This is a genomic window from Pseudonocardia ammonioxydans (assembly GCF_900115005.1).
Taxonomy (GTDB): domain Bacteria; phylum Actinomycetota; class Actinomycetes; order Mycobacteriales; family Pseudonocardiaceae; genus Pseudonocardia; species Pseudonocardia ammonioxydans.
This window is the reverse complement of sequence record NZ_FOUY01000041.1, coordinates 1-51,155: the sequence shown is the minus strand read 5'-3', so window position 1 is coordinate 51,155 and position 51,155 is coordinate 1. Positions and strand designations below refer to the sequence as shown.

The 51,155-nt window shown below is 71.5% G+C and carries 44 protein-coding genes and 8 pseudogenes; 27 read left to right on the top strand and 25 right to left on the bottom strand.

All coding sequences use genetic code 11. From position 1 onward, the window contains the following. The coding region (locus BM093_RS37595) for a transposase family protein (RefSeq protein WP_342743045.1) at positions 1-315 on the top strand (315 nt) is incomplete at its 5' end. Positions 316-468: 153 nt separating this feature from the next. Here the strand turns inward: BM093_RS37595 and BM093_RS27750 are convergent. From BM093_RS27750 to BM093_RS27725, 7 genes and pseudogenes are all read right to left on the bottom strand, one after another. After that, the gene (locus tag BM093_RS27750) at positions 469-1,740 is read right to left on the bottom strand and encodes an MFS transporter (protein ID WP_177238743.1); all 1,272 of its coding nucleotides are present in this window, start codon (positions 1,738-1,740) and stop codon (positions 469-471) included. A 210-nt stretch (positions 1,741-1,950) separates the two neighbouring features. Then, positions 1,951-2,310, bottom strand: coding sequence for an oxidoreductase C-terminal domain-containing protein (locus BM093_RS38430; protein WP_425439205.1), 360 nt, complete (start codon positions 2,308-2,310; stop codon positions 1,951-1,953). An 18-nt stretch (positions 2,311-2,328) separates the two neighbouring features. Beyond that, positions 2,329-3,192 (bottom strand): annotated as a pseudogene (locus tag BM093_RS38425) (NAD(P)/FAD-dependent oxidoreductase); the annotation flags it as partial. Between the two features lie 96 nt (positions 3,193-3,288). Next, positions 3,289-4,056: pseudogene (locus BM093_RS38420) on the bottom strand (2,3-bisphosphoglycerate-dependent phosphoglycerate mutase); the annotation flags it as partial. Between the two features lie 94 nt (positions 4,057-4,150). Next, positions 4,151-5,148: pseudogene (locus tag BM093_RS27740) on the bottom strand (IS481 family transposase). A 115-nt stretch (positions 5,149-5,263) separates the two neighbouring features. Beyond that, a pseudogene (locus BM093_RS27735) lies at positions 5,264-6,255 on the bottom strand (IS481 family transposase). 1,312 nt (positions 6,256-7,567) lie between these two features. Next, the gene (locus BM093_RS27725; RefSeq protein ID WP_093352601.1) at positions 7,568-8,452 is read right to left on the bottom strand and encodes a LysR family transcriptional regulator; all 885 of its coding nucleotides are present in this window, start codon (positions 8,450-8,452) and stop codon (positions 7,568-7,570) included. Positions 8,453-8,613: 161 nt separating this feature from the next. Here BM093_RS27725 and BM093_RS27720 point away from each other — a divergent pair, with 161 nt between their 5' ends. From BM093_RS27720 to BM093_RS27635, 18 genes are all read left to right on the top strand, one after another. Then, positions 8,614-9,672 carry an SDR family NAD(P)-dependent oxidoreductase gene (locus BM093_RS27720; RefSeq protein WP_218162955.1) on the top strand — a complete coding sequence of 353 codons (1,059 nt, stop codon included), beginning with the start codon at positions 8,614-8,616 and terminating at the stop codon, positions 9,670-9,672. Beyond that, the gene (locus BM093_RS27715) at positions 9,669-11,174 is read left to right on the top strand and encodes an aldehyde dehydrogenase family protein (RefSeq protein WP_093352593.1); all 1,506 of its coding nucleotides are present in this window, start codon (positions 9,669-9,671) and stop codon (positions 11,172-11,174) included. The genes BM093_RS27720 and BM093_RS27715 overlap by 4 nt, the downstream gene beginning before the upstream one ends. Before the next feature lie 30 nt (positions 11,175-11,204). Then, positions 11,205-12,962: a thiamine pyrophosphate-binding protein gene (locus tag BM093_RS27710; RefSeq protein ID WP_093352588.1), complete on the top strand. Its 1,758-nt coding sequence runs from the start codon at positions 11,205-11,207 to the stop codon at positions 12,960-12,962. 82 nt (positions 12,963-13,044) lie between these two features. After that, positions 13,045-14,397: an aromatic ring-hydroxylating oxygenase subunit alpha gene (locus tag BM093_RS27705; protein ID WP_177238741.1), complete on the top strand. Its 1,353-nt coding sequence runs from the start codon at positions 13,045-13,047 to the stop codon at positions 14,395-14,397. Beyond that, on the top strand, positions 14,394-14,891 hold the full coding sequence (locus tag BM093_RS27700) for an aromatic-ring-hydroxylating dioxygenase subunit beta (RefSeq protein ID WP_177238740.1): 498 nt from the start codon (positions 14,394-14,396) through the stop codon (positions 14,889-14,891). The genes BM093_RS27705 and BM093_RS27700 overlap by 4 nt, the downstream gene beginning before the upstream one ends. Positions 14,892-14,925: 34 nt before the next feature. Continuing rightward, complete coding sequence (locus tag BM093_RS27695) at positions 14,926-15,747, top strand: alpha/beta fold hydrolase (protein WP_093352574.1); 822 nt, start codon at positions 14,926-14,928, stop codon at positions 15,745-15,747. Positions 15,748-15,821: 74 nt separating this feature from the next. Further along, positions 15,822-16,166 carry a non-heme iron oxygenase ferredoxin subunit gene (locus BM093_RS27690; RefSeq protein WP_245773843.1) on the top strand — a complete coding sequence of 115 codons (345 nt, stop codon included), beginning with the start codon at positions 15,822-15,824 and terminating at the stop codon, positions 16,164-16,166. A gap of 7 nt (positions 16,167-16,173) precedes the next feature. Then, entirely contained in the window at positions 16,174-17,103 is a 930-nt protein-coding gene (locus tag BM093_RS27685) for a DODA-type extradiol aromatic ring-opening family dioxygenase (RefSeq protein ID WP_093352569.1), read from the top strand. Positions 17,104-17,126: 23 nt separating this feature from the next. Then, a complete protein-coding gene (locus BM093_RS27680) occupies positions 17,127-17,330 on the top strand; it encodes a ferredoxin (RefSeq protein WP_093352563.1) in 204 nt (67 codons plus the stop codon). A gap of 25 nt (positions 17,331-17,355) precedes the next feature. Beyond that, positions 17,356-18,384 carry an aromatic ring-hydroxylating oxygenase subunit alpha gene (locus BM093_RS27675; protein WP_093352558.1) on the top strand — a complete coding sequence of 343 codons (1,029 nt, stop codon included), beginning with the start codon at positions 17,356-17,358 and terminating at the stop codon, positions 18,382-18,384. 2 nt (positions 18,385-18,386) lie between these two features. Continuing rightward, entirely contained in the window at positions 18,387-18,920 is a 534-nt protein-coding gene (locus BM093_RS27670) for a hypothetical protein (protein ID WP_093352552.1), read from the top strand. After that, positions 18,917-19,660: an SDR family NAD(P)-dependent oxidoreductase gene (locus BM093_RS27665; RefSeq protein ID WP_093352547.1), complete on the top strand. Its 744-nt coding sequence runs from the start codon at positions 18,917-18,919 to the stop codon at positions 19,658-19,660. The genes BM093_RS27670 and BM093_RS27665 overlap by 4 nt, the downstream gene beginning before the upstream one ends. Beyond that, positions 19,657-21,039, top strand: a complete 1,383-nt coding sequence (locus tag BM093_RS27660) for an aldehyde dehydrogenase family protein (RefSeq protein WP_093352543.1) — start codon at positions 19,657-19,659, stop codon at positions 21,037-21,039. The genes BM093_RS27665 and BM093_RS27660 overlap by 4 nt, the downstream gene beginning before the upstream one ends. Positions 21,040-21,191: 152 nt before the next feature. Continuing rightward, positions 21,192-22,046: a 2-keto-4-pentenoate hydratase gene (locus BM093_RS27655; protein ID WP_093352539.1), complete on the top strand. Its 855-nt coding sequence runs from the start codon at positions 21,192-21,194 to the stop codon at positions 22,044-22,046. Positions 22,047-22,057: 11 nt separating this feature from the next. Then, positions 22,058-22,993, top strand: coding sequence for an acetaldehyde dehydrogenase (acetylating) (locus BM093_RS27650; protein WP_281248741.1), 936 nt, complete (start codon positions 22,058-22,060; stop codon positions 22,991-22,993). Continuing rightward, positions 22,993-24,039 (top strand): 4-hydroxy-2-oxovalerate aldolase, encoded by a 1,047-nt coding sequence (gene dmpG / locus BM093_RS27645; protein ID WP_093352529.1) that lies wholly within the window; start codon positions 22,993-22,995, stop codon positions 24,037-24,039. Before BM093_RS27650 ends, dmpG begins: the two co-directional genes overlap by 1 nt. Positions 24,040-24,152: 113 nt before the next feature. Then, positions 24,153-24,947: an IclR family transcriptional regulator gene (locus BM093_RS27640; protein ID WP_245773842.1), complete on the top strand. Its 795-nt coding sequence runs from the start codon at positions 24,153-24,155 to the stop codon at positions 24,945-24,947. Positions 24,948-25,596: 649 nt separating this feature from the next. After that, entirely contained in the window at positions 25,597-26,349 is a 753-nt protein-coding gene (locus tag BM093_RS27635) for a FadR/GntR family transcriptional regulator (RefSeq protein WP_218162954.1), read from the top strand. Between the two features lie 16 nt (positions 26,350-26,365). Here BM093_RS27635 and BM093_RS27630 read toward each other — a convergent pair whose 3' ends face one another. Genes BM093_RS27630 through BM093_RS37590 form a run of 3 tightly spaced genes read right to left on the bottom strand, consistent with a single transcriptional unit; the run spans position 26,366 to position 29,192 of the window. Continuing rightward, positions 26,366-27,376 carry an amidohydrolase family protein gene (locus BM093_RS27630; protein ID WP_093352525.1) on the bottom strand — a complete coding sequence of 337 codons (1,011 nt, stop codon included), beginning with the start codon at positions 27,374-27,376 and terminating at the stop codon, positions 26,366-26,368. After that, entirely contained in the window at positions 27,373-28,077 is a 705-nt protein-coding gene (locus BM093_RS27625; protein WP_245773841.1) for a 4-carboxy-4-hydroxy-2-oxoadipate aldolase/oxaloacetate decarboxylase, read from the bottom strand. The genes BM093_RS27630 and BM093_RS27625 overlap by 4 nt, the downstream gene beginning before the upstream one ends. Beyond that, the gene (locus BM093_RS37590; protein ID WP_093352520.1) at positions 28,074-29,192 is read right to left on the bottom strand and encodes a zinc-dependent alcohol dehydrogenase; all 1,119 of its coding nucleotides are present in this window, start codon (positions 29,190-29,192) and stop codon (positions 28,074-28,076) included. Before BM093_RS37590 ends, BM093_RS27625 begins: the two co-directional genes overlap by 4 nt. A 33-nt stretch (positions 29,193-29,225) precedes the next feature. On the opposite strand from BM093_RS37590, the gene BM093_RS27615 reads away from it, so the two are divergent. Both BM093_RS27615 and BM093_RS27610 read left to right on the top strand, forming a co-directional pair. After that, positions 29,226-30,230 carry a substrate-binding domain-containing protein gene (locus BM093_RS27615; protein ID WP_218162960.1) on the top strand — a complete coding sequence of 335 codons (1,005 nt, stop codon included), beginning with the start codon at positions 29,226-29,228 and terminating at the stop codon, positions 30,228-30,230. Positions 30,231-30,233: 3 nt separating this feature from the next. After that, positions 30,234-30,725, top strand: a complete 492-nt coding sequence (locus BM093_RS27610) for an RpiB/LacA/LacB family sugar-phosphate isomerase (protein WP_093352511.1) — start codon at positions 30,234-30,236, stop codon at positions 30,723-30,725. 179 nt (positions 30,726-30,904) lie between these two features. On the opposite strand, the pseudogene BM093_RS27605 reads toward BM093_RS27610, so the two are convergent. The 7 genes and pseudogenes from BM093_RS27605 to BM093_RS27575 form a co-directional block, all read right to left on the bottom strand. Then, positions 30,905-31,596 (bottom strand): annotated as a pseudogene (locus BM093_RS27605) (LLM class flavin-dependent oxidoreductase). Between the two features lie 36 nt (positions 31,597-31,632). Next, positions 31,633-32,487, bottom strand: coding sequence for an alpha/beta fold hydrolase (locus BM093_RS27600; RefSeq protein WP_093352507.1), 855 nt, complete (start codon positions 32,485-32,487; stop codon positions 31,633-31,635). 1 nt (position 32,488) lies between these two features. Then, entirely contained in the window at positions 32,489-33,295 is an 807-nt protein-coding gene (locus BM093_RS27595; RefSeq protein WP_093352502.1) for a 3-methyl-2-oxobutanoate hydroxymethyltransferase, read from the bottom strand. Positions 33,296-33,315: 20 nt separating this feature from the next. After that, the gene (locus BM093_RS27590) at positions 33,316-33,810 is read right to left on the bottom strand and encodes a type 1 periplasmic-binding domain-containing protein (RefSeq protein ID WP_218162953.1); all 495 of its coding nucleotides are present in this window, start codon (positions 33,808-33,810) and stop codon (positions 33,316-33,318) included. A gap of 23 nt (positions 33,811-33,833) precedes the next feature. Continuing rightward, complete coding sequence (locus BM093_RS27585) at positions 33,834-35,120, bottom strand: aromatic ring-hydroxylating dioxygenase subunit alpha (protein WP_093352493.1); 1,287 nt, start codon at positions 35,118-35,120, stop codon at positions 33,834-33,836. Between the two features lie 73 nt (positions 35,121-35,193). Next, a complete protein-coding gene (locus tag BM093_RS27580; RefSeq protein ID WP_093352488.1) occupies positions 35,194-36,411 on the bottom strand; it encodes an NAD(P)/FAD-dependent oxidoreductase in 1,218 nt (405 codons plus the stop codon). After that, positions 36,408-36,740, bottom strand: a complete 333-nt coding sequence (locus BM093_RS27575) for a 2Fe-2S iron-sulfur cluster-binding protein (RefSeq protein WP_245773840.1) — start codon at positions 36,738-36,740, stop codon at positions 36,408-36,410. The genes BM093_RS27580 and BM093_RS27575 overlap by 4 nt, the downstream gene beginning before the upstream one ends. A 564-nt stretch (positions 36,741-37,304) precedes the next feature. On the opposite strand from BM093_RS27575, the pseudogene BM093_RS27570 reads away from it, so the two are divergent. Then, positions 37,305-38,188: pseudogene (locus tag BM093_RS27570) on the top strand (IS256 family transposase); the annotation flags it as partial. Positions 38,189-38,367: 179 nt separating this feature from the next. Here BM093_RS27570 and BM093_RS27565 read toward each other — a convergent pair. The 7 genes and pseudogenes from BM093_RS27565 to BM093_RS27535 form a co-directional block, all read right to left on the bottom strand. Continuing rightward, on the bottom strand, positions 38,368-39,138 hold the full coding sequence (locus tag BM093_RS27565; protein ID WP_218162952.1) for an SDR family oxidoreductase: 771 nt from the start codon (positions 39,136-39,138) through the stop codon (positions 38,368-38,370). A gap of 34 nt (positions 39,139-39,172) precedes the next feature. Next, positions 39,173-40,023, bottom strand: a pseudogene (locus tag BM093_RS27560) (thiolase family protein). 33 nt (positions 40,024-40,056) lie between these two features. Next, the gene (locus BM093_RS27555; RefSeq protein ID WP_093352483.1) at positions 40,057-40,836 is read right to left on the bottom strand and encodes an SDR family NAD(P)-dependent oxidoreductase; all 780 of its coding nucleotides are present in this window, start codon (positions 40,834-40,836) and stop codon (positions 40,057-40,059) included. Positions 40,837-40,841: 5 nt separating this feature from the next. Continuing rightward, positions 40,842-41,864, bottom strand: a complete 1,023-nt coding sequence (locus BM093_RS27550; RefSeq protein WP_093352477.1) for a phosphotransferase family protein — start codon at positions 41,862-41,864, stop codon at positions 40,842-40,844. Positions 41,865-41,932: 68 nt separating this feature from the next. Beyond that, positions 41,933-43,552 carry an AMP-binding protein gene (locus tag BM093_RS27545; protein WP_093352471.1) on the bottom strand — a complete coding sequence of 540 codons (1,620 nt, stop codon included), beginning with the start codon at positions 43,550-43,552 and terminating at the stop codon, positions 41,933-41,935. 32 nt (positions 43,553-43,584) lie between these two features. Next, a complete protein-coding gene (locus BM093_RS27540; protein ID WP_093352467.1) occupies positions 43,585-44,535 on the bottom strand; it encodes a crotonase/enoyl-CoA hydratase family protein in 951 nt (316 codons plus the stop codon). Positions 44,536-44,662: 127 nt separating this feature from the next. Continuing rightward, positions 44,663-46,210, bottom strand: a complete 1,548-nt coding sequence (locus BM093_RS27535; RefSeq protein ID WP_093352461.1) for an alpha/beta hydrolase — start codon at positions 46,208-46,210, stop codon at positions 44,663-44,665. 242 nt (positions 46,211-46,452) lie between these two features. On the opposite strand from BM093_RS27535, the gene BM093_RS27530 reads away from it, so the two are divergent. The 5 genes and pseudogenes from BM093_RS27530 to istB all read left to right on the top strand — a co-directional run bounded on the left by BM093_RS27530 (position 46,453) and on the right by istB (position 50,667). Further along, the gene (locus BM093_RS27530) at positions 46,453-47,076 is read left to right on the top strand and encodes a TetR/AcrR family transcriptional regulator (RefSeq protein WP_093352456.1); all 624 of its coding nucleotides are present in this window, start codon (positions 46,453-46,455) and stop codon (positions 47,074-47,076) included. 686 nt (positions 47,077-47,762) lie between these two features. Then, positions 47,763-47,998: pseudogene (locus BM093_RS27525) on the top strand (transposase); the annotation flags it as partial. A 43-nt stretch (positions 47,999-48,041) separates the two neighbouring features. After that, on the top strand, positions 48,042-48,191 hold the full coding sequence (locus BM093_RS27520; protein ID WP_143105547.1) for an iron-sulfur cluster assembly protein: 150 nt from the start codon (positions 48,042-48,044) through the stop codon (positions 48,189-48,191). Between the two features lie 101 nt (positions 48,192-48,292). After that, positions 48,293-49,858, top strand: a complete 1,566-nt coding sequence (istA, locus tag BM093_RS27515) for an IS21 family transposase (RefSeq protein WP_093352451.1) — start codon at positions 48,293-48,295, stop codon at positions 49,856-49,858. Next, entirely contained in the window at positions 49,855-50,667 is an 813-nt protein-coding gene (istB, locus tag BM093_RS27510; protein ID WP_093352447.1) for an IS21-like element helper ATPase IstB, read from the top strand. The genes istA and istB overlap by 4 nt, the downstream gene beginning before the upstream one ends. Before the next feature lie 187 nt (positions 50,668-50,854). Here istB and BM093_RS27505 read toward each other — a convergent pair. Next, positions 50,855-51,155, bottom strand: a 301-nt coding sequence (locus BM093_RS27505) for a transposase (RefSeq protein ID WP_143105546.1), incomplete at its 5' end; no start/stop codon positions are given.

Genomic DNA, 51,155 nt, shown 5'->3' with positions numbered 1-51,155 from the left:
CGCGAGCACGGGATCATCGACGCCCTGGCCGAGCATGAGATCCCCGCCGCGGCCGACACCGCCTACCAAGGCGCCGGTCCTACAGTCGCCGTGCCGCAGCGGCGTCGACGCAAGGACCCCGACACCGGCCGATTCCGGAAGCTGTCGCGACACCAGAAGGACGTGAACACCGCCCACGCCCACCGTCGCGGACCGGGTGAGCGGGCCAACGCCGAGCTGAAGAACTGGCGAGTCCTGCGCAAGATCCGGTCCAGCCCGAACACCGCCGACAGGCTCATCGCCGCAGTTCAGACCCTCATGATCGCCAGCGCGTGATCAGGTTGGCAAAGGCTCAATGCCCTGGTTGTCGGCTCATCCTCGGTGACTCGCCCCGTCGGTTCGTCCACCCATCTGCGCCGGTAGCCTGAGTGGGCCCGCCGACCCGGGCTCATATCAAAGCCTCCACGAGGCCAGGGACGGTCCACATCGTCACCTCGTGCGCTGGCCCTGCTCGGCCGCCGGCGTACCGTTCGGCCTTGGTGGAGCCGACTCCACCACCCTCCGACGCGGGAGCAGGATGATGGCGAGGCCTCCCAGGAGGGCAATCAACGCGAAGGCGAAGAAGCCCGCGTACGGCGTTGCGAACACCGTCGTCATCACCGCGAGGTACACCGGTCCGACGATCGCGCCGAACCTGCCGAAGCCCTGCCCGAAGCCCAGGGCCGTGCCTCGCAGTCGGGCCGGGTAGACGTCCACGACGCAGGCCACCACCAGTGCCTGGCCCGCGAGGGAGCCGACGCCGGCGAGCCCGCACAGCACGTAGATGACGGCGGGGGACTGCTCGCGGGCGAACGGGAGGAGGATGAGGACCGCGGCCGCCACTGCGAACCCGCCGACGGTGGCCACTCGCAGGTGTCCTCGGTCGGCCAGCCAGCCCAACCCGACGACGCCGAGCGATGCCCCGATGGTGAAGGCCACCGTGAACTGCAGCGCAGAGGTCATCGCATATCCGTTGCGCAGCAGGACGGTCGGCAACCAACTGCTGGTCGAGAAGACCAGCGCCAGGGACAGGAAGGTGGCCGCCCAGGTCAGCACCGTCGCCCGGAGCAGCGGTGCGGAGAAGAGCTCGCGCGGGTGCGGCGCGCGGCGCTCGTCGCCAGGCTCCGGCTGATCCTGCGGGACGCCGGCGGGCAAGAGCCGCCACAGCGGCCAGATCAGCAGCAACGGCAGAACGCCGGGGAGGAACAGCCACTGGAAATGGACCTCGGGCAGGAGGAGGGCCCCAAGGAAGGCGGAGACGGAACCACCGATCCCCAGCGCGGCGAAGGAGGTCCCGATGTGCAGCGTGCGTGAGGTCTTCGGTGCGTGGTCGGACACCAGCGCCCCGATGAGCGGGGTGAGGGCACCGATCGAGATGCCGGTGAGGAACCGGGCGGCGCTGAACAGCGCGAGCGTCGGGGCTATCGCGGCGACCAGCATCGAGAAGGAGATGAGCGCCATGGCGATGGTGACGGGCAGCCTGCGGCCCGTGCGGTCACTCAGCCAACCGGCCAGGACCGCGCCGATCGGCATGCCTGCACCGGTGATGGCAGCGACGGTGCCCAGCGTGGCCGCGGTCCCGCCCCACGGCTCGTAGGTCACCAGCGACGGGCCGACGGTGCCCAGCGCGAACAGGTCGTAGCCGTCGAAGAACAGCATCAGGAAGGCGAGCAGGAGGACCGTGCGGCCGGTGGACCTCGTGGCCGGATCGGGCAGCGTCATCGGACCTCTCCGATCGGTGGGCGCCCTGCGGCCGACGGCTCGGCGCGCTCGTCGCGTCGGGAGGGTCGTTCGGGTCGAGGGGCCGGGCCCCCGTAGAACCGTGCGGTGTTCATGGATGGTGTCCTCGCGATCGTCGGTGATCAGTGGCGGGATGGTGCACGGCGCCGGTGCACCGAGGTCCATCGGAGAAGGGGGCGGCGATCTGTGCGGCTACTGTCCGGCTGCGGGAAGGGACGGATGACGGCGGTCGCCCAGCGCCGAGCGCGACGTTCCCGACAGCAGGGCCTCGCGTGCCGCGGCGAGGGACGCGCCCCCCCGGCCGAGCGTGCGCCGGCACGCCACCAGCGCCCTCGGCCAGTTCACCGTCAGCGCCCCGACGAACGTGGCGTCGGCGTCGCTGTAGAGGACGGCGAACGAGCGTGTGGGGTCAGCTCCGTCGACACGCTCGAAGGCGAGGGCGCCACCGGTGCGCCCGACCAGCTGTAGCTTCCAGTCGTACTGGTCGCTCCAGACGTACTCGAGCGGGGCGTGGACGTGGAGGTCGTCCGGGTGAGCGATGTTGTGTGCCACGCACGTGGCCTGCTCGACCGCGTTGGTCCAATGCTCCACCCGGACCGGATGCGCACGGTCCGGATGGTGCCAGCGCGCCACGTCGCCGACGGCCCAGACGTGCGGGTCGTCGATCGAGCGGCTGTGGGCGTCACACAGCACGCCGTCGGCGCGGCTGATCCCCGATCCGGCGAGCCACTCGTCGTTGGGCACGGCGCCGATCCCGACGACGACGGTGTCCGCGGGGATGCGGGAGCCGTCAGAGAGCCGGACCGTCAGCCCGGCGCCCGACTCCTCGATCCCGTCGACCCCGACGCCGAACCGGGTCGCGACACCCCGATCACGATGCAGGGCTCCGACGATCTCGGCGATCTCCGGGTTCAGGACCCGGCTCAGCGGGACTGGGACGGGGTCAACCACGGTCACCTCGGCCACTCCGAGCGTCCGCGCGGACGCCGCCACCTCGGCGCCGACGAACCCGGCGCCGATCACCACGAGGTGCCCGCCGCGACGGAGGTCCTCGCCGAGGGCCATGGCGTCGTCGGCGCTGCGGAGCACGTGCACCCCGGCAGGGGTTCCCCACGGAGACGGCCGGGCCCGCGCACCGGTGGCCACAACAAGATCGGAGAAGGGCAAACGCGTCCCGTCGGAGAGCTCGACCTCGCGCTCGTCCCGGTCGACGCCGACGGCTGCTCGACCCAGCTCTAGGCGGATCCCGAGCGCCTCGGCCTCCTCCCGGGAGAGCAGGACGATGTCCTCCACCCCCCGGGTCCCCGCCAGCACGGCCTTCGACAACGGCGGCTTGTCGTAGGGGAGTGCGGCCTCCTCGCCGACAAGCACGATCTCGTGCTCGTAGCCGGTGGCCCGCAACGCCTGCGCTGTGCGGACCCCCCCGACCGACGCTCCCACGATGGCGGTTCCTGGTGTTCCCGCGTGTCGGTTCGCGGACTGCATAGATCGCTCTCCTCTCCGGTCGCCCGCGGCGACGTGGTTCTTGGTGCCCTGGGCGACGACCTCCGCGATGCCGGTCTTGGCCGCGTCGGGATCCAGGTATTCCCCACCCGGTCGGCGGGGACGCAGATCGGGGCCGAGCAGGTAGCGGAGCGGGACGCCCGTGGGGAGGTTCAGCCCCTCCACCTCGGCCTCGGCGAGACCGTCGAGCAGCAGGCACAGCGCCCGGAGGGAGTTGCTGTGCCCGACGACCAGGACGGTACGGCCCGCCCGGAGGTCGGCGGCGATGACGGGCCAGTACCCGTTCAGCCGCGCGCACACGTCGGCCAGCGACTCCGTGGCGGGCAACAGCTCGCGCGGGACCGCCGCGTAGCGCGGATCGGCGGTCGGGTGGGCCGGGTCGTCCGGATCCAGCGGAGGTGGGGCCTCCCGGTACGAGCGCCGCCACCGGTGGACCTGGTCCTCGCCGAACCGCTTGAGGATCTCGCGTCGGTCGCGCCCCTGGAGCGCGCCGTAATGGCGTTCGTTCAGCCGCCAGGTCCGCGCGATCGACGGGCGCGGGAGCCCGGCCTGGGCCAGGACGTCCACCACGAGCTTCGCCGTCCGCACCGAACGGTCCAGGACCGAGGTGTGCACGACGGCGGGCGCGCACCCGTGGTCGAGCAGCAACGACCCGGCCCGCGCGGCCTCGACGCGACCGCGCGGGCTGAGGGGGACGTCCAACCAGCCGCTGAAGGCACCCGTTCGGTTGCCCTCGCTGTGCCCGTGACGCAGGAGGATCAGGGTGCTCCCAGGCCGGGCGGCGCTCCGTGACATCGACGGCAGCCTCCTCGCCCGCGCCCGACACAGGTTTCCGCTCCGCGCGGACCATCGCAGGCAGCGGTATGATGTCATGCCATTACGGGAATGGCTAGATGTGATGTCCGGGGAGGTTGGTCAGCCGGGTGACCGGTGGTCGGCCGCCGATGGCGGAGTGAGCGCGGTGGTGATTGTAGAAGTGCAGCCAGCCGGGCAGGGCGTCGTCGCGTTGCCGGGTTGAGTCGTAGAGCCGGGCGTAGGCCCACCCGTCGGCCAGGGTGCGGTGGAATCTTTCGATCTTTCCGTTGGTCTGGGGCCGGTAGGGGCGGGTCCGTTTGTGGGTGATGGCCGGCTCGGCGCAGGCGTCGCGCCAGGCGTGGGACTTGTAGGCCGAGCCGTTGTCGGACAGGACCGCTCGACGGTGACGCCGCGCTCGGCGAACCAGGCGACCGCGCGCTCGAGCACGCCGATCGCGGTGGCGGCCTTCTCATCAGTACAGATCTCGGCGTAGGCGGTGCGGGAGTGGTCGTCGATCACGGTGTGCACGAACGCGGTCCCGATCACCGGGCGGTAGGCGCTGCCTCGGGCACCGGTGCGTCGCGCGGTGGCCTCCTGGTTGCGGCGGCCCTGCTGTCGTCCCTGGTAGCGCCAGCCCCCGCCGTCGGGGATGTTGGCGAACTTGGTGACATCGACATGGATCAACGAGCCCGGGTGGGGGTGCTCGTAGCGGCGCAACGGTTCCCCGGTGACCCGGTCGATCCGGGACAGCCGGTTGATCTCACAGCGCACCAGGACCGCGTGCACGGTCGAGGCGGCCATACCCAGCCGCCCGCCGATCTGGACCGGACCCAGCCGGTGGCGCCGGCGCAGCCGCACGATCCGCCGCACGAGCCGGGGGCCGGTCCTGGTCGGGGACGAGTGTGGCCGTGAGCTGCGGTCGAGCATCCCGGCCGCCCCTTCGGCCCGGTAGCGGTCGGCCCACTTCTTCGCGGTCCGCGCCGAGACCATGAACATCTTCGCGGCCGCGGCGTAGGTCCAACCATGATCGACGACGAGCTGAGCGAGCCTCAACCGGGCGCGCGGGGTCAGCGCGGCGTTAGCGTGGGACACGAAGGCCTCCGGTCGGTGAAGCGGTTCCTCGACAGCTCCACTTCACAACCGGAGGCCTTCGTCTGTCAGCCAGACTCACCGATCCCGGGCGGTACAACCTCCCCGGACATCACACCTAGATGTACTGCCCGGACAGGTTGGTCAACCTGCTGATCGGTGGGAGACCACCGATGGCGGTGTGGGGCCTGTGGTGGTTGTACTCGTGCAGCCACCCGGGTAGCGCCTTTCGGCGTTGCGACTCGCCGGTGTAGAGCCGGGCGAAGGCCCAGCCGTCGGCGAGAGTGCGGTGGAACCGTTCGATCTTTCCGTTGGTCTGTGGGCGTAGGGACGGGTGCGTTTCGGGGTGATCCGCAGCGCGTGGCAGGTGTCGCGCCAGGCGTGGGAGCGGTAGGCCGAGCCGTTGTCGGACAGGACTCGGCGGGTGGTGACCCCGCGGGCGGAGAACCAGGCCACCGCGCGGCGCAGCACAGCGATCGCGGTGGCGGCGGTTTCGTCGTCGTGGATCTCGGCGTAGGCCAGGCGGGAGTGGTCGTCGAGCACGGTGTGCACGAACGCCGTGCCCATCTTCGCCTGGTGGTGGGCGTTGCGAAGTTTCCCAGGGGTCGCGGCCCGGTTGCGGTCTCCCTGGGCGCGCCCGACATAGCGCCAGCCGCCGCCGTCGGGGATGTTGCCCAGCTTCTTCACATCCACGTGCAGCAGATCCCCGGGGGCGGGGTGTTCGTAGCGACGCACCGGTTCTCCGGTGGCGCGGTCGACATGGGCGAGGCGGTTGATCCGACACCGCACCAGCACCCGGTGCACGGTCGAGGCAGCGACACCGACCCGGTCGGCGATCTGGACCGGGCCCAGGCGCTTCTTCCAGCGCAGGTGCACGATCCGGCGCACCACCGGTGCCGGCGTCGCCCGCGGCGAGTGGTGCGGCCGGCTGGAGCGATCGGCCATGCCGGCCGGGCCGTCGAGGCGGTAGCGGTCGGCCCAGCGTTTCGCGGTCGGCCAGGCCACCTGGAACCGGGCAGCGGCCGCAGCGATCGGCACGTCGCCCTCGACGATCAGACGCGCCAGGCGCAGTCGGCCGCGTTCGGACAGTGGAGCGTTAGCGTGGACCACGAGGACCTCCTGTGGTTGTGGGTGCGGGTGCCTTCGACAGCTCCACACCCTCCGCAGGAGGTCCTCACCCTTCAAGATCAGCTAGATCGTGTCGTCACACGAGTTCGACCAACGTCTCCGGTCAGTACACCTAGAGCGTGTCTCAGGTGGTCGGTCAGCCGCCCGTCCGCGCGGCGTGGCAGATGCCGAAGCCCCAAGGTGTCCAGTTTCTTGCCGCTGCGTTCCGCGGTCATCCGGTACACCATCGGGGCCCAGGTCTCGTTGGCGAGGAACATGTTCTGCAGCTCCTCGTGAAGGCGCCCGCCGTCGGTGAGCGCGGTGATCGGTCGATGTGGGCGCGGAAGGCGTCCCCGACCTTGTCGCCCCCGATGAGGTTCCCGCCAGATGAAGTCGTCGGTCAGACTGGCGAACAGCAGGTCGTAGTCGCCTTCGTAGACTTTCTGCAGGGCTCGCGCAGTGCCATCGGTCGTCTTCTGCTTGGGATATCGGTGGCGCTTCCGTACAGGTGACGGGGCCGGTCGGGTGACCGGCCCCCGTCGGGGCGGCGCTCAGCCGTCCCAGAACTCGCCCCACGCCGCGGGGTCGGCGACGATCTCCCCGTGCTCAGCCGTCGGGCTGAAGGCCAGAAGCCCACCACGTCCATGTCGAGCGTGCGGCGCGCGCGCCGTGCCGACATGCGCTGGGCCACCATCGCCCACAGGACGTTCGCGTGGATGCCGGACGGCACGGCCCTCAGGGTTCCCTCGCAGAGCTCGTTCATTTGCACGACATGCTTCAGGGCCGCGGGCACCCCGACGTACGTGCCGCCCACGGGCTGCCCCCACCCCATGCAGGACGAACCCGGGGTCGAAGAGGGTCTCGGCGGGTGTGGCGCAGCGTCGAGGCGTGATCCATCCGGCATCGTCGCCGACAGGCACCGGGTGGCCCGTTCGCAGGAGGTTGCGATCGACTTCGACGGCGACGGCATCCGGCTCATCATCGCGCCGTCGGGCTCGTCCTGCTTCGTGAGGTGGGTGGTGGCCCGTCGGCTCCCGATGACTTCGGGTATCTCGGGTGCGGGCGTTCGGTCTCGCCCCACGCGGCTTGTTTCAGTGAGTGGAACAGCCATAGGCGCCGATCCCGGGGATCGGTCAGGCTCCTGCCGCGAACGGACGCCTTACTTCTTCGCTCTCTCGACCGCACCCTGGAAGTAGGAGCGTCTCCCCGACTCTGAACGCACCTTGCGGTCTTATGGTAAGACAACAGACTATTAGGCCGTTGGTGTCGTCGAGGAGGGTGTCTCATGGCCCAGTGTGGCGCCGGGAACACACGGTCACCCGGGGACCGTCTTCTGGACGTGGCGTACGAACCCGTTGACGGCGGGGGACAGCGGTCGCTGCGTGGACCAGTACAGCCACACCGGGGTGGCCATCGAGGTCTCACCGTCGTGGAGGCGGGGCCAGTCGTGGTCGATGGGTTCGCCGGGCAGATGGTCGTCGGCCACTACCGCGACGCCCAGGCCGGCCCTGGCCAAAGCGGCGAGGGACGCGAAGTCGTGCGACTCGTACACGATGTCGAGTGCAAGGCCCCGCGCTCGCAGCGGGGGTTCGAGCAGGTTGCGGCTCAGACTGAAGCTCGGGCCGACCAGGACGGGGACTCCTGCCAGCTCGGTGACGTCGACCGTGGGACGCCTGCGCCACGGGTGCTCCTCCGGCACGACCACGACGATCCGCGCCTGGCCCAGTTCGATGCCCGCGATCCGAGGGTCGACCCGGGGGAGGCAGGTGACCACGTCGGCGTCGCCGTCGACGACCCGCTCCACCTCCGGCAGGCCGGGGAGGCCGTGGATGGCAACCTTGACATCGGGCTGCAGAGAGTGGAACCCGCCGATCAGCGGGGCCAGGAACCGGTGCAGGTGCGGGTAGGCGCACTCCACCGTGACGATGCCCGCCCGGCCGTGCCTTACCTCGACGGCCAGGTCGACAAGCTTGTCCGCGCTTGCAAGGACCTGCTCGGCCAGCGGGCGCAGCAGCAGCCCCGCGCTGGTCGGCTGCACGCTGCGCCCGGACCGTTCGAACAGCGGGACGCCGAGCTCCTTCTCCAGGGCCTTCACCTGGCGCCACACCGACGGCTGCGCGGTGTCCAAGCGGGCCGAGGCACCGAGGAACGAGCCCGCGTCGATGACCTCGACGAGGTAGCGGAGTTGGCGAACATCCATCTATACCTCCAACGAAGAGAAGATATCCATTCTATGTCATGGACGAAGATGTCTGGCGGTTCTAGCATCGAGCTGTCAACCGCCGCCAGCGAGGGCGTCGACCGGTCACGAATCGGCGCCCCGCACGAGATCCGGGAGTGTGAAGGTCGATGAGTGAGTCCGTGGAATCTCAGACGGGGACGACGGCCGAGGCCGTGCGTCGGGCGCAGACCGCCGCGGTGGACCGGGCGGTGGCCGAGTTTGGCGGCAGCCTCGAGGGTCAGGTCGCCGTGGTGACCGGCGCGGCCAGGGGGATCGGCGCAGTGCTGGCCGACACCCTGGCGACGGTGGGTGCGAAGGTCGCCGCCCTGGACAAGACCTGGGACGGCGCGGACGTCCACCGCAAGCGCCTCGAGGACGCGGGCGGCCTCGCGCTGGAGACTGACATCACCAGCGAGGCGGCCATCGAGGCCGCCCACACCGCGGTCGTCGAGAAGTACGGCCACGCAGACGTCCTGATCAACAACGCGGCGCTGGTCTCGGAGACGCTGTTCCGGCCCTGGGGCCGCCGGGCCACGCTGGAGACCACCGACGAGGACTGGCGCGCCATGTTCGACGTCAACGTCTTCGGCGCGGTCGCGATCACCCGCCGGTTTGTCAGCGCCATGGCCGAGCGGGGCAGCGGCAGCGTGATCAACGTGGTGAGCAGCGGCATCCTGTCGCACTCCACCGGCGGCGGCTACTACGCCGCGCGGCCGTACACGGTGGAGATGCCCTACCAGGCGGCGAAGGCGGCCGTCACGACGTTCGCCTTCTACCTGGCCGAGGAGGTGCGTGCCAAGGGCGTCTCGATCAACTCGGTCATGCCCGGCCACACCCGGGCCTCCTGGTTCGACGACACCGCCCGCGCCTACGACGGCGTCGGCCAGACCTACTTCATGCGGCCGGTGGTCTCCGAGCACCTGCTGCCGATCACCCTGTTCCTCGCCGGGCAGGCCGAGCAGGGCGTCACCGGGCGGCTCTACCCCGTCCCGGAGTGGAACTACGACCACGGCTACGGCGACCTGTCGTTCTGGCAGGACCACGACCTGCCCGAGGAGGTCGAGCGGATGTACGCGCGGATCGAGTCGGCGATGCCGCCCTTCCAGCGCTCGGGTCTGGCCCAGCAGGGCTTCGACACCGGCAGTGCGCTGTTCGTCGCGGCGCTGGGCAACCTGGCGGCGAGAGGGAACAGCGAATGACCGTGGTGCAGGGCTCTCCGGCACAGGAGGGCGCGGCGCTCCGGGCCAACGAGGCCCGCGTCGCGCAGCTGCTCGCGCGGGACTGGCGCCTGCTCGTCGGGGACGGGCTGGTCCCGGCCCGCTCGGGCCGCACCTTCACGGTGCAGAGCCCATACACCGAGCAGCCCATCGCCGAGGTGCCCGACGCGGGGGAGGAGGACGTCGAGGCGGCCGTCGCCGCCGCGTCCGCCGCGGCCCGCGACTGGCGCCGCACCCCGGTGCTGGAGCGGGCCCGCTACGCAGAGGCGCTCGCGGACGCGATCGACGAGCGGGCGGACGACTTCGCGCTGCTCGACGCGATCGACGCGGGCTCGCCGATCACCGAGATGCGCGCCGACGCCGCCAGGGCGTCCGCGGGCCTGCGGGTCTTCGCCGGGCTGGCGCTGGAGCTGAAGGGCAACACGATCCCGGCGAGCGAGAACCTGCACCTGACGGTGCGAGAGCCGTTCGGCGTGGTCGCGCGGATCGTGCCGTTCAACCATCCATTCATGTTCGCCGCGGGCAAGATCGCGGCGGCCCTGGTCGCCGGCAACACGGTCGTGCTCAAGCCGCCGGAGCTCGCGCCGCTGTCGGCGCTGCTGTTCGGCGAGGTGGCCAAGGAGGTGCTGCCGCCCGGCGTGCTGTCGATCGTCGTCGGCGACGGGCCGGAGGCACCGCGGGCCCTGGTGCGCCACAAGGCGGTCCGCCGGATCGGCTTCATCGGCAGCGTGGGCACCGGCACGGCCATCCAGCGGGACGCGGCGGGCACCGGGGTCAAGGAGGTCACTCTCGAGCTGGGCGGCAAGAACGCCCTGCTGGCCTTCCCCGACGCGGACCCCCTCGAGGTGGCCCGTTCCGCAGTCGCCGGGATGAACTTCACCTGGGCCGGACAGTCCTGCGGGTCGACCTCGCGGCTGCTGGTGCACGAGTCGGTGGCGGATGAGGTCGTGAACGAGGTCGTGCGCCTGCTCGGCGAGCTCACCATCACCTCACCGCTCGACCCGGTGAGCGAGATGGGCACGGTGATCTCCCGGCCGCACCACGAGCGCATCCTGAAGGTGATCGAGGACGCGCGGGCCGAGGGCGCCGAGCTGCTGACCGGCGGGGGTCGCCCCGCCCACCTCGACCGTGGCTACTTCATCGAGCCGACCGTGCTGGCGGTCGAGCCCTCCGCGCGTGTCGCGCAGGAGGAGGTGTTCGGCCCGGTGCTCTCGGTCCTGCGCTGGAAGGACGAGGGGGAGGCGGTGGCGCTCGCCAACTCGCTCGACTATGGCCTCACCGCCGCCGTGTGGACCAACGACATCCGGCGGGCCCACCGGGTCGCCGACGAGCTCGAGGCCGGGTTCGTGTGGGTCAACGGTTCGTCCCGGCACTTCCCCGGTGTGCCGTACGGCGGGGTCAAGAACTCGGGGATCGGCCGAGAGGAGGGCGTTGATGAGCTGCTCAGCTACACCACTGTCAAGAGCATCAATGTCATGCGCTGAGCGGGTCGCGCTCGTCCGGGCGGGTGCCCGGTGACGGTCGAGGAGCCGGAGGTGGCCTGGGGCAGTGACGCGATCGCCGCGGCGCTGCGGGCCACTGGCGTGCCCTACATCGCCCTGAACCCGGGATCGAGCTACCGCGGGCTGCACGACAGCCTGGTGAACTTGCTGGGCAATACCGATCCCGAGATGCTGCTGTGCCTGCACGAGGAGCACGCGGTCGCGATCGCCCACGGTTACTCGAAGGTCACCGACATGCCAATGGCCGCCGCGGTGCACAGCAACGTGGGCCTGATGCACGCGAGCATGGCGGTCTACAACGCCTACCTCGACCGGGCGCCGCTGCTGCTGCTCGGCGCGACCGGCCCAGTGGACGCGGCCGAGCGGCGGCCGTGGATCGACTGGATCCACACCTCCGCCGACCAGGGCGCGCTGGTGCGGCCGTTCGTCAAGTGGGACGACCAGCCCGCGTCGGTGCAGGCGTCAGTGACGTCGGTGCTGCGGGCGAATCAGATCACCCGCACCCAGCCCACCGCGCCGGTCTACGTCTGCTTCGACGTGTCTGTCCAGGAGCAGCGGCTCACCGAGCCGGCCCCTGCGGTCGACGTGAGCCGGTTCGCGCCCGTCGCGCCAGCCGCGCCGCCGGAGGAGGCCGTCCTGGAGGCCGTGCGGCTGCTCACCGGGGCGGGGCGCACGGTGATCCTGGCGGGCCGGGCGAGCCGCGACCAGGCGGAGTGGGACGACCGGATCGCCCTCGTCGAGCGGCTGGGCGCGTCGGTGCTCACCGACCTGAAGGTCGCTGCGGGCTTCCCGACGGACCACCCGCTGCACGCGGGACACCCGGGGCTCATCGCGCCACCGGCGATCCTCGACGTGATCCGGTCGGCGGACGTGGTGCTCAGCCTGGACTGGGTGGACCTCGGCGGACTGCTGGCGCAGGCGTTTGGGGACGAGCCGACCGCGAAGGTAATCGCCGCGACCAGCGACTTCCACCTGCACCGCGGGTGGACGAAGGACGACCAGGTGCTCGCGCCGGTCGACGTCCGGCTGCCGAGCCGGTCGGGGCCCACGGTCACCGCGTTGCTGCGGGCGCTCCCGGACACCGGTCGGCCCGCGCTCACCGAGCGCGTCGCGCCGCCCGCCGCGCCGGTGACGGACGGCGACGAGCTCAGCCTGGCCGCGCTCACCGTCCGGCTGCGCGAGGCCACCGAGGACCTGCCCGTGACCCTCGTGCGCATGCCCATCTCCTGGGACGCGAGCCAGTGGCCCATCACCGAGCCGCTCGCCCACCTGGGTGCGGACGGCGGGGCCGGGGTGGGCTCCGGTCCCGGGCTCGTCGTCGGGGCCGCGCTGGCGCTGCGGGGCAGCGGCAGGCTCCCCGTGGCCGTGCTCGGGGACGGGGACTACCTGATGGGTGTGACGGCGCTGTGGACCGCGGCCCGTCACGACATCCCGTTCCTGATCGTCGTGGCCAACAACCGCTCGTACTTCAACGACGAGGTCCACCAGGCCAAGGTCGCCGAGGTCCGGGGCAGGCCGCTGGCGAACGCCCACATTGGCCTGCGGATCGACGAGCCCGCACCGGACCTCGCCGGGCTGGCCCGCGGGCAGGGCATCGAGGCGTACGGCCCGGTGGGCTCGGACGCCGAGCTGGTCAAGGTCCTCGACCAGGCGGTGGAGTCGGTCCGTGCGGGCCGCCCCGTCGTGGTCGAGGTGCTTGTGCAACGAGGTTATGGGAAGTACGCCGCCCAGCTGGTCGGCGGCGACGACCACGACGGCCGAGACGACTGAGCTACTGGGCCGGGGGCCAGCGTCGCCCCGGCGGAACGACAACCGATACGCAGTTCCCACCACTGTCACTAAGGGGTCAAAGATGACCGTCCTCAACGAACTGGACGTGCTCGTCGACTGGAAGAACGGCCTGGTCGCCCCGGCGATCCACGTCGACGAGGAGGTGTACCGGACCGAAGCCGCGCGGGTGTTCGGCCGGTCCTGGCTCCTCGTCGGCCACGAGCAGATGGTCCCCACGCCCGGGACCTACATCACCAACTACATGGGCGAGGTCCCGGTGATCGTCAGCCGGGACCGCCGCGGCGAAATCCACGTCCTGGTGAACAAGTGCTCCCACCGGGGCAACCAGGTCTGCCTGTTCGACCGCGGGAAGGCGCGCGGCTTTGCCTGCTCCTACCACGGCTGGAGCTACGGCCTCGACGGCACGCTCAACGGCATCCCGGTGGAGGACTTCGCCTACCGCGAGGGCGTGGACAAGTCCCAGCTTGGCCTGGAGAAGGTCGCCAAGGTGGCGAACTACGGCGGTCTGCTGTTCGCCACGTTCGACGCCGGCGCCCCGGAGCTGGAGAGCTGGCTGGGCGAGGACGGCCGGTGGTGGCTGGACAACCTCGTGCTGTCGCAGGACCTGGGCGGGCTGGAGCTCCTGCCCGGCTTCCACCGCTACCACTCGCCGGGCAACTGGAAGCTGGCCGCGGAGAACTTCTTCGGCGACACCTACCACGTCTACACGGCGACACACGTGGCGTGGATCGGCGTCTGCGTGGACTACATGAAGCAGGGCAACCTGGCCCCGATGATCGACTACCCGTCGGGCACCAACTCGACGCACCTCAACGCCGCCACCGGCGTCGAGCCCGGCCGGACCCCGTTCGGCATGGGCATGCTGGTCATGGATCAGGAGGTGTACAAGCGGGACTACGCCGAGGCGCAGCGGCTGGGGCCGGAGGCGGTCGAGTGGGTCGAGCACCGCTTCCACGTCCGGCAGAAGGCGTTCGAGGGCCGCGCCGACTGGCCCTACGGCTTCATGCACGCCGGGATGTTCCCGAACGCCGGGCTGATGGGGTTCATCTCCCCGCTGGTCGGCAGGCACTTCCTGCAGTTCCACCCGCGCGGCGCGCAGGCGCACGAGACCTGGCAGTGGACCATGGTCGAGCGCGAGGCCCCGCAGGTCGTTAAGGAGGTCGCCGCGCAGCGCGTGTTCCAGGGCCAGCACCCGGCCGGGCTGATCGCGCCGGACGACGTGGAGAACTTCGAGCGGATCCTTGAGGCCACCGTGCCGGACCGGAACCGGACGCGGCCCTTCCACTACGGCCAGCAGCTCGGCCACGAGACCGAGGGCCCCGCGGGCTACCCGGGCCAGGTCGGCCCGAGCCCCAGCGAGGCCAACCAGCGCGCGTTCTACCGGCACTGGCTCGAGCTCATGGACCGGGGGTGAGCGCCGTGGCGAACTGGGAGCGGAAGCTGGAGATCGAGGAGCTGCTCGCCCGCGAGGCCCACCTGCTCGACGAACGCCGCTTTAAGGAGTGGCTCGAGTGGCTCACCGACGACGTCGAGTACGTGATGCCGCTGCGCGAGTACGTCCAGGGCGACGTCGCTCCCGCCGGGCACCCGATCATCCGGGACGACCGGACCATGATCGAGGTGCGGCTGGCCAAGGACGAGACCGGCTACTCGCATTCCGAGCTGCCCGAGTCCATGACCTGCCATGTCGTCAGCAACGTCGTCGTAGACGACATCGAGGGCTCCAACGAGGTCCTGGTGCGCAGCACGTTCCTGGTGCGGCAGGCCCGCAAGCTGCGGGACGAGGCCTGGTGGGCGGGCAGGCGGCTCGACCGCCTGCGCCCCGTCGACGGGACCTGGAAGCTTGCCCGGCGCGAGGTGCACCTCGACGCCACCATCCTGCCGCGCGGAATCTCGATCTTCTTCTGACGCCTGCACCCCGATCGCCACCAAGGAGGCATCCATGACGGTCGTCACCGACCAGAGCACGGGCAAGTTCATCCAGGCGGGCCCCTACCGGATCCACTACCACGACGTGGGCGAGGGCCCGGCGGTGATCATGCTGCACGGCGCCGGCCCCGGTGCCAGCGCCTGGTCGAACTTCTCCGGCAACGTGGACGCGTTCGCCGCGTCCCACCGCACGCTGCTCGTCGACATGCTCGGGTTCGGCAAGTCCGACGGGATCACCGACGACTCGGAACCGGTGACCACGATCCGGGCCCGCGCGCTGCGGGACCTGCTCGACGCCTTGGGCATCGAGAAGGCCAGCTTCGTCGGCAACTCGATGGGCGGCACAGTGGCGATGGCATTCGCCGTCGACTATCCCGAGCGCACCGAGCGCCTGGTGCTGATGGGCTCGGGCGGCATGCTGAAGACGCTGAACGTGCCCCAGCCCTCGGAGGGGCACCGGGCCCTGCGCGCAGCGGCGGCGAACCCGACGCGGGAGACGATCCAGCGGCTCGTGGATGTGATGCTCTACGACTCCTCCGTGCTCCCGGCCGAGACCTTCGAGGAGCGCCTGCGGGCCTCGCAGGAGCGGCCGACGCCGTCGGTCGCCGGCTCGGCCTACTGGCGCGACCAGGAGCCCGAGCTGCACACGATCCAGGCGAAAACGCTGATCGTGTGGGGCCGGGAGGACCGGGTCAACCCGCTGGAGATCGGGCTGATGCTGCTGCGCGAGATCCCCTTGTCGCGGCTGCTTGTCCTCAAGCGGTGCGGGCACTGGGCCCAGGTCGAGCAGCGGGACGAGTTCAACCGCGTCGCGCTGGACTTCCTGAACTCCTGACGGCGCCGTCCTCTCGACACGCACGGACGACGGCGTACGGACGACGTACGGACGACACTGACGAAAGGGATGACGTGGACGTGACGCACCCCCCCTCGACCGGGCTTGTGTACCTCTGCGACGCCGCCGACGTTCCCCATGACGAAGGCCTGCGGGTCCGCCACGCCGAGCTACCCGAAGCGGTCGCGGTATTCCGCGACGAGGACGGGCAGTTCCGCGCCCTCGCGGACCTCTGCAGCCACGGCGAGGCGTCGCTGGCCGAGGGTTGGGTCGAGGGCGGGTACGTCGAGTGCCCATTGCACTTCTCGCGGTTCGATCTCAAGACCGGCTCGCCGTGCTCATTGCCTGCCATGACGCCGGTCAACGCCTATCCCGTCACGGCTGTCGACGGGAAGCTCTACCTCGACCACTCGGAATAGGGATCTCATGCTTGTCCAGGGAATCGGCGCCTCGCATACCCCCACCATCCTGTTGCCGCTCGAGGAGTGGCCCGCCACCTACGCACGCATGCGCGGCGCGGTGGCGCCACCGGCGGCGGCCGCGCGGGAGACCCCGGAGTTCATCGACGCGGCACGGGCGCGCATCGACGCGGACCTCGCGACGTTGCGCGAGCGGATCCGGGCGGTCGAGCCGGACGTCGTGGTGATCGTCGGGGACGACCAGAATGAGGTCTTCGGCCCGGCGGTCAACCCCACGCTGGCGGTCTACTGCGGTAACGAGGTCAGCGGGGAGACCCTGGTCGCGTTCCGGGAGAAGCCCGGGCTCAACCGCCGGGTGGACCTCAAGTGCGCCGGTGACTTCGGGCTGTTCCTGGCCAAGTCGCTGATCGACCAAGGCTTCGACCCGGCCGTCATGACCGAGCTGCGGCCGCTGAGCAAGCCGGAGGGGATCGGACACGCTTTCACCCGGCCCGCCGCCTTCCTCGGGCTCGACGAGCTGGGGGTCCCGGTCGTCCCGGTGTTCCTGAACTCCTACCACGAGCCGCTGCCCGACGGCGCGCGCTGCTACGACCTCGGCGTGGCCATCGGCCGGGCGGCGCAGGAGCGCCCGGAGCGCGTCGTCGTCGTGGGCTCGGGCGGCCTATCGCACGACCCGTTCGGCGTCCGCGCCGGCTGGGTGGACGACGAGCTCGACGAGTGGGTGCTGGACCGGATCCGCGTCGGCGACACCCGCGCGCTGCGGAACCTGTTCACCTTCCCGTCCCAGACCCTGCACGGCGGGGCGGGCGAGATCCGCTCGTGGATCACCGTTGCGGGGGCGTTCGAGAACGTGCCCGCGGACGTCCTGGACTACATCCCGCTGCACCACGCCATCACCGGCGTCGCGTTCGCGACCTGGACGCCCGCCGAGAACTGACCGGACCGAGAGAGGGGAGCGCCGTGCTGAACGTGGGCGCGGACTACGACAAGTGCGAGGGGTACGCCAACTGCATCTTGGCGGCCCCCGACGTGTTCGACGTGAACGACGACGGGGTCGTCGTCGTGCTGCGGGACGCGGTCGAGGAGAGCGAGCGGGAGCGCGTCGGCGAGTCGGTGCGCGCCTGCCCGGTCTCCGCGCTGAAGCTCGACCCGGCATCGCACTGACCACCCGAACCGAAGGGACCACCACATGTACCCGGACAGGTACCCGCGCAACCAGTGGTATGTCGCGGCGCACAGCGAGGAGGTCGGGCGCACGCTGCTCGACCGCTGGCTGCTCGACGAGCCGGTCGTGCTGTTCCGCAGGCAGGAGGACGACAAGCCCGTCGCACTGGTGAACCGGTGCATCCACCGGCAGATGCCGCTGTCGAAGGGCAGGCTCAAGGACGACTACATCGAGTGCGGCTACCACGGCATCCTCTACAACTCCGAGGGCCGGGCCGAGCGCATCCCCTCGCAGACCCACGTGCCGCCCGCGTGCAAGGTGACCCGGTTCCCGCTGTTCGAGCGCTGGGGTCTGGTGTGGATCTGGATGGGGGACCCGGACAAGGCCGACGAGAGCCTGGTCCCGGACCACCACTGGATCACCGACCCGGAGTGGGCTACCGTGCGCGGCCTGCTCCCGATGAAGGCGCGGGCCCAGCTGCTCAACGAGAACCTGTTGGACCTCTCGCACCTGGAGTTCCTGCACGCCGGGTCCATCGGCACCGAGAAGATCGCCGAGTCGCCGGTGACCGCCGACTTCGAGGGCACCGTGGTGCGGGTCGCGCGGCCCATGTACGACATCGACTGCCCGCCGTTCTTTACCCGCACGATGGGCATCACCGGCCGGATCGACCGCGGCCAGGTCGCCGAGTTCTTCGCCCCGTCCTTCCACATCACCCACGTCTCGGCGAAGCCGACCGGGGACCCGGACGACTCGCGCAAGTGCTCGCAGAAGGCGATCCACTGCGTCACGCCCGCCAAGGGGAACACCACGCACTACTTCTGGTGCCACGCGCGGGACTACAAGATCGACGACGCCGAGGTCACCGAGCTCATGCAGCACGGGATCGAGGCGGTGTTCAAGCAGGACGTGGCCGCGTCGGAGGCCATCGAGGAGATCATCTCCTCGTACGAGCCGGACTACCCGATCGAGCTGAACCTGAAGGTGGACGCGGGCCCGCTGCAGGCGCGGCGGCTGATCCAGCGGATGCTGGACGCGGAGAAGGTCGGCTGAGGATGACGCAGGTCCCGCCGACGTATTACGCCTCGGTCGCCGTCCGGGGGCCCTGGTGGACCGACGAGGAGCCCTCGCTGCGGGTCCCGCGGACCTCGGGCGGGGCCCCCGCGGCCATCTGGACGGCGGGCCGCGGCCCGAGCGTGCTGCTGGTCGCCCCCGACGCCGGGCTGCACGACCTGTGGTCGCCGCTGTCGCCGCTGCTGCGCGACCGGGTCACGGTGCACGCGCTGGACCGCTCCGGGCTGAGCCACACCGACGACGTCGAGCAGGTGACGGTGGCGGCGGAGGCGGTCGGGGCGGAGTACCTCGCCGGGTTCGCCGACGACCTCGCCCTGCTGCGCGAGGTGGGCCGGCGGGCCGCGCCCGTGCGGAGCGTCGCCGTGCTCGTCGAGCCCGGCGAGGCGGTGGCCGAGGAGCTGCGCGCCCCCGCGTTCATGCGGCGGGTCGAGGTTTCCAGCCGGGTCGTCGCGGAGCTGACGGAGGCCGACGCACGGCGGCTGGTCGACGTCCTGACGGAAGGAGGGGAGCGGTGACGCTCCCGAACGAGAGCGAGTCCGGCCGCGTGGTCGTGGTGACCGGCGGCGCGGCGGGCATTGGCGCGGAGATCGTGGCGGACTTCGTCGAGGCGGGCGCCGAGGTGGTGGTCGCCGACCTCGCCGAGCCCGCGGCGGACGCGGCCAAGGCCGAGTACGCCCGCGTCGACATCACCAGCGACGAGGACCTGCAGGCGATGGTCGCGGCGACGGTCGAGCGGCACGGCCGCATCGACGCGCTGGTCAACTGCGCGGCGGTCTACCGGACGCTGGGCGGCAAGCGGCCGCTGGAGGAGATCGGGCTCGCGGACTGGGACCTGGTGATGCGGGTCAACGCCCGGGGCACCTGGCAGGCTATCAAGGCGGTCGTGCCCGCGATGGCCGAGCGCGGCGGGCACATCGTGAACATCTCGTCGAGCACCGCCCGCAACGGCTCGTCCGGCTTCGCCCACTACGTGGCGTCGAAGGCCGCGGTGGAGGGCCTCACTCGGGCCGCCGCCCGCGAGCTGGGCCCGCGGGGCATCACGGTCAACGCGGTGGCCCCCGGCCTGGTCGACGACGAGGCGACCCGGGTCCTCAACGACGCCGCCTACGTCGCGGCCGCGTCGAGCAGGCGAGCCGTGCCGCGGTCGCTGTACCCGGCGGACCTCGTCGGTGCGGTGCGGTTCTTCAGCGGGGACGCTGCCGGGTTCGTCACCGGCCAGGTCCTGGTGGTCGACGGGGGAGGGGTCTTCGTATGAGCGACCTGATCACGGTCACTGACCCGAGCACGCTGGAGACGATCGGCGAGGTGCAGGTCAGCATCACCGCGGAGGTCGAGTCGGCGGTCGCCGCCGCCGACGCCGCGCTCCCGGGCTGGGCGGCCGACCGGCTGACCCGGCTGGCGCTGCTGCGGGTCTGGGCCGAGGAGGTCCGCCGCGACCACGACGCGCTGGTCGCGGCCCTGGTGGCGCAGACCGGCAAGCCGGTCGTCGAGGCCCGCCGGGAGGCCGCCTCCTGCGCGGCCACCCTCGACTTCTACGCGGGCCTCGGCCGCTACCTCGGGGGCCGGGCCGGGACCCTGACCGACGGCGGTGAGGCCCACCTGGTCCGGGAGCCGATCGGGGTCACGGCGTTCGTCACCCCCTACAACTACCCGGCGACCCTGCTGATCCGGGACCTGGCGCCCGCGCTCGCGGCCGGGGTGACCGCCGTCGTCAAGCCCGCGCCGCAGACCACCCTGGTGACCCGGCAGCTCGTGGAGCTCGGGTACCGGGCCGGGATCCCCCGCGAGGCCGTCTCGGTGGTCGTCGGCGGCAGCGAGGTCGGGGAGGCGCTGGTCGGGCACGACACCGTGCGGGCCGTGGCGTTCACCGGCTCCACGGCCGTCGGCCGGGCGATCGGGCGGCTGGCCGCGGACGGGGTGAAGCAGACCCTGCTCGAGCTCGGCGGTAAGAGCCCCTCGGTGGTGTTCGCCGACGCCGACGTCGACAAGGCGCTGTCCACCTCGCTCAAGGCGGGTGTGGTCAACGCGGGCCAGATGTGCATGGCCTGCACCCGCATCCTCGTGCAGGCGCCGCGGTACGAGGAGGCGCTCGCCCGGCTCACGGAGCTGGCCGGCGGGCTCGTGGTGGGCGACCCGCGCAAGGAGACGACGGACCTGGGCCCGCTGGTCTCCCGCGCCCAGCTCGACAAGGTGCGGCGCTACCTGGACATCGCGGCGACCGACGGCACGATCGTGACCGGCGGCGAGCCCGTCGCACCCGACGGGCTGCCCGGGCACTTCCTGACCCCGGCCCTGGTCACCGGCCTGCCGGTCAGCTCGCCGGTGGTGCAGGACGACATCTTCGGACCGGTGATCTCGGTCGAGCCCTTCGACTCCGAGGAGGAGGGAATCGCCCTCGCCAACGCGACGCCGTTCGGGCTCGCCGCCTCGGTGTGGACCTCGAACGTCGACACCGCCTGGCGCGCCGGGCGCGGCATCCGGGCGGGCGCGGTCTGGGTCAACGGCTACAACCGCAACGCCCTGGAGATCCCGAGCGGCGGCGCCAAGCTCTCCGGCCTTGGCCGGACCCGCGGCGTCGAGGGGATCGAGCAGTTCACCGAGCTCAAGAACATCCACTTCAGCGTCGGCGGATAGCGGCGGCTCCCGTCGGTTGATCCAGTGGCTGGAACAGCCCCGGGGTTCCCGACGGGCCGCCGATTACCGTCCGTCCCGAGCGTGGGCGGACCGCGTCGCCGGTTCGCGCGGGGCGCGCCACCGCACCCCGGACGGAAGGAAGGACACTACCAATGCCGGACCTCCAGGCACCGGGCATCAGGGAGGCCGCCGAGCGGCTGCTCGAGGCCACCCGGACCCATGTCCCGTGCGCGCCGGTGCGCGACGTGCTGCCCGACGGGAGCGCGGAGACCGGCTACGCGGTGCAGGCCATCCTGACCGAGCGGGCGCTCGCCGACGGCCGCCGGATCGTCGGGCGCAAGGTCGGCCTGACCTCGCCCGCCGTGCAGGCCCAGCTGGGCGTGGACCGGCCGGACTTCGGTGTGCTGTTCGCCGACATGGAGGTGCCCGCGGGCGCCGAGGCGGACTCGGGCAGGCTGCTGCAGCCCAAGGTCGAGGCGGAGATCGCCTTCGTGCTCGCCGCCGACCTCGACGCCCCCGACCTGGACGCCGCCGCCGTGCGGGCCGCGACCGACCACGTGGTGGCGGCGCTGGAGATCGTGGACAGCCGGATCGCGGGATGGGACATCACCTTCGCGGACACGGTGGCGGACAACGCGTCCAGCGGGCTGTACGTGCTGGGGGCCGAGCGCGTCGAGCTGGGCGACCGGGACCTGCGGACCGTGCGGATGGAGCTGGCCGACGACACCGGCGCCACCGTGAGCGAGGGGACCGGCGCCGCCTGCCTGGGCGACCCGGTCGAAGCGGTGCTGTGGCTGGCCGCGACGTGCCGGGACCTGGGTGCGCCCCTGCGGGCGGGCGAGGTGGTCCTCTCCGGGGCCCTCGGCCCGATGGTCGCGGCGGCGTCGGGCGACACGTACACGGCGCGGCTGTCCGAGCTGGGCTCGGTGTCGGTCGGGTTCTCGCAGGACGAGCGCGCCGGGCGTGGGGCCGTCCACGCGGGCGGAGTGAGGGAGGACGGGCGATGAGGACCGGAGGCGTGACGAAGGTCGCGATCGTGGGGTCGGGCAACATCGGGTCCGACCTGATGATGAAGGTCATCCGGCTGTCGGAGACCCTGGAGATGGGGGCGATGGTCGGCATCGACCCGGCGTCGGACGGGCTCGCCCGCGCGGCCCGGCTCGGGTACGCCACGACCTCCGACGGGGTGCGCGGCCTGGTGGACCTGCCGGTGTTCGACGAGATCGGCGTGGTCTTCGACGCGACCTCGGCGCGGGCGCACGTGGCCAACGCCGCGCTGCTCGAGCCGTACGGGAAGATCCTGGTGGACCTGACCCCGGCCGCGATCGGCCCGTTCGTGGTGCCCGCGGTGAACCTGGACGAGCACCGCACAGCCCGCAACGTGAACATGGTGACCTGCGGCGGGCAGGCGACGATCCCGATCGTCGCCGCGGTGTCCCGGGTGACCGACGTGCCGTACGCGGAGATCGTGGCGTCGATCGCCTCGAAGTCCGCCGGACCGGGCACCCGGGCGAACATCGACGAGTTCACCGAGACCACCTCGAAGGCGATCGAGGTCGTCGGCGGGGCGCGCCGGGGCAAGGCGATCATCGTGCTGAACCCGGCCGAGCCGCCCATGATCATGCGGGACACCGTGCTGTGCCTGGCCGCGGGCGGGGATCCGGAGGAGATCCGGGCCTCGGTCGTCGCGATGCACGCCGAGGTGTCGCGGTACGTGCCGGGGTACCGGCTTAAGCAGCGCGTCCAGGTCGACCCGATCCCCGACGACGAGCCGCTGGGCACCCTGATCGGGGACGCGCCGCGGCCGCGGTGGCGGGTGTCGGTGTTCCTGGAGGTGGAGGGGGCGGCGCACTACCTGCCCTCCTACGCGGGCAACCTGGACATCATGACCTCGGCGGCACTGCGCACCGCCGAGCAGCTGGTCGCGGCCGCCCGGACCGCGGAGGTGGCGTGATGGCCGCGAGCCCGAGCACACCGCTCTACATCCAGGACGTCACCCTGCGAGACGGCATGCACGCCGTCCGGCACCGGCTCACCCCGGACCAGGTGCGCGCCATCGCCGCGGCGGTGGACCGGGCGGGCGTGGCGGCGATCGAGGTGGCGCACGGGGACGGCCTGGCGGGCGCCTCGCTGACCTACGGCCCGGGCAGCAACACGGACTGGGAGTGGATCACCGCTGCGGCCGAGGTCGTGGAGAACGCCGTGCTCACCACGCTGCTGCTGCCCGGCATCGGGACGATCGCCGAGCTGGAGAAGGCCTACGACCTCGGGGTGCGGTCGGTGCGGGTGGCCACCCACGCCACCGAGGCGGACATCGCCATCCAGCACATCGAGAAGGCCCGCGAGCTGGGGATGGACGTCTCGGGGTTCCTGATGATGTCGCACATGGCCCCCGCCGCCGAGCTGGCCGCCCAGGCCCTGATCATGGAGAAGGCGGGCGCGCACTGCGTGTACGTCACCGACTCCGGCGGGCGGCTGACCATGCCGGACGTCCGGGACCGGGTCCGCGCCTACCGGGACGTGCTGGACCCGGGCACCCAGATCGGCATCCACGCGCACGAGAACCTCTCGCTGTCCGTGGCGAACTCCGTGGTCGCCGTCGAGGAGGGCGTCACCCGGGTCGACGCTTCGCTGGCCGGGCACGGCGCGGGTGCGGGCAACTGCCCCATCGAGGCGTTCATCGCCGTCGCGGACCTGTACGGGTGGAAGCACGGGTGTGACCTGTTCGCCCTGCAGGACGCGGCGGACGACATCGTCCGGCCGCTGCAGGACCGCCCCGTGCGGGTCGACCGGGAGACCCTGACCCTCGGCTACGCCGGGGTGTACTCCAGCTTCCTGCGCCACGCCGAGCGGGCCGCGGCGCAGTACGGCCTGGACACCCGGGAGATCCTCGTCGAGGTGGGCCGCCGGGGCATGGTCGGCGGGCAGGAGGACATGATCGTCGACATCGCCCTCGACCTCGCGGCGGCGCGTGGCGAAGGGGCCGACACGGCCTCGTGACAGTGCCCGCGACATCATCGTCGCCCGCGGCGACGTCCCCGACGGCCCGGCCTGGCCCGAAGGCCCCGACGACCTCGTTGACGAGGGCCGTCGGTCGCGGCGAGGATGCACCGGTGCCCATCGCTCCGTCGGTCGCCGCGCGCTCGATGATCGGCCGGGTATCCCTTATCATGGGGGCGTTCCAGCTGGGGGAGTCAGGCCTGGGGATCACCGAGATCAGCAGGCGGTCCGGGCTGGCCAAGGCGACCGTGTCCCGGATCGTCCACGAGCTCGTCGAGCACGGGTTCCTCGAGCCCTGTGGCCGGGAGTTCCGCGTCGGGCTCCGGTTCTTCGAGCTCGGTGAGCAGGCCTCCCGGCCCCACGAGCTGCGCAGGCTCGCCCTCGCGAGCATGTCCGACCTGCGCCGGGCCACCGGGCAGACCGTCCACCTGGCGGTGCTCGACGGCACCGAGGTCGTCTACGTCGTCAAGCTCCGCTCCCGGGACGCCCCGCCGCTGGGCTCCCGGGTCGGCGGCAGGCTGCCGACGCACGCCACCGCCGTCGGCAAGGCGCTGCTCGCCTTCGCCGACCCCGCCACCGTCAACCGGGTCGTGGCGGGCGGGCTAACCCGGCTGGGACCCCGCACCATCACCGACCCTGCCGCGTTGCATCGCGAGCTGGAGAGGATCCGCCGGGAGGGCGTGGCGTACGAGACCGAGGAGTCCGGTCCCACCGTGCTGTGCGCCGCCGCCCCCGTCCAGCACCGTCCGCGTGGCCAGGTGATCGCGGGGCTCTCGGTCAGCACCCGGGTCGGCCACGCGGACGTCGCCTCGCTGGGTCTCGCCGTGCGCACCGCCGCGCTGGCCCTGGGCCGCCAGGCCGCACTCCTCCCCGCGCTGGCATCGGAGGAGTGGGGACGGATCGGCTGACGCCTGCGGCGCCGCCCGTCCTCGTCGGGCGGGCGGTGCGGGGCTGTGGGGGCTCAGACGCCGAGGATGCGCAGCAGTGCGTCGGTTACAACGGTTGACATGGCCAGCGCCGCGTGCAGGAGGGGCAAGGCGGCCAGTGCCGCGGTGCGGGTCAGCGGCGCGGCCATGACCCGGCGTTGAGGACCAGCATGTGGAGCGGGGCCGTCCCAGCCGCTCGGCCGGGATGCCCCCTCGGGCCGCCCAAGCACGGTGGGGGATCATGAGCGCGCGCGTGGTGGAGACAGTGGGGCCCCCGGGTGCTACCTCAAGGTAGCCCGCTCCTACAGCATGGGCCGGTTGCGGACCTCCGCCTGTGGTCATGCCCGCCGCCCTGCCCGTCGTCTCCCAGGGCTGCGGATCTCCGGGGGCTGGGGCTGCTGGGCGTAATCACCGTGGAGTTCCTGACCTCCCAGAGCGGGCTCAGGTACATGATCTGGCACTCGGCAGATCCCGGCGCTCAGCGAGTACATGGTGGGGCTCGTCGTGGCCGGGCTGATGGGACCATTCTCTATGATCGTCGACTGGGTGGAGAAGATCTCCCTTCCGTACCGTCGGGGTGCCGGCTCGACGTCGCGCTAGTGGTGGGCGGAAACTGCCTTATCATCAGTCCATGACTTCCGAGTCCGGGATCGGGATCCTGCCCGCCGACGAGCAGCCTGGCATGTTCAGCCGTGTGAGCGCCGGGCGGGTGTCGGACCTCATCGTCGAGCAGATCCGGCTGCTCATCCGGGACGGGAAGATCAAGGCGGGAGACCGGCTGCCGTCGGAGCGGGAGCTCGGCGAGCGGTTCGGCGTCAGCCGGGTGACCGTGCGCGAGGCTCTGAAGATGCTCGAGGCCAACGGGCTCGTCACGATCAGGGTCGGCGCGCGCGGCGGTGCCTTCGTCACCGCGCCGACCAGCGAGCAGATCGGCGAGGGCCTCTCGGACCTGCTCACCTTCTCCGTGGTCGAGCCGGCCGACGTGACCGAGGCTCGGCAGGTGTTCGAGCTCGGCATCGTGCCACTCGTGTGCAGGCGGGCGGACGAGCAGGACATCGCCGAGCTGCTGGAGATCTGCGACCGGGCCGAGGCGCTGCGCAAGAAGGAGCGGCTGTATCCGGTGTCGCTGTCGGCGGAATTCCACGTCCGCGTGGCCCGCGCCACGCACAACCCGGCGCTGGAGCTGCTGGCGCGCACGTTCCACGGGCCGATGCTGCGCTCGCTCATGCGCGCGCAGGAGCAGGACCCGCACGTGGGGGTCAAGGGCGCGCAGGAGCACCGCGACTTCGTGGCGGCCGTCCGGATGCGCGATGTCGCCGCCGCCACCGCCGTCATGACCGCCCACCTCGCCCGGACAGCAGAGCGCTTGCGGCCGGGCGGGTGAGACGGCTGGGGAGCGGCTAGCCGAGCCGCGCCGCGAGGCGTGGGTAGACCCTCAGGGCATTGTCCTCGAACACCGCCCGCCGCGCGGCCGGGTCGGTGAGGACCGCGTCGACGTAGCGCTTGGTGTCGTCGAAGTAGTTTCCGGTCGTGGGGTCGATCCCGCGCACCGCGCCGAGCATCTCGGACGCGAACAGCACGTTCTCCGTGCCGATGACGTCGAGCAGCAGGCGCACACCCGGCTCGTGGTATACGCAGGTGTCGAAGAAGACGTTGGCCATCAGGTGCTCCGCCAGCGGCGGGCGGCCGAGCCGGTCGGCCAGGCCGCGGAAGCGCCCCCAGTGGTAGGGCACCGCGCCGCCGCCGTGCGGGATCACGAACCGCAGGGTGGGGTAGCGACCGAACAGGTCGCTCTGCAACAGCTGCATGAACACCGAGGTGTCGGCGTTGAGGTAGTGGGCGCCGAGGGTGTGCGCCGCGGGGGTGCACGAGGCAGAGACGTGGATCATGGCGGGCACGTCCAGCTCGACCATGGCCTCGTAGAGCGGGAACCAGTACTCGTCCGTCATCGGCGGAGCCGTCCAGCGCCCGCCGGACGGGTCCGGGTTCACGTTGACCCCGACGAACCCCAGATCGGTGACCGTGCGGCGGAGCTCGGCGACGGCGTCGGTGATCTCCCCGCCGGGGGTCTGCGGCAGCTGGGCGACCCCGGCGAAGTGCCGCGGGAACAGCTCGGTCACCCGGGCGACGAGGTCGTTGCAGCTCTGCGCCCAGGTGCGGGCGACCTCCGGGTCGGGCAGGTGGTGCTCCATGGCCGACGCCTGCGGGGAGAAGATCATCAGGTCGCCGCCGCGCTCGCGCAGCAGCCGCAGCTGGTTGGTCTCCACCGCCTCGCGGACCTGCTCGTCCGAGGCGTGCGCGAGGACCGGCTCGGGGAGGGCGGGGTCGGCGAGCCGGGCGAGCTGGGCCTTGCGGAAGTCGGTGTGGGTGGCGGGCGGGGTGGTGAAGTGCCCGTGGCAGTCGATGATCACGCGTCCTCCCCGTGGTCGGCGTGGTCGACATAGCGCAGCCCCTTGGCCGCCAGCCGCTCCCGCATGTCCTGCAGGTCCAGCCCGAGCCTGCCCTGTCGGTAGTTCTCCCTGGTCACGGCCTCCTTCTCCTCCCTGGCCGCGGACGCCGCGGCCACGGCGGCGACCTCCGCACGGGGGACGACGACCACGCCGTCGTCGTCGGCGACGATCGCGTCCCCGGGCCGCACCAGCTGCCCGGCGCAGGCCACCGGCACGTTGACGCTGCCGAGGGTCTCCTTGACCGTGCCGAACGCCGACACGCACCGGGACCAGACCGGGAAGCCCATCTCGGTGAGCTCGCGGACGTCCCGGCAACCCGCGTCGATCACCAGGCCCAGGACCCCGCGGGTGGCCAGCGCGGTGGCCAGCAGCTCGCCGAAGTAGCCCGCGTCGGACCGGGTGGTGGGGGCCACGACCAGCACGTCCCCAGCCCGGCACTGCTCCACGGCCACGTGGATCATCCAGTTGTCCCCGGGCGGGATGCTCACGGTGACCGCGGTCCCGGCGACGTGCGCGCCGGGGTAGATCGGCCGCAGCCGCGGGGCGAGCAGCCCGGTGCGGCCCTGCGCCTCGTGCACGGTCGCGACCCCGAACCGGGCCAGCTCCTTGACCGCGGCCTCGTCGGCGCGCGGCGGGTTGCGCACCACCACGTTCCCGCTCACGACACACCCGCCCACGGCAGCAGGGACACGTGCACGACGTCCTCCTCGACCTCGCCGCCGACCGCGCGGATGGCCCGGTCCACCTGGTCGAGGGTGAAGGTGTGGGTGGCTAGCCGCTCGAGCGGGAAGCGCCCGGAGGCCAGCTGGTGCAGCGCCAGCTCGCAGGACCGGTAGCCGTGCCCGCGCGCGCTGCGCAGGGTGATCGCCTTCTCGGTGAGCTTCTTCAGTGGGAAGTCCGGGAACGCGGCCAGCTCGCCCTGCACCACCATCACGCCCTCGCGCCGCTTGAGCGCGTCCACGCCGAGCAGCACCGGCGCGGTGCCCGCCCCCGCGGTGCAGTCCAGCACCACGTCCACGCCCGTGCCGCCGGTCAGGTCCCGCACGGCGGTGAGCGCGTCCTCGGTCAACACGTCCACCACGTGGTCCGCGCCCAGGTCCTTGGCCAGCTTCAGCCGGGCGGCGTCCCGGGTGGTGCCGGTGACGATGATCGTCGAGGCGCCCGCCTGCTTGCACGCGACGACCTGGGAGAGCCCCTGCTGGCCGGGGCCCTGGATCAGCACGGTCGAGTCGTAGCCGACGCCGCCTGCGTTCAGCGCCCACTCGATCCCGTTCGACAGCGGGGTGACCAGGCCCGCGAGCTCGGCGGACACCCCGTCGGGCACCTTGTGCAGGACCGCGTTCCACGGCAGGTATAGGTACTGCGCGAACCCGCCCCACAGGTGGTACGGGTTGTCCGCGGAGGTGTAGCCGTAGCGGCGCGCGTCGGGGTTGGTGCGCCAGTCGGTGTTCTCGCAGTGGCGGTACTCCCCGGCGTGGCACCACTCGCAGTGGAAGCAGCCCACGTAGTGCTCCACGAACACCCGGTCGCCCACGGCGAGCCCGTGGCGGCGCAGGAACTCCGGGCCGGCGTCCGCGATCACGCCGACGTTCTCGTGGCCCATGATCACCGGATCGGCGAACGGCGGCTTCGCGTACATCTTCACGTCGGTCCCGCAGATGCCAGCGACCTCGACCTTCAGCAGGGCGCCGTCGGTGGGCACTTCCGGCAGGGCAAAGCTGCGCAGCTCGGTCCGGCCGGGCCCGGTGCGCACGGCGGCGAGTACGTCCTCAGCCATCGCGGTCCTCTCGTCGGCAGTATGGTCTGGTGTATGACCAATGCTAGTCTGCGCTGGTCGGCGGGGCCAGGGGCGGTCCCGTCGGGGAAGGGGAACCCCATGCCCGAGCTGCGGCTGCGGACCGTCACGCGCACCCAGGGCGCGAACCTGGCCCTGAAGGAGGGCACGATCGCCCCGGCTCACGCGCGGCTGGAGTTCGTCGAGGTCTCCCCGCTGGTCCAGGCGTTCCGCCGGATGGTGCGCGGGCTGGAGTTCGACGTCTGCGAGCTCTCCGTGACCACCTACCTCGCCGCCAAGGCGCACGGGGCGCGGTTCACCGCGCTGCCGGTGTTCCTGGTCCGAGGCTTCCACCACCAGGCGATCCAGGTGGCGGCGGACTCCGGGCTCCGCCCCGAGGATCTCGTCGGGCGGCGGGTCGGGGTGAGCCGGGGGTACACGGTCACCACCGGCGTCTGGGCGCGGGGCGTGCTGGCCGACGAGTACGGCGTCGACCTCGACGCGGTGACCTGGGCGCTGTCCGGGGACGAGCACGTCGCGGAGTTCGTGCCGCCGCCGAACGTCGAGCCCGCGGGCGGGGACCTGGGCGAGCTGCTCGCGGCGGGCGAGCTCGCCGCGGTGATCGGCGCGGACCTGAAGGGACCGGGGGTCCGGCCGCTGATCCCGGACCCGTTCGAGGCGGGCGTGGCCGCGCTGCGCCGGGACGGGTTCCACCCGGTCAACCACCTCGTCGTGGTCCGGGACGAGCTGCTCGACGCGCACCCCGGCCTCGCCGAGGACCTCTTCGCGGCGTTCTCCCGGGCCAAGACCGAGTACGTCGACGCGCTGCGGGCGGGCGGGGTCACCGAGCCCACCGCCGCGGACCGGACCAACGCCCGGGTGGCCGAGGTGACCGGGCGCGACCCGCTGCCGTACGGGCTGGAGCCCAACCGGGCGGTGCTGGAGAAGCTGCTCGACCACGCGCTCGCCCAGCACATCCTCGACGACCGGCCCGACCTGGACACGCTGTTCGCCAAGGGCACCCACGGGCTGGAGGGCTGAGGCATGCGGATCGCGGTGGTCGCCGACCACAACGCGCTGCCGATGAAGGCGCAGGTGGGCGCGTGGCTCACCGCGCGCGGCCACGAGGTCGACGACCGGGGGGTGCACGCCGAGGAGATCGTGGACTACCCCCTGCTCTGCGAGGACGTGTGCGCGCAGGTGCTCGCTGGGGCCGCCGACTTCGCGATCGTGCTGGGCGGCAGCGGCAGCGGCGAGCAGATGGCCTGCAACAAGATCCGCGGGATCCGGGCCGCGCTGTGCCACGACACCTTCGTCGCCGAGGTCGCCCGGGGCAACAACGACGCGAACGTGCTGGTCATGGGCGCGAAGGTGATCGCGGCGGACGCGGCGGAGCGGATCTGTGACGTGTGGTTGGCGACCCGGTTCCGCGGGGGGCGGCACGCGGACCGGGTCGCCATGATCATGGCACTGGACCGGGGGGAGTCGCTCCTGGCGGACCGGACGGTGCCGGGGGTCGGCGCTCCCGGGCGATGAGCTCGCGCGCGGCCTCGGCGCCGATCCGCTCCAAGGTCGGTTCGTCCCGCCGACGCCGATCCCGCCGATCCCGCCGATCCCGCTGATCCCGTGGCCCAGGGCCAGATCGGCGATCTGCTCGGCCGCCGGGCCGTTCAGCAGGCCCCGGTTCGTCGCCGGGAACCCGACGCGCATCGTGTTCAGCAGCCTGCGGACCGCCCGGGGAGACCGGCCCGCGGCGTGCGCGGCGTCGTCGATGCGCGCGTTGAGCCCGGGCATCGCTGCCACCCCGCCCGGCAGGTTGTCCAGCGAGGCAGCCAGCCGTCGGCCTTCGCGCCGGTCAGCTCGAGCATCCGCGGCCGGTAGGCGCCGAGCCAGATGCCGACCCGGTGCGCGTGCTGCGGCCCGCGGCGCAGGCCGTACACTCGGTGGAACTCGCCGTCGTGGCGGAGCGGCCCGGGAGCGTCGACGTCCCAGACCGCGCGGATGAGGTCGATGCTCTCGCTCAGCGCGCGCACCGACTGGCCCGCGGTCAGCCGCCTGCCCCCGGCGGCCTCGATGGCGTCCCAGAAGGCCCCCGCCCCGAGACCGAGCTCGACCCGGCCGCCGGAGAGGATGTCGAGCGACGCGATGGACTTCGCCAGCACCGCCGGGGCCGCAGCGGCAGGTTGAGCACGTTGCCCGCCAGGTGCACCCGCTCGGTGCGGGCGGCGGCGTAGGCCATCAGCGTCCAGGTGTCGAGGAACGCGGCCTGGTAGGGATGGTCCTGGTAGGTCACCAGGTCCAGTCCCGCCCGGTCGGCCGCGGCCGTCACCGCGAGGGTGTGGGCGACGCCGGTCGCCGACGGGGTGACGAACGCGCCGAAGAGCAGGTCGTGGCCGTAGTCGGGCATGGGGAGCTCCTGAGGTGCCGCGAGTACCGTAGCCCCTCAGTACCGCAGCCCGTCGAGGAAGGCCAGCACGCGGGCGGGAGCGGTCTCGGCGGTCTGCTCGGCCACCGGGGCGTCCCACAGCTCGGAACCGGGCAGGCACTCGTGCAGGAACCACGCCGCGGAGCGGGCGTGCGAGCGGTCCTGGCCCGGCACCACCAGCGCGGGCACCCCCAGGGTGAGCAGGTCCTCCGGCTCGGGGCCCGGCACGCTGTCGCGGTCGAACATCGTGCGGACCAGCCCGTCGAGCACGGTCCGGTAGTGCTCGGGGTCCAGCGCGGCGTAGGCCTGGGCGAAGGCGGGGTCGGTGCGCAGCACCGGCGCCCACGGGCCCACGGCGGGGTCGCCGTTGAACCCGGACACGGTGTTCTTCGCCCGGTCGACGACGGCGGCGAGCCCCTGCGCGGCGACGAACGCGGCGTGCTCGGCGAACCGGCGGTGCTGCGTCATCCGGTAGACCGCGCCGCCCGCGGGGGAGTAGAGCACCATGCCCGCGGTGCGCTCCGGATGCGCCACCGCGAAGGCGGTGGCCACCGAGCAGCCCACGCACCCGCCGAGCAGCGCCGCCCGCTCCACGCCTAGGTGGTCGAGCAGCCTGTGGCCCTGCGCGGCGTAGTCCGCCCAGGTCACCCGCTCGACCCTGCCCCCGGACTCCCCGGCCTCGCGGCGGTCGAACACGATACACCGGTAGCGCTCGGCCAGCCGGTCCACCAGCCCCGTGCGCCGGTAGACGCCGTGCGTGGCCCAGTTGTCCAGCGTGGCGTCGAAGCCGCCGGGGGAGAACAGCAGCAGCGGGAAGCCCTCGCCGCGCACCTCGTAGCGGGTGGCCAGCCCGTCGATCACGGTGGTCGGCACGTCAGCGGCCCCCGCGGATCTGGCGGCCGGACCGGACGTCGTCGGCGTAGGCGGTGAGCGCGTCGTAGCTGATCCGGGCGACGTTAGCGTAGGTGTCGGGCGGGTCGTCGATGCCCGAGGCGGCGTAGCCGATCGCCGCCGTCGCCATCCGGATCCGCCCGTCCAGCCACGGTCCGCCGCCGTGTCCACCCAGCACCGGGATGGACACCGCGTCCACCACCGCCGGGCCCACCACGGGCCCGGAGTTAGTGAAGTTGAGCAGGGACGCGCCCGCGGCCTCGAGCGCCTTGGCCTCGGCCACCAGCTTGTCGCGCATCTCCGGCGGCACCTCGGTCTCCCTCCCCGGGGTGGCGCTGTAGGTCACGCCGTAGCGCAGCGCAGTCTGCGGGGTGATCCCGAACTGCGCGAACACCGGGATGCCGGCGTCGCGCACCGCGCTCACCGCGCCGAGGTGGTCCGCGGCGCCATCGAGCTTCACCACGTCCACCCCGGCCTCCTTGACCAGCCGGATCGCCGCGCGCACGGCCTCGCGGGGGCCCTCCTGCAACGGTCCGAACGGGAAGTCGCAGGACAGTAGGGCCCCCGAGACGCCGCGCCGGACGGCCTGGGCGACCACCAGCATCTGCTCCATTGTGATCTCCAGGGGGTTCGGCTGACCCCACAGGTTGATCCCGACGGTGTCGCCGACGGACACCACGTCCACGCCGACCCGGTCGGCGATCCGGGCCATCTGGTAGTCCCACGCGACGACGCACACGCTCTTGCGTCCCGCGCGCTTCATCGCAGCCAGCTCGGGCAGGGTGGTCACGGCAAGCCTCCTCAGGCTCCTTAGGAGCGGATCGCGGTGAGCAGCTCGGCGACGTCGGACTCCTCGCCGTTGACCAGCAGCACTCGGGCGTACGGGCGCAGCGCCCGCACGGCGTTCGTCATCCCCTCCTGGCGGCCCAGGGCCACCGCGGCGGTCATGATGCCCCGCTCGGCGGCGGCCCGGCCGAGAGTCTCGACCGCCGCCGCGGAGGCGTCGTTCCGGGTGGCGATCATGACGACGACGTCCCCCTCCGCCAGCTCGTCCGCCAGCGGCGTCGAGCTGCCGCTGGTGCGGTGCAGCCAGGTGCCCGGCTCGCCCGGCTCCTGGGCGGGCAGGGTGTAGAAGCGCGCCGCGTTCCACGGCTCCCTGGCGAGCCTGCGGACGAGGGTGGCCGCGCCGTCGTCCAACGCGACGACGCGGGCACCGCGCCTGCCCTCGATCGGGATGTCGATGCGGTACCGGGCCTCCTCCAGCGAGGTGGCCCGGGCGCAGCTGTTCTGCAGAATGGGGACCATGGTCATATCGGGGCCGTGTCGTCTCAGACGGAGGCGTGCGGCTTGCCGGGCTCCGCGGTCAGCGCGTCCTGGCTGGACTCGATGAACGCGGCGTCGCGCGGCAGCACCACGGCGGCGGACCGGACGCGGTGGTGGGCCGGGTCGACGCCGGGCGGCACGGTGCCGTCCTTCTGCAGCGCCAACGCCGCCTTCCGCAGCTTCTGCCGGGCCTTGATGATCCCGGCGTCCGCGGAGACCAGCCGCTCCTTGGAGCGGTCGACGATCGGGCCCATGCTCTCCTGCAGCGAGGAGTCCTGGATCGCGATCCCCTTGACCCCGGAGAAGTACTCGCCGCGGCGCTGGGCCTCGCGGTCCATCAGGTAGTCGTTGTCCTTGTTGGCGACCGGCCGGTAGGTGCCGGGGATGTTCTCGCTGTGCACGCCGTGCCCGGCGCGCATCGCCGCCACCTCTGTCTCGGTCAGCGGCCGGGTCGGGTGGTAGTCGAAGGAGTAGGCCCAGCAGTTGTGGTCGTCGATCGGGATCCACCAGTGGCCGTGCACCGGGTGGTCACCGCGCGGGGGCACCAGGGTGAAGCTGGGCATCACCCACGGCGTGATCCGCCAGTAGTAGGAGTCCTCCTCGGCGTTGCGCCGGGCGCCGACGAACAGCCCGCCCTCGGCGTCGGCCACCTCGAAGAACGGCCGCAGGTCGTTCATATTGTACTCGTTGCCCTTGGCGCCCTTGAACAGCGGGTCGCTCTTCAGGCCGCCCGAGTGCAGCCAGGACACGTGGCTGGAGTCGATGCCGCCCTCGAAGGCCTGCAGCCAGTTGCTCTCCTGCCAGCGCTTGGAGATGTAGGTCTGCTCGGGCTCCACCTGCGCGAACTCGAACTCCGGCAGCGGCGGGCGCTCGTCCGGGGCCCCCATGTGGGTCCACAGCACGTCCCCGATCTTGACCAGCGGGTAGCTGCGCAGCTTCACGTGGGCGCAGAAGTTGCTGTTCTCCGGCTCGGAGGGGACCTCGACGGCCTGGCCAGTCACGTCGTACTTCCAGCCGTGGTAGGCGCAGCGCAGCCCGCCCTCCTCGTTGCGGCCGAACCACAGCGAGGCGCCGCGGTGGGCGCAGAACTCGTCGATCAGGCCGTAGCGGCCCTCGCTGTCCCGGAAGGCGAGCATGCGCTCGGAGAGGAGCTTCACCCGCACCGGCGGAGAGTCGTTCTCGGGCAGCTCCTCGGCCAGCAGGGCCGGGATCCAGTACTGCCGGAAGAGCTCCCCCATGGGGGTGCCGGGACCGGTCTGGGTCAGCAGCTCGTTGATCTCGGTCTTGAGCAACGCCGGCCTCCTTTCGCCTCGCGTCGGTTCGGAAGGGTAATACCGTTAGTCCGTCGGGTCCAGTGGTCCGGGGTCACGGGGCCGCCACGAGCAGCTCCTTGAGCGGGCGGTCCGCGGCGCCCGCCTGGTCCGCGGGCACGGTCAGCCCCTGGGCGAGGGCCTTGCGGCCCACCAGGTAGTCCGCCGGGGAGTTGACGGCGTCGACCGCCACCAGCGCGCCCGCGCGGTAGTAGAGCACCGCGAACCGCTCGGACTCCGGGTCGCCGCGCAGCACGGTCTGGTCGTGCCCGGCGGAGATCCCGGCGATCTGCAGCTTGAGATCGCCCTGGTCCGACCAGAACCACGGCACCTCGACGGCGGGTCGGGGGCAGCCCGCGAGGGTGGCCGCCGCGATCTTCCCCTGGGACACCGCGTTCTGGACGGACTCGATCCGGATCGGCCCGGCCGGACCGGGCTGCACCGTGCAGTCGCCCGCGGCGACCACGGTCGGGATGCTCGTGCGCGCGTCCGGGTCGACCACGATGCCCCCCGAGCACAGCAGGCCCAGCTGCTCGGCGAGCTCGGTGCGGGGGACCACGCCGACGCCGACGAGCACCAGGTCCGCGGGCAGCTCCGTGCCGTCGGCCAGCACGACCCCGGACACCTCGCCGCCCGTCCCGGCGATCGCGGTCACCGCGGAGCCGAGCAGCACCCGCACCCCCCGGCGCCGGTGCGCCCGCAGGTAGAACTCGGAGGTGAGCGGCGAGACGGCCCGTCCGAGCAGCCGGTCCGCGGCCTCCACCACGGTGACCTCGGCGCCGAAGGTGCCCGCGGCGGCCGCGGCCTCGAGCCCCACGAACCCGCCGCCCACCACCACGACCCGACGGGCGAACGGCAGCGCGGCGCGCAGCCGGTCGGAGTCGGCCACCACCCGCAGGTGGTGCACCCCGTGGAGTTCGGCGCCGGGCACGGCGAGCCGCCGCACGCGCGCGCCCACGGTGAGCGCGAGCCGGTCGAACACCAGGGTGCGGCCCCTCGCGGTCGCGGCCCGGTCCACGGCCAGCTCGACGACCCGCTCGCCGGTGAGCACCTCGATCCCGCGCTCGGCGTAGTACGCGGCCGAGCGCAGGGCCAGCCCGGTCGCGTCGGTCTTGCCAAGGAGGTAGCCCTTCGACAGCGGCGGGCGCTGGTAGGGCAGGTGCGCCTCGTGTCCGACGAGTGCGATCGGGGCCGTGTCGCCCGCCTCGCGCAGCGAGGCGGCCAGCTGCGCCCCGGCCTGGCTCGCCCCGACGATCAGGGTGCCGGTACTCACGGCTGCTCCGGCGGGATCTCAACGGTCAGCCCGTCCAGGTCCTCGGACACGGTGATCTGGCAAGAGAGCCTGCTGCCGTCCCTGCGGTCGGAGGTGGCGAGGTCCATCATGTCGTCCTCCATCTCGCCCGGCGGGCCGACGGCGTCGAGGAAGTCGTCGCGGACCCAAACGTGGCAGGTCGCGCAGCTCAGGTTGCCGCCGCATTCCGCTACAACGCCGTCCAGCCCGTGCTGGGTGGCGGTGGTCATGACGGAGTCGCCGATCCGGGCGTCGACACCGGTCTCAGTGCCGTTGGAGAGCATGAAAACGACCTTGGGCACCGGCAGCACTTCCCCTTCAGATTGGCGACATCATGGTCTAATATAATACCAATTGACGGATGCGGCAAGGACGTGGAGGACATGGGGAGTGTCGGACCAGTGCGGGGCCTGTCAGGGCCTGCGGTAGTCCAGGAGGCCTTCGTGCTGCTCGAGCAGGGTGTCGGGCGAGCAACTGGGTCCGCTGCTCCTCGTCGAGGCCGGCCAGCATGGCCTCGTTGACCTCCAGGGCGCAAGCGGTCGACCCGGCGTAGAGGGCGCGACCCGCCGCGGTCAGCCGCACCACCCGCCGTCGGGCGTCGTCGGGCTCCTTGACCGGGTGACCAGCCGTCGCGGACGCGCGTGCTCGCGCGCTGGTGCGCGGCGGCGGTGGCGCCACCGGCACGCAGAACCCCGACTTCTGGCCGGCCAAGACCTCGGAGATCCTGCGCTGTTACCTGCTGGCTGCCGCGCTGACCGGGCAGGGCATGAGCGAGGTCATGGCCTGGCCGCTGCGCCCCGAGGACCGCACCCCGGTGAGCACCCTCGCCGGGCAGGGCCCCACGTACCGGCGGGCTGGCTGGGCACGCTGGCCGGTCGGCGGAGAGCAGGGACTCGCGCAACGGCACCACGCCGAAGACCTGGCCGCGAGGTCGGCGACGTGCCACTCGACGTGCCGCGGGACCGGGCCGGGTCCTTCGAGCCACGTCTGGTCCCGAAGGGCTCACGGCGCACCGGCGGCCTCGACGGGATGAGCATCTCGCTCTACGCGGGCGGGATGACCGTGCGCGACATCTCCCACCACCTGGCCCGCACGCTGGGCACCGAGCTGTCCCACGACACCATCTCCAAGATCACCGACTCGGGGCTCGAGGAGGTCAAGGCATGGCAGACCGCCCGCTGCAGGAGATCTACCCGATCGTCTACCTCGACGTCCTGGTGATCAAGGTCCGGGACGGGCACCAGGTCCGGAACAGGGCCGCGCACATCGCCGTCGGAGTCGACCTCGACGGCGTCAAGGACGTCCTGGGTCCAGGCCGCCGAGGGGGCGAAGTTCTGGGCCGGAGTGGGCGCCGAGCTGCGTAACCGCGGCGTCCGGGACGTGCTGATCGTCTGCTGCGACGGACTGACTGGGTTCCCGGAGGCCATCGAGGCCACTTGGCCACAGAGCATCGTGCAAACCTGCACCGTCCACCTGCTGCGCGCGGCGATGCGGTTCGTCTCCTACGCCGACCGCAAGAAGGTCGCCGCCGCGCTCAAGCCGACCTACACCGCCCCCACTGACGAGGCCGCCCGCCTCGAGCTTGACGCCTTTCGCCGAGTCCGACCTGGGCCGGCGCTACCCGGCGGCGGTGATGAGCTGGACCAACGCCTGGGAACGGCTCATCCCGTTCCTCGGCTTTCCGCTCGAGCTCCGCAAGACCATCTACACGACGAACGCGATCGAGTCGCTGAACTACCAACTCCGGAAGATCATCAAATTTCATGAGACGATCGGAGGTGGAGACCCTTGGCTGTTAAGAGGTCACCCGTTGTCCATGGGCACTGCCTTGGCCCCGGACTTGTCGACGATCCGAAAGTCCGACGACGCCTCGTCGCCGACGGCCTCCTCGTCTGCTCCAGAGCCGTGCGGCGCCGGCCGCACCGCCTACTGGCTCGGTCATGACGTCGCCGCGATTCCACCGCCGACGGGGATCACGGCGCCTGTGACGTAAGAACCGGCCCTCGACGCGAGGTAGACCGCGGCGCCGGCCATGTCGTCGGGGCGCCCGATTCGCCCGAGGGGTGACAGCGCGGCGATCTCGTCGCCATGCGCTTCGAGCGTGGCCGCCATCATCTTCGACGGGAACGGGCCCGGCGCGACGGCGTTCACGGTGACACCCCGCGGGCCGAGCTCAGCGGCGAGCACTCGGGTGAGGTGATGCAGGGCGGCCTTGCTGGCGGAGTAGGAGTAGGTGGTCATATGGGGCACTCGTAGGCCGTCGATCGACCCGACGTTGATCACCCGGGCAGGGTCGCCCTCCGTCGCGCGGCTCTCCAGCGCCGGGAGTAGCGCACGGGTGAGCATGAACGGCGACTTGAGGTTGAGGTCGAGGACCTTGTCCCACGCCGCGGTCGGGAAATCCTCGATCGGCGCGCTCCAGTTCGCGCCGGCGTTGTTGACGAGGATGTGCGGTGCCTCGTCTCGAGTGAGCGCGTCGGCCAGCCGTCGACATTCCTCCTCGCGGCCGAGGTCCGCGGGAATCGCTCGGACGTCTCCGCGCTGGGCGAGCTCGCGCACCGCGTCGTCACAGGCGTCGGGCTTCCGCGAGCTGATGACGACCTTCGCCCCGGCGTCGAGCAGGCCACGGGCGATCATGAGACCGATGCCGCGGCTTCCGCCGGTGACCAGGGCGGTTCGTCCGGTCAGGTCGAAAAGGGTGCTGGGCACGGCGGCTCCTTCGGAGTTGTTGTGAGGGTGTCGGTCAGCTGAGCCGCTCGTAGATGATCGCCATGCCCTGTCCACCGCCGACGCACAGTCTCCAGCCCGATGCTCTTGTCCTTGGCGCGCAGGCCGTTGAGCAGGGTGGTGGTGATGCGGGCGTCGGTCATGCCGAACGGGTGTCCCACGGCGATGGCGCCGCCGTGGACGTTGAGCTTGTCGCCGAAGGGGTCGATGCGCAGGTCCCGGGCGGAGGGGATGACCTGGGCGGCGAAGGCCTCGTTGATCTCGAAGAGGTCGACGTCGTCGATGGTCATGCCCGCGGGCCAGCGCCTGCTTGGAGGCCTCGACCGGGCCGTAGCCCATGATCTCGGGGCTCAGGCCGGTGACGCCGGTGGAGATGACCCGGGCGAGCGGGGTCAGGCCGAGGTCGCGGGCGCGGGTGTTGGACATGACGATCAGGGCGGCGGCGCCCTCGTTGAGCGGGCAGGCATTGCCGGCCGTGATCAGCCCGTCGGGGCGGAACACCGGCTTGAGCTTCTCGACGCCAGCCGAGACGAACACGTCCCCCTCGCCTGCCTTGATGGCGTGGAGGGCCATGCGGGTGGTCTGCACACTGGAGGAGCAGTAGCGCGTGACGGTGGTGCCCGGGACGGTGTCGAGGCCGAGCAGGACCGACACCACGCGGCCGAGGTTGTGGCCCTGTTCGCCGCCGGGCAGCCCGCAGCCCAGGATCAGGTCGACGATCTCGGTGGGGTCGAGCACGGGGATCTGGTCGAGAGCGGCGCGGACCAGCTGGGCGGCGAAGTCGTCGGGGCGCACGTCTTTGAGGGAGCCCTTGCGGGCGCGGCCGATGGGGGAGCGGGCGGCGGCGACGATGACGGCGTCGGGCATGGGGATCTCCTGGCGGTGCCGAGGGGGCGGCGCTCAGAGTGCGCTTTCGACCTTCTGCTGCAGCCTGTTCATGCCGGCGATCCACCGACCGGTGTCGGCGGCGCGCGCGGTGTAGTACTCGGCGACCTCGGCGTGGGGCAGGATCAGAAAGCGGTCGTCGGCCAGGGCGTCGATGACGTGGTCGACGACCTGGGCCGGCTCGATCGCAGTCGCGTTCATGATCATCTGCTCGCCGGGTTCGGCGTTGGCGAGCATGTCCGTGCGCACGCCTTGGGGGCAGAGGGCCTGCACGGTGATGCCGCGGTGGCGATAGGTGGCGGAGAGCCACTCGGCGAACCCGAGTGTGGCGTGCTTGGTCACCGAGTACGGAGCCGAGCCGAGCATGGTCAGCAGGCCCGCCGCGGACACGGTGGCGAGGAAGCGGCCCTGGCCGCGGTCGAGCCAGTCCGGGAGGAGTCGGTCGGCGGCCCGGACGTGGGCCATGACGTTGACGTCCCAGGCCTTGGCCCACACCGGCTCGGGTGCCTCCGGGCCCCCGTGGGGTGCGACTCCGGCGTTGGCGCAGAAGAGGTCGATGGCGCCGAGGTGGGCGGTGGCCGTCTCGACGAGCCGGTCGATGCCGGCCTCTGTGGCGGCGTCGCCGGGTACGGCGTGTCCGCCGATGTCTGTGGCGACCTTCCTGGCCGCGTCGGCGTCGAGGTCGGCGACGACCACGCGGGCCCCGTGCTGGGCGAAGCGGCGCGCCAGGGCGGCGCCGATTCCGGCGCCGCCGCCGGTGACGACGACTCCGGAGTTCTCGAGGTCGAAGGTCATGGCTGTCAGTCCTTCAGGGTGTCGAGGGCTCGGGTGAGGAGGGGGCCGACGGCGCCGCCGAACCGGTCGAATCCCGCTCCGACGGTCTGGCCCTGGATATGGCGGTAGTGGATGCCCTCCACGATCACGGCGAGCTTGTACAACGCGAACGCCACATACCAGCCCAACGCCGAGACGTCGCGGCCCGAGCCCGCGGCGTAACGGGCGATCAACGCGTCCGCACTCGGGTAGCCGGGTGCGAGTCCCACGTCGGTGCCGATGCCGGGATTGAGCCGGGCGTTCTCGTCGTAGGCGACGAGCAGGGCGAGGTCGGTGAGCGGATCGCCGAGGGTCGACATCTCCCAGTCCAGGACCGCGGTGACTCGGTCGGCGGTGTCGACGAGCAGGTTGTCCAGCCGGAAGTCGCCGTGCACGATCGTCGCCGGCGGTGAGGCCGGGACCGCGACGGCGAGGCGCTCGTGCAAGACCGTGGCGTCGGGCAGGTCCCGACTGTGGGAGGCGTCGAGCTGCTTGCGCCAGCGGGCTACCTGGCGGGCCAGGTAGCCCTCGGGTCGGCCGAAGTCGGCGAGACCCACCTCGGTCGGGTCCACGGAGTGCAGCTCGACGAGAGCGTCGACCGTCCCTTCGGCCAGCCGCCGGGTGCGCTCGGGCCCGATCGCCTCCAGCTCGGCGGCGCTGCGGAACGGCGTGCCGGTCACGAACTCCATGACGTAGAAGGCAGCGCCGAGGACCTCGGGGTCCTCGCAGAGCAGCACCGGGGGAGGGGCGGGCACCCGTCCGTCGCCGTGCAGGGCTCTGATGACCCGGTACTCGCGGGACATGTCGTGCGCGGTGGGCAGGACGTGACCCAAGGGTGGGCGGCGAACCACCCACCGTGAGCGTGCGTCGCTCACGAGGTAGGTCAGGTTCGACCGCCCGCCCTGGATCACCTCGGCGTGCAGGTCCCCGCTGACCAGGCCGGGACGCTGCTGGTCGAGGTGGTGGCGGAGACTCTCCAGATCGAGTCCGGGGACGTCGTCCTGGCTCATGAGGATCCTTTCCTGGATGGGCTCGGCTCGGGGGAGGGATGACGTCCCGGCCGAGCCCGGGCTGGGAGTCAGGGCAGCCGGTCGAGGGCCTGCTCGGTGATCCGTTCGCGTAGCAGGAACTTCTGCAGCTTGCCCATGGCGTTGGTCGGCAGCTGCCCGGCGAGGTACCAGTCGCGGGGTGCCTTGGCCGGGGCGAGCCGGCTGCGGACCAGGCCGTGGAGCTCCTGGCCGGTCGGTGGGTTCGCCGGGTCGGTGGGGGTGATGATCGCGGCCACGATCTCGCCCCACTGCTGGTCGGGCACACCTACGACGACGGCGCTCGCGACGCGGGGGTGGTCGGCGAGGACCGCCTCGATCTCGCGCGGGTAGATGTTCTCCCCGCCGCGGATGATCATGTCTTTGATCCGGCCGGTGACCCGCAGATACCCGCGCTCGTCGAGGACGCCGAGGTCTCCGGTGTGCACCCAGCCGTGCGCGTCGATGGTCTCCGCGGTCTGCTCGGGCATGTCGAAGTAGCCGAGCATGGCCTGGTAGCCACGGGCGCAGATCTCACCCTGGGCGCCGATCGCGACCGGCTCCTCCCCGCCGGGTTCGACGACGCTGATCTCCACGTTGGGCAGCGGTCGGCCGACGGTCCCGCACTTGTCCTCGAGGGTGTCGTCCGGGCTGGTCTGGGCGATGATCGGGCTGAGCTCGGTCTGGCCGTAGACGGTGGAGAACCGGGCGCGGAAGCGGCGTTCCGCCTCACGCACGAGCTCCGGCGGGACGGCGTCGCCACCGGAGATGGTGACCTTCACCGAGGACAGGTCGAAGGAGTCGAACTCGGGGTGGGCGAGCAGCCCGAGCATCATCGCGGGCACGCCCGCGTAGAGATCGGCGCGGTGCTCCTGCAGTGCGGTCAAGACCAGTGTCGGGTCGAACAGCTGGCAGATGACGATGGTGCCGTGGCTGGTCGCGGTGCCCAGCACCGACATGCCGCAGGCCGCGGTGTGGAACAGCGGCAGCGCGGTGGCCCAGACGCCGTGGCGGGGGAACTGCGCGCGCTCGTGCACATAAGCCGCGGCGGTGATCAGGCCACGGTGGTGCAGCAGCGCACCCTTCGGGAACCCGGTGGTGCCGGAGGTGTACTGCAGTTGCGCCGCGGCGGTGGGCTCGACGTCGGGCAGGGGCTGGGCGGGGCCGTCGAAGGCCTGGATCTCGGCGTACCAGGTCTCGAAGCGGATGGCCTCGCGGACCTGGGGCAGCTTCTCGCGGACCTGCTCGGCGATGGCGGCCATGTCGGTGCCGCGGAAGGAGTCGCTGTAGGCGATCCCGACCGACTTGGACTGGCGCAGCACGTACTCCAGTTCCCCGGCGCGCAGTGCGGGGTTGGCGGTGACCAGGACCAGCCCGGCCAGCGCGGCGCCGTACTGCAACAGGATCCACTCGGGGACGTTCGGTGCCCACACCGTGACGTGCTCACCGGGGCGGAACCGGGTGAGCAGCCACTGCGCGGCCTTCTCGGCGTCGGCGAGCAGCTCGGTGTAGGTCCACACCTGTGCGGGCCGGCCGGGGGCGCGCGCGATCAGCGCGGCCCGGTCCGGCTCGGCCGCGGCGACCTCGCGCAGCAGGTCACCGGCGGTGAGATCGAGGATCTTGGCCTCGGTCTGGGCGGGCAGGTACGAGGTCTCGAGTCCGGTCCCGGTCATGTCATGCCTCCTTGCCTGACGTCGTGGGTGGGTCAGTGGCCGGAGTGGCCCGAGTGGCCGGAGTGGTTCGGGTGGCCTTCGGCGATCTCCTCGGCGGTGGGCACGGGCCCGCCGCCGTTGGGGATGGGGCGCCCGGAGTCACGCCAGTCGACGGCGGCAGCGAACCCGTGCTGGGCGGAGAAGTCCTGGAACCAGCGGCCCTCGGGGGAGTGGCGGGTGATCCCGTCGAACAGGGTGGCCAGGACCTGGGTGCCGTGCAGACCCATGTTGTCGTAGGCCTGGTTGACCATCATCTTCTGCATGACCAGCTGGTTGATCGGCGCGCCTGCGATGCGGTCGGCGAGCTGCTCGACCGCAGCGTCGAGCTCGTCGGCCGGGACTGCGTCGATCACGAGGCCCCAGTCGGCGGCCTTGCGGCCGTCGATCTTGTCGCCGGTGAGCAGCATCCGCTTGGCCTTCTCCGCGCCGAGCCGGTAGACCCACATCGCGGTGGTGGGGCAGCCCCAGACGCGGGCGGGCATGTAGCCGATCTTGGCGTCCTCGGCCATGACAACCAGGTCGCAGGACAGGGCGATGTCGCTGCCGCCGGCGACGGCGTAGCCGTGCACCTTCGCGATGGTTGGCTTGAGCGAGCGCCACAGGGTGAAGAAGTTGTCGGTGTTGGACTTCATCATCTGGAAGTCCTGGATGGGGTCCCACACCGTCGGCTGGGTGTCGACGCCGTCCTCGGCGTAGACGTGCAGGTCGTAGCCGGAGCAGAACGCCCGGCCCGCGCCCTGCAGGATGATCACGTGGACCGCAGGGTCCTCGTTCGCCCGCGCCACCGCCGCCGCGATCTGCCGGGCCATCTCGTGGGTGATCGCGTTGAGCCGTTCGGGACGGTTCAGCGTCAGGTACGCCTTGCGACCGCGGACCTCGTAGAGCACCACGTGCTCGGGCTCGACGTAGTCCGCCGACGTCTGCTGGGTCGTCTGCTGGGACACGGTGTTACTCCTTCGGGTGGGGCGACGGCCGCCGTCGGCCGTCCTGGACCGTCGGCGGTGCGGCCCCCGCGCGGTGTCGATGGGCGCGGTGCGCCTGGTCGGGGATGCCGACCAGGCGCACCGCAAGCTAGGCCTGGGTCACCTCGATCCGCGCGTAGCCGGGGGCGTGGCCGAACAGCGCCAGCGCGTCGGCCTTGGTGGCGTAGGCGGGGTCGTCGAGGTCGACGTCGAGACGCAGACGGCCCTGCGGGTCCGCGGTCAGGTCCTCGGTGCGGTTCTGTCCGGCAGCTGAGCTGTAGCTCACCCGGTAGGTCTGCCCGGCGGTGAAGCTCGCCGGGGTGAGCGCGTCGACCACGCCGGTCCCCCGCAGGCTGAAGGCATGACCGTCGTGGCGGGCGTTCTCCAGGGCGAGGAACTGCGTGTCGGTGTGCTCGGCGGCCACGTCGTAGCCCCATACCGAGAACGTGCGGTCCTGGGTGCGGTAGCCAAAGCTGTCGGTGGTCACCGGCTCGGCTGCGAAGGCGGCGTTGGCGCCCGGAACGATGACCTCGGGGTAGATGCGGTGGTTGTAGGCACCGTGGATACCCGAGTAGCGGACCTGCTTGGCCTCGACGCCGGCGTTCGCGATGTCCGCGATGTGCTCGTCATTGTTACGCCGCATCTGCGACTCGATCAGTGACGCGGCCGGGTTGCGCAGTGCCGGGTCGTCGGCGCAGTCCTCCGCACCCGCGGCGTCGGTCGGCGGGGCGCACACGTCCCCGGCGCTGATCATCAGGGGGCTGCCGGAGCCGGCGAAGTTCCCGACGAGGTCGGCGGGGTTGAAGTTGCGCCAGCGGGGAAGGTCGGTGACCGAGACTCCATAGCCCTGGTCGCGCATGTACCCGACCACGTCGACCCAGTTCCGCCAGAAGGTGTCGTCGACGAAGTCGTAGGGGCCGCTGATCGCGGCGGTGTAGGCGAACCGGTCGGGGTGGCGGAAGGCCTGGATGAGCGCGCCGACCGCGCCCATAGAGAAACCGCTGATCCCGCGGCCGCCGCGGTCGGTGCGCACGTTGAGCACCTGCTCGGTCAGGGGGATGAGCTCCTGGTAGAGCACGGTCTCGGCCGGGACCGTCTTCGCGGTGACCGGCGGCGCCTCGGGGAGCAGGTCGCGCTGCCCGTCGATCCACAGGCAGGACTCGCACCAGCTGTTTTGGGCGTTGGTGTCGGGAGCGACGACGACGAACTGGGCCTGGTCTCGCTGCTCGGCGAAGCCCTGCAGCTTGGTCTGCTTGTCCCCGCCGCCCGACCCGACCATCTCCAGCAGCGACTCCTGGGCCGCCACCGGGTCGGTCACCGGGTTGTCCAGCGCGGACACGACCGTGCCGTGCAGGTAGTAGAGCGTCGGCGACTTCGCACCAGTCTCGCTGTAGCTCGTGGGGAGATAGACGGTGTTGTCCGACCGCTGTCCGAGCGCCGGGCTGTCGTAGGACAGCAGCAACGCACCGGGCTCGTCGACCTTCGGGGAGAGGGAGACGTTCCAGTCCGCGAACGGCGCCGGAAGCGCATCGATGCGCTCGGCGCTCGGCGCAGGCGGTGCAGCAGGTTCGGCGGCGAGGGCATGGGCCCCCGTCGTGATGAGCACCGCACTGCCGGCCACGACGGCCGACACGATGCCCATGAGGCGCTTTCTCATCGTTGAGTTCCTCGAGGTCAGGCCCGAAACGGCGCGGGCACAACGATTCCGGAGCGAACGACGGGCGAGGGTCGGGTCCCGTCATCGCCACACCTGGCCGGTGTGGCGATGCGCGGAGACCGGGGGGAGCGGATGGCCCGACCTCCAGTCGTCCTGACAGATCTGTTGCAGGGGGCTGATTGACAGACTAGTCGGTCGGCGAATCGGGTGACAAGGCCCGGTCGACGTCGTAGTCTCTTGCCATGGCCGCTCCTCCGACCCGCAAGCAGCAGCGTGAGCAGACGCGGGCGCAGCTGTTGGACGCGGCGGTGTTCTGTCTCGTGGAGTACGGCTACGCGGGCACGACCACTCAGCGCGTTCAGGACCGGGTGAACGTCTCACGAGGCGCTTTGTCGCATCACTTCGGCTCGAAAGCGGACCTGCTGGTCGCGGCGATCCATCACATCGCCGACGAGCGGTTGGAGCTATTGCGGGCGGCCGCCGACGGGATCGAGCCGGGTCCTGACGCGCTACCGCAGGTTGTGGCCGCGATCAGTGCCGCCATGTCGGGGCCGCCGTTTCTCGCCGCGCTTGAGCTGTGGGTCAGCGCTCGCACGGACCCGGAGCTGCGTGCGGCGCTGCTCCCGCCGGAACGCAGGCTCGGTCAGGCGCTGCGCGACATCTTCGACAAGGCGACCGCAGAAGCCGAGCCGGAGGCGACCCGTCAGGCGTTCGAGTCCCTGCTGATCTTCCTGCGCGGTCTGGCGATCACTGGCATCCTGCGCCGTGACGACTGTGCCGTTGACGAAGCGGTCGGCTACTGGATGAGCCGCATGGCGCCGGTGGCTGCACCCCGTAACTCTTCGTTGGGTCCGACGACGGGGTGACGTCGCCGGCACGGCTACTCTCTCCGGTCCTCGTAGGTGATCTGCCGTCAGCGGTGTCGCAGCAGGCTACAGCCGATAACGGCCGCACTTACGGCGCCACAGCGCCATCTCCGGGGCGTCGAGGGCCAAGTTGGTGCGCAGGTGACGGGCCAGCTGCCGGCCACCACGATCCGCGAGTAGACGTCGATCACGAACGCGGCGTAGACCCAGCCCGACCCGGTCCAGGTCGCGGGTGCGGGTGCGTTGGGGCCGGCGGCTTTAGCGGATCCCCCTTGAACCCGGGCTGCACGCCGCGGTCGGAGTGGTGCACCAGCCCGGCCAGGTCGTGTTGCTGAGTCCCGGATGACGACGAAGGAGGCCTCGCGGTCCGACTCGGCCTGCACACAGCCCCCCTCGTTGCGGGCCGCTGCGGACGTGCCGCGGCCTTTTCGGCCAGCTCCTGATCGGCCCGACGCGGCATAAGCTCGTTCACTGCTGGGCCGCCGAGTCGTCCACGAGGTGCTCGGATCTCTCGCAGAGGCGGGATGTTGCCGCGGCGCGCGGCCTGGGAGGCGGCGATGTTGATGTGAGGGTCCCTCGCTTCCCAGCACAGCGGGTGACCGGCGTCTCGGGCGCGCTGGGCAAGGAACGCCCGCTGGGCACGACCGTTGCCCTCTCGGAACTTATCTGGGCCGTCCTGGCTGCGCACGAAGTCCGCCGGGGTGCAGCGGCAGTACTCCGGCATGCCGGGCGGGTGGAGAACTGTCAGCTCGGGGTGTTCCTGGGCCTATACCACCAAGAAGGGGCGTACCCCGATCACCGAGAGCTGCACCTGCCCAAATCCTGGACCTCGGACCGGGAACGGTGCCGGGCTGCGGCGGTCCCGGACGAGGTCGAGTTCTCCACGAAGACCGGGCTGGCTAAGGACATGCTCGGGCGTGCCCTCGATGTGTCGGAGAGCGTCGTGACCGAGGCTCTGCGCGGTCATCGACCCCGACCTCGGAGTAGACGTCGTGGACATGAGCTTCGTGCGCGCGGTCGAGGTGGACGGCGAAATCGCCCGGCTCACCATGACGCTGACGTCCCCGGTGTGCCCGACTCACCGGGTGTCAGCGGCCAGTCCAGACTCCCCGTAGGCGGCCAGTTATCTCCCCGGTGATGGCCAGCGTTCTCCCCGCTGGCGGCCAGATATCTCCCCGCTGAGTCCCTGATCGACACCGCAGGCAAGGGTCTGTGGGTGAAGCGGAACGAGGAGATCGTGGAGATCTTGGAGGCATACGACCTCACCGGCAGTTACCGCGCTGCCGCCGAGTTGGCAGGCTGCGACCACCACACGGTTCGGCGTTATGTGCTGCTGCGCGAGTCCGGGCAGCCGCCGGTAGCTCGCGAGCACCGGGCCCGACCGATCGACGACTACCTGGACAAGGTCGAGGAGTTGGTGGCCCGCTCGAACGGTCGGGTCCGCGCCGATGTCGTGCACGAGCGGATCACGGCGATGGGCTTCACTGGCGGTGAGCGCACCACTCGGCGCACTGTCGCCGAGACCAAGGCCCGGCTGCGGGCCGGGCAGCGGCGGGTGTTCCGGCCGTGGGTGACCGAGCCTGGACTGTGGCTGCAGTGGGACTGGGCGGAGGGACCGCGGGTCGATGGCCGACGCACGAACCTCTGGTGCGCATGGCTGGCCTGGTCCCGGTTCCGGGTCGTGCTCGCGGTCTTCGACCGCACTCTGCCGACGATCGTGGCCTGCCTGGATGCCACCCTGCGCCGTCTGGGTGGCGTCCCGACCTACGCCCTGACCGACAACGAACGCACCGTCTCGGTCGATCACGTCGCCGGGGTCGCGGTGCGCCACCCGGAGATCGTCGCGCTGGCCCGACACTATGGGATGACGATCCGCACCTGCGTGCCGGCGGACCCGCAGTCCAAGGGCGGCGCCGAGTCCACGGTGCGGATCGCGAAGGCCGACCTGGTGCCCACCGCGGCGAACCTCTTACCGGAGTATCGGACCTTCGGCCAGCTCGAGACCGCCTGTCGGGCGTTCTGCGACGAGGTCAACGCTCGAGCCCATCGCGAGACCCGCCGCCCACCGGTCGAGATGCTCGCCGAGGAACAAGCCCGGCTGCACCGGCTGCCCGAGCGGGCGTTCACCGTCGCGTTCGGGACCACCCGCCGCGTCAACTGGGACGCCACGATCTCGGTCGAAGGCGTGCGCTACTCGGTCCCACATCAGCTGGTCGACACCAGGGTCTGGGCTCGAATGGCCGGTGACGAGCTCATCGTGACCGCGGTCGACCCCGAGCACGGCCCGACCGAGGTCGCCCGTCATCCCCGGTCTCGGCCGGGCACCCCGGTGATCGCCGCCGAGCACTACCCTCCGCCGAGCAGCGCTGCGGCCGCGGGCGGGCAGCGCCCACCCCGTGCGGCCACCGCCGAGGAGAAGGCGTTCCTGGCGCTCGGGCCGGGCGCAGCGGCCTGGCTGGTCGAGGCCGCCGGTGCCGGCGCCCGCGGACTCCGCCGCAAGATGGCCGAGGCGGTCACCCTGGCCAAGCTGCACCCGCCCGGCGAGGTCGACCGCGCCCTCGCTGTCGCAGCAGTCGCGGGCCGCTTCGCCGACAACGACCTGCTGCGCATCCTGACCCACCACGCCGGCCGCAACGACCGTGACGGCGCTGCCGTCGCCGCAACGGTGAGCCGGGTCAGTGAGGACCACAGTCTGCAGCCCGGCACCTCGGCCTGGTCCGGCTTCGGCCGGAACTCCCGCTCCGCCCCGGACACCCCGCAGCCGACAGGAGAACCATCATGACTCGCTCCACCACCGCTGCGGCGAGCACGGGCGCGCTGGCCACCGCCGCGGCCGGAGATCCACTGGCCGAGGCGATCGAGCTGACCAGACGGTTGAAGCTGCCTCACATCCGCCGCCACCTCGCCGATCTGGTCCCGACCGCACGAGCCCAGCGCTGGGACCCCGCCGAACTCGTGAGGGTCCTGCTCGCCGAGGAGGCCGCCGGCCGCGACGCAGCGAACCTGCGCACCCGCCGCGCGCGGGCCGGGTTCCCCGCCGGGAAGACCCTCGCCGACTTCGACACGAGCGCCTCGACCATCCCCCGACCCACCCAGGACGCGCTGACCAGCCTGGAATGGGTCGGACGCCGGGAGAACCTGTGTGTCTGCGGCCCGTCGGGCACCGGCAAGAGCCACTTCTGCGAGGCACTCGGCCAGGCCGCGGTCGAGGCCGGGATGACCGTGGCCTGGTTCACCATCGAAGACCTCGGCGCGCTGGTCCGCCGCCACCGCGCCGACGACTCGATCACCCGAGCCCTGGCCCGGCTGATCCGCACCGACCTGATCATCATCGACGACATCGGCCTACTGCCCGTCTCACCCGACGCCGCAGAGGGGTTCTATCGGCTCGTCGACGCCGCCTACGAGCGTCGCTCGCTGGCGGTGTCGAGCAACCTGCACCCCTCCGGGTTCGACGAGATCATGCCCAAAACCCTGGCCACCGCGACCGTCGACCGACTCCTGCACCACGCCCACATCGTCGTCACCCAGGGCGACAGCTACCGCCTCGCCCAGGCCACCTCCGGGAAGGGAGTCACCGCCTTGACCTGACCGACCAGCACCGACGGCCGGGGAAATATCTGGCCGCAGTCGGGGAGAACCAACTGGCCACCAGTGGGGAGAACTACTGGCCGCCGGCGGGGAGATCCAACTGTCCATTGACACCGGGGTCATGGAGGACCAAATGAGCCTGTCACGATTCCCGTGTAAGCCACGGGTGGCTGATGCCGTTAATGTATCACAGAGGAAGTCGTCCGGGGAAGAGGACGACCAGCGTGTTCAGAGCCGTTTTCCAGCCGTGTGTTCCAGTTCCGGATTCACCTCCCCTTTTGCTCGAGATGTTCCGGAGTCCGAGGTAGAGTAGCTTCATCGCTGCCTCGTCGGAGGGAAAGTGCCCGCGGGTCTTGGTGATTTTCCGGAGCTGGTAGTTGATGGATTCGATGGCGTTGGTGGTGTAAACGATGCGCCGCAGTTCCGGTGGGTAGTCGAGGAACGGGATGAAGTCGTTCCATGCGCGGCGCCAGACGTCGATCACGCCC

Coding starts and splice junctions, on each gene's coding strand:
- BM093_RS37590 (WP_093352520.1), bottom strand. CDS start 29,192: ATGGCTGAGGACGTACTCGCCGCCGTGCGCACCGGGCCCGGCCGGACC.
- BM093_RS27635 (WP_218162954.1), top strand. CDS start 25,597: ATGACTTCCGAGTCCGGGATCGGGATCCTGCCCGCCGACGAGCAGCCT.
- BM093_RS27715 (WP_093352593.1), top strand. CDS start 9,669: ATGACCGTGGTGCAGGGCTCTCCGGCACAGGAGGGCGCGGCGCTCCGG.
- dmpG (WP_093352529.1), top strand. CDS start 22,993: ATGGCCGCGAGCCCGAGCACACCGCTCTACATCCAGGACGTCACCCTG.
- BM093_RS27615 (WP_218162960.1), top strand. CDS start 29,226: ATGACCAATGCTAGTCTGCGCTGGTCGGCGGGGCCAGGGGCGGTCCCG.
- BM093_RS27670 (WP_093352552.1), top strand. CDS start 18,387: ATGACGCAGGTCCCGCCGACGTATTACGCCTCGGTCGCCGTCCGGGGG.
- BM093_RS27695 (WP_093352574.1), top strand. CDS start 14,926: ATGACGGTCGTCACCGACCAGAGCACGGGCAAGTTCATCCAGGCGGGC.
- BM093_RS27550 (WP_093352477.1), bottom strand. CDS start 41,864: ATGAGCCAGGACGACGTCCCCGGACTCGATCTGGAGAGTCTCCGCCAC.
- BM093_RS27545 (WP_093352471.1), bottom strand. CDS start 43,552: ATGACCGGGACCGGACTCGAGACCTCGTACCTGCCCGCCCAGACCGAG.
- BM093_RS27750 (WP_177238743.1), bottom strand. CDS start 1,740: ATGACGCTGCCCGATCCGGCCACGAGGTCCACCGGCCGCACGGTCCTC.
- BM093_RS27530 (WP_093352456.1), top strand. CDS start 46,453: ATGGCCGCTCCTCCGACCCGCAAGCAGCAGCGTGAGCAGACGCGGGCG.
- BM093_RS27725 (WP_093352601.1), bottom strand. CDS start 8,452: ATGGATGTTCGCCAACTCCGCTACCTCGTCGAGGTCATCGACGCGGGC.
- BM093_RS27555 (WP_093352483.1), bottom strand. CDS start 40,836: ATGACCTTCGACCTCGAGAACTCCGGAGTCGTCGTCACCGGCGGCGGC.
- BM093_RS27590 (WP_218162953.1), bottom strand. CDS start 33,810: ATGGTCCCCATTCTGCAGAACAGCTGCGCCCGGGCCACCTCGCTGGAG.
- BM093_RS27685 (WP_093352569.1), top strand. CDS start 16,174: ATGCTTGTCCAGGGAATCGGCGCCTCGCATACCCCCACCATCCTGTTG.
- BM093_RS27655 (WP_093352539.1), top strand. CDS start 21,192: ATGCCGGACCTCCAGGCACCGGGCATCAGGGAGGCCGCCGAGCGGCTG.
- BM093_RS27705 (WP_177238741.1), top strand. CDS start 13,045: ATGACCGTCCTCAACGAACTGGACGTGCTCGTCGACTGGAAGAACGGC.
- istB (WP_093352447.1), top strand. CDS start 49,855: ATGACTCGCTCCACCACCGCTGCGGCGAGCACGGGCGCGCTGGCCACC.
- BM093_RS27610 (WP_093352511.1), top strand. CDS start 30,234: ATGCGGATCGCGGTGGTCGCCGACCACAACGCGCTGCCGATGAAGGCG.
- BM093_RS27675 (WP_093352558.1), top strand. CDS start 17,356: ATGTACCCGGACAGGTACCCGCGCAACCAGTGGTATGTCGCGGCGCAC.
- BM093_RS27660 (WP_093352543.1), top strand. CDS start 19,657: ATGAGCGACCTGATCACGGTCACTGACCCGAGCACGCTGGAGACGATC.
- BM093_RS27535 (WP_093352461.1), bottom strand. CDS start 46,210: ATGAGAAAGCGCCTCATGGGCATCGTGTCGGCCGTCGTGGCCGGCAGT.